A 57,153-nucleotide genomic window follows, 5' to 3' on the forward strand; every position below is an offset into this window, starting at 1 on the left:
AAAGCCGCGCCTGCTGATGGAAAGCAAAGCGCAAAGCGAAGCCCTGCCCACTCTGGAAGACTACGATTACCCCGGCCGTTTCCAAGACCGCACCCGCGGCCAACACCTGGCCACCAGAACCCTAGAAGCCCACCGCAGCGACTACCGTGTGGCGCAAGGCGACAGCGACCAGCCAACCCTGATCAGTGGCCACTTTCTGGCTTTGACCGAACACCCAAGAGCAGACTGGAACGACCTCTGGCTGCTGACCTCTGTGACCCACGAAGGCAAACAGCCCCAAGTGTTGGAAGAGTCGGTGACCAGCGCGACCAACCCCGGGGATGACTTCACCCAGGGCTACCGCAACACCTTCACCGCCACCCCCTGGGACGTCATTTTTCGTCCGCCAACGCAGCACAAGAAAAACCCCATCAACGGCACCCAAACCGCCGTCGTCACCGGCCCCGAAACCGAAGAAATCCACTGCGACGAGTACGGCCGCGTCAAAGTCCAGTTCCACTGGGACCGTCAAGGTCAGGCCAACGACAAAACCAGTTGCTGGCTCCGCGTCGCCAGCAACTGGGCCGGCGACCGCTACGGCGGCATCGCCATCCCGCGTGTCGGCATGGAAGTGCTGGTCAGCTTCCTCGAAGGCGACCCCGACCAACCCCTGATCACCAGCTGCCTGTACCACAAGACCCACCCGGTCCCGTACAGCCTGCCGGAGCACAAGACCCGCAGCGTCTTCAAAACCCTCAGCAGCCCCGGCGGCGACGGCTTCAACGAACTGCGTATCGAAGACAAGGCTGGCGAAGAACAGATATTCATCCACGCCCAGCGCGACTGGGATCAGAACATCCAGCACGACCAACATATCCGCGTCGGCAACGAACGCCACGACCGCGTCGAAGCTAACAGCTACACCGAGCTGCTGGCCGAAGAACACCGCACCACCCATGCCGACCGCAAGACGGAGATCAAGGCCGATGACCACCTGACCGTCGCCAACAATCAACACATCAAACTCGGCACCGGCCACTTCATCGAAGCAGGCAACGAAATCCACTACTACGCCGGCACCAAACTGGTCATTGACGCCGGCATGGAACTGACCGCCAAAGCTGGCGGCAGCTTTCTCAAGATCGATCCAAGCGGGGTGTCGCTGGTGGGGCCGCAGGTGCAGATGAATTCGGGCGGGAGCGCGGGGATCGGGACAAGGGCCAAGCCGTTGTTGCCGGGAGAGGTTATGCCAGCCGATGCAGCTACGCCCGGTGCTTTGCTGGAACAGCGCCTGCGTGAAGAGATACCTATCGTCGAACTGTGCCAGAAACCGCAGGGTGGCACTCCCGCGCAATGCCCATTGACTGACTGTCCCTGCCGAAATGTTGTTGAGAGCCTGGCATGAACGCGCATATGCAGTGGTTACTTCTCGACTTCAGGGACGACCTGCTTAAGCGCTTGTACCAGCAAGATGGAGAGATGGACCTTTACCGCCTGTTCGACAACACTGAACTGTCAAGCTACTCAGCTCAAAGTCCGGTCTTGGTTAACATTGAGTGCAATCCTGGATTACTCATGGCTTTCCATGAGGAACCCAAACACTGGCCTGGTTTGTTGTTACAAACATCCCAGAGCTCTATTGAATTGCTACAACACCTCCGGCATATCCTGATCGTCAACTTCGAAGGCGAGCGCAAGGGCGTGCTGCGCTATTACAACCCACGTACCGCCAGTTATTTTTTTGCGAGTCAGCGTACCGGCCTAGCTACCTGGCTCGGCCCGATTGAGAAACTGAGCTGGTATGGCGGTACATGGCGGGATGAGGCTGAAGAAACTACGGGGCTACATACCACCACGAATCCTGTAGCTGATACCTGGCAGCCATCGACGACCCAAGAACCACTTCGCCTCACCCATGAGCAGGAGCAAGCCCTTCAATGCCAGCAGGCAGAGAAATTTCTCTATCAATGGTGGCTGGGGCAACAACCACCAGTGCCTTACAGTCAAGCATGGATATGGCTGGAAGAAGGACAGCAGCTTGATCTGCACTCCACCAACGCGTTGACAGATTATCTGGATATACGACGCCGATATCCACATCACCCCCTCCCCACCGGTCGCCCTGAAGCGAGTGACATAGAAAAGATCATGTATTTACGAACTCACTTTCAGCGACATAACGACAAGGAACGTTTTTCATGAGCAACCTCTTCTCTCTTGGCGGAGGAGCAGCCTGTGAGCCGGCAAAGTTGATCATTCAGGTAGTCGGCAAGGACCATCCCGATAGTCAACGTCTTGTCATCTATGACGAACATAACTTGCAGGAACAGGAATGGTTAACCCAACAGGACAAGCCGGAAATCCAAACCAGCGATACATTCAGCAGCGTACTGCATGTCTGGGACTGGGAAGGCCAGCCAAAACGTAACCTCTGGTTGGAGATTGCCGTTGTTGACGGAATGCCAATTCGGGTCCCATTGCGGGATGCCCTGCATCAGACTCCGCGGCAGCGTGAACACCACATTCAGTGGAATCAGATAGTACCGATTGTACCCATGACAGCCTTGCCCGGCAGCAAAAGCGAGCAAGACCTGGGCGCACCGGTACTATTACGCAGCGGTTATCTGTATGTGTTCTATCAAGACAAGCTCTGGCGCGAACTGGAAGTACGCGTTACAGAGGACAGCACCACCTATCATGATATTGACGTCAGTCGGTATCGCCGGGCAGACGGCTTCCGCAATGGGATGCGCCGGGCTACCGGCGTAGCGCTGGAAGATGTCTGGCTTCCCGCACAATGGAATAACTTCCACGAAGCAAATGTACAAATGTGCTTCTCGGAAGTGCAACTCAATGCGGTCCGCCTACAGCGTTTGGAGCAGGATAATAGCCTGCGCCGTAGCCGCTGCCACAGACCGGATCTGCGAACCTCAAGAGAAAAGGTTGATCAGCTATATAAGGGCAAACCAGATGGCTTGGTCATGCTGGAAGCCTTTTCCCGATATGACTTCCACGATGCAGCGAAAAGAACGGCTTCTCTGGCGCCAACCGCAACGCGCTTGAACATTGCCCTGCATGCTTTCCCGGTAACATTGGCCGCCCCCCAACGCACACGCGAGCCTGGATACGAATGGCTCCTGGACCATCCGGCAAGATATATCTGCGATCTGTCCGGCGCCATGCCAGCTACAGCACTGGATCTAGCCAAAGCATTCTTGAACAGTTGTGAAAACTCTACCCCCGAGACGCCGGACTCTCTGCTGGAAACCAGTGCCCTTGCTTCCTGCCTGGATGAACACCTGGCCACTACCGAAACAGGAACTGATCGTGAACCCAGCGAGAACCCCACATCACTCTGGTCTGCCCAACCCAGCGAAGCGGATGCATTACTGAAGGTCCGTGACCGCCAATTGACCGCGGTTCTGCTGGAGGATCCGGCTTATCGGCTGCGTCATCTCAAGCAGCGCATAGAAGAACAGCAGGAATTACTCCGAAAGTGCATACAGCGCACATCACAGCACCCACATCATGGCAGTGCTTTGTTGATACAGCAGATGGTGGTACCGCAGAGCATCGGCGGTCAACGTAACCCCCTGTATACCAGCTTGGCCAAAATCAATGAAAAAGGTAAGGCGGATATCAATCGCTTTACCGCGATTCCGGAAAGAATGCTGGTATGGCAACATCTTTCAGCGGCGCAACAGTTGCTCAGTGCTTGCCTCGACAGCACATGCGTCCAGCAAGCGCTCGCGGATCACCTCAGCCTGGACAACTTTGAGTATCTTGCCGAGCTCCACTTTGTCAGCCAGCTGATCCCTTTGCTGGCTGCTTCACCCACTCAACTGGATACTCTGGCCACCAATGGTCGTCTGACAGACGCGGTGAGCAATCAAGTAGTATTTGCACCACAGGAAACGCCAGGGCAACGGCTAGTCAGCCGGATGGCCAACGAAGCGACACATCCTCTGCACAACATGCTTTGGCCGGATGTGGAGCTGGACAGCATGATGGTTGCCTACCAGAAGCCGGCCGAACCCAATCGCGGCGATGGACGATTCCGCCCCGATGAATTGGCACAGTTCGAAAACACCGAAGCGCCTGAAAGCGAACCCGAAACTCTTAATGCAGCCATCATGGCGGGCCTGTTGCGCAGCGGGAGTCTGAGCAATGCCTTGGTTGCCAACGCCAAGGCCGGAGCCAATGCCTTGCATCAGATCCACGCCAACCTCATCGGTGCCGTTGACGCCGCGCAACGGGTACTGAATCAGGCGAGAGACACGTCAAGCGTTGCCAGTCAGGAAGTCAATCGAGCCCGTCAACAACATACCGACAGTCAAGACGAGCTAGCGCGGGCCGGTCGTGACCGTCAGGCCGCAGAACAGGCACACCGGCAGGCACAGAACACTCAACAGCGCAGCGCTGAACAGGCTCAGCAACGGACGCAGCAGTTGGGCCAGGCCCAGCAGGCGGAACAGTCTCAACGCAGCGCGCTGGCCAGCGACGCACGGACGGCAAGCCTGCGCCTGCATGGTATGGGTGTTGAGCAACTGCGGGGCATGTTGCGTGAGAGCTTTGGTGAGGCCGTGTTCATCCGTCGCGCCGCCGCCAGTGCAGGGACGCATTATCTTTTCGGCCTGGATGACCTCCCGGTAGATCAACAGCGCCCCGTACGTATGTATGGAGAATACCTCGACGGTCAAGGCAACCCGCTCGCTTCAACCAATCAGCGGATGGCAAGCCGCGCCGGACTGTCACCCGTGACCGGAGACTACCTGGTACTGGCATTACCACGCACCCACAAGACAGCGCAGGCGGTGCGACAGCTCAATCAGGCCGTTGTCGAAGTGATGCAGGCAGAACAGAGTAACAAGCTAGCCCAAAACGAGCTGGGCCGCGCCACCGCAGCGACAAGAAGGTCGATGGCGGACACCCTCAGAGCTCGCCTGCAAGAAGCAGCACAATGGCGCAATGTTCAAACGACGCAAAACGCGGCAAATACCGCCCAGCAGAATCTGTTGCAAGCAAGAAGTGGCCTTCAGGATGCGGCTGACAGCCTTCAGAAACAACAAGGCAACCTTTTGTTCCGTGCGCTTAATGGCAAAGTGTTTCCGGCTTCGGTGATGATGTTGGAGTTGTATAACGTAAATACGGAATGGAATAGTAAACAAACCACAGCTCAAGAGAAAGGTAAAGAAAGAATGCGACTCGGGACAACCGGCGCTGCTTTAGATTTACTTGTAGCCATGGAGGCTTTGACTTACAAAATGGCCGGAAATAATTCAATTCTGGCTACCACCCGGGCAACGCTGTTTATCATGCCAGAACTTAGCGCGATTCGCTGGCTCGGTGCGAAGCTAGGTGTTGAAGTAATCCGCGACGTTACGGCACGTCTGATTGGACAGGCTGCGGCTGCTCTGGTCATGATTGGGATCTGCCTGTATGACGCCTGGTATGCCTGGCGCTGGAACGACGATGCCATGTGGGGTTATCTGCTGATGGCCAGCGGTGCAGCCGTGGGTGTGGTTGGCGGATTTTTTATTGGTGGCAGCGCACTGCTTGGTCCAGCGGGCTGGGCCGCGTTACTGCTGATAGGTACCGGTGCCGGCATCGTCTATTGGCTCAGCAGCACGCCCCTGGAAGACTGGCTTGGCAACGGCCCCTTTGGTGACAACACCAAGTACCCGCATCTGCAGAACCCGGACGAGGCCTTCTATCGTCTGCTGGGATTGTTTGCCGGCCCTACGGTCAGAATCGAGTCCAATCCTTTATACGTTCCCCACGCCAAGTTGCTTGCAAACGATCCGGTGCCATATATGGTGAGAAGTGCCAACACGGTAATCTGCATCGATACCCACCTGCCAGGCCTGCTGGGTTCAAAGGAAGGCGGCAGTATTCGTGCAGAATATTTTCTTCACCGCATAGAAATTCCGCATATCAGAGGCTACGCGCCCAGGAGAGATATTCAGACCATAGAACCTTCTGCACAGATCACGTGGCCAGGCTCTCTGCAGCTTTTTGTCACTACACCGGCTACACGTACTCCAAACGGCGAATATACGGGCACTAGTGTGAGTTATGAATGGCACGTACGCTTTCAGGCCAGACTTGAATTGCCCGATGACACTTGGATATTTCCTGCCCCGTCGCCAAAAGCGCCACAACGCAATGCCGCCATCCAGGCCTTCTCTGCCCAGCCGGCAACCCACTACCCAGTTACAGCCGCCCTTGAACTATGACTACAGATACTTACGCCCCCACCGCCTATCGCCCGGATCGTATCCCGCTACAGCCGCCGCCGGCTGAACGCTCATGGTTCCGACGCGCCTCCAGAGTGTATTTGTCCTGGGGTAATACCCAGGAACTGGCTCCAGCCAAATTCTTTCACAAGGACAGCCCGGAAAGGCTACGCCTGCGTGAACAGGCTGAACGAGAGGATGCCGAGAAGAAAGCCAACGGCATCTATCAGCCGAGAATTACCGAAACTCAGGATTTCCACTATATCCATGACCACCAGCGGTACCGCTTTGCTCAATTATCTGTTGGTGGACGTTTCTGGATGAACTTATATATCTTTGGGAAGGGATGCACTATTTTTATAGCTTCTGTGTATAGCTTGGTTTGCATTGTATTTGCGCTTGATTCAGATATAGGATTCGTGGACGAGATTATTGATAGCGCTATTAGTGGTGTATATATATTTTCTCCCCTCTATCTGAGCTGGCTAGTGGGCTCCTTAGTTATCCATAAACTTCCCAAGCTCTGGGTTCGCCCCGCACGCGGCCCACTATGGGAATTCAACCGCCAGACCGGCATGGTCACGCTGTTCGATTATGACAACAACGGTGAGTACAAGAAGAACGGCACCATCGGTGAGCTGACCGCACCTTTCCATGAGTTCGACGCCTATGTCATCAGCAGTCCGGATCGACAGGGCTTACCCTTGAACGTGCTGGAACTGACACACCGTTATCGGGATATCCGCTTCAACCTCGCGCCCATCCTGCATCAGAGCGATGATGCCAACGAGCATTTTGCGCTGTGGGACTATCTGCAGAACTACATGGACGTCAGCCGCCCGCTCCCCGATATCCCCTATCTGGAACAGTTCCGCCACCTCGACCCTACTACCGCCGAGCATGACCGCCGTACCGGGCGCGACCCTCGTTACTGGGTGGATATGGACGATGACACCTTCAAAGCCAAGGTCAAAGAGGTGCTGGCCGGTATTCGCAATATTGACACCCTGCGCCGATCCAACCTGATGGCACAATATGTTGAGTATCCGCTATGAATACTGATACTTCCTCAGGGGAAGCATCAATATTATTCCGATTCATTTTCTTTAACATAGGCATGTTCCTGTTTTCGGAACTGCTCAGCTTTCGTGGACGCATCGGTCGCTTGAAATTTCTGGCGATCGAGCTGCTGATATTCTGGCCTCTATTGCTTACCGCAATCATCGCCGACGCTATAGTACTCCCCGAACCGCTGGAATTTCTGGCTTATACATTCTCGGTGCTTTACTGGATAGCTGGTACCTTGGGGGCCGCTGCGAGGCGCTTGCATGATCTGGGGCGAAACGGTGGGTTCTGTGTTCTCATCAACCTGCTGTGGCCCCTATTGCTTTTGATACCCGGGCAAAAACAAGATAACCGTTATGGCCCGCCCCCAGCTCGCCAGCCAGGGTGGGCAGTCGCATTATTGTTCTGGCCGCTCATCATTTTGTTCTTTACCGTGAAGGATTACCTGAGCCTGCTGATAGAGGCTTGGTAGGGAAGCATAATAGACCGTGTCTTTGTTCGAAGCAGGGTGGCTTGACCCAGCCAGGAGCTTGGGTTTTGGGGCGCCCTCGGGCGCCATCGCAGCTAGGCGCCATTCCTACAATGGAGCCGCGCTGGCTACGAACAGAGATATGCCTGAACCAGACTGGGTCGCTGATGAATCAGCGCTTTTCCAATCGCACGCCGTTCTCCGGTTCTGGTTCGCCGATTTCCAGGCGCTGCTGGTTGATGCCGCGGTCGAGGAGGCTTTGCACGAAGGCCGGGGCTTGGGCGCCGTTGACCTGGATACGCAGGCGGTTGTCCGAGCGCAGCATGCGAGCGGTCAGGTCGAGCCAGGCTTCGGTGATAGCGCTGTCGCTGTCTTCGGGCGTAATGCCGGATATCTTCAGCTCACCGTCAGCACGCAGTATCTTGCCCAGGGTCGCCGGGGTCGGATAGAGCATGTCGGTAACCGGCTGCTCCGGGGTCATCTGGTCCAGGTGCAGATAGACCTGGCGATTACCGCGGGTAATGGCGTAGAGGCTGATGAAACGCTGTGGTTCATCGTCCAGGCGCAGGGCGAGGTAGGACTGGTTTTCCTCGGGGCCATACAGGCGGGAATAGCCCAACACCTGATTGGCCCACAGGCTGCTGCTGCCACACTCTCTCCCCTCGCAGAAGAACAGGGTGGTGTGCGGATGTTCTTGCAATTGCTTGGCGGCGTGCGCCATGGCCTCCTTGGAGGTATGGCCTTCGGGAATCAGCCAGGATATGCGGAGCAGCTCACCTTCGGCCAACACCTCCCGCTCGGCCCGTACCTGATTGTTGATTCGGCGGATATTACCGATGACGACAGTATGTTCGACATCTTCCTGGATACGCTCCCGGGCCACTTCGGAACGCGGCAAAGGCTCGATGACGGGGGTCGCGGCCAAACTGGGCGGTACGAAGCCGCAGAATGCCAAGGTCAACAACAGCGGCCGCCAATCCTGGCGAACCTTCGATTGCAAATGCATCAATACTCCTATGAACAGACAGCCCCTGCGCGCATGTGGCGCCAGCGCCCGGTACCGATGGCCGCCTTTTTCAGAGCGGGTGTCATGGCAGCTTTGCCCAGCCACCTCCCGGGGTCAAGCAAGGGTTCGGAAAAAGCTGTTGATAATTGTTGCAACGGCGGGCGCCGGTTCCTCCAGATGCAGGTGATGTCCGCCGTCCAGGTGGTGGGTCTGGATGTGTTCGAAGCCTTCGATACGCTCGCGCAATTGCGGCCGCTTGGCCATCACTCCCTGGTTGGCCAGCACCAGACAGGTTGGCGTGCTTATCGCTTCGGCGAACGCCACCGCATGCTCGAACGTCAGCCGCATCGGCGAAGGCAGCATCAGTTGCGGATCAGAGCGCCAGGTCCAGCCGCCCTGCTCCGGCATCAAGCCACGTTCAACCAATCTGCTCGCCGCATCGCGAGAAATACTGAAAGTGCTGCCCATTATCCGCGCGGTAACCGCCTTGGAGGCGCTGTCATAGACCGGTTTACGCTTGCTCGTCAGCGCCTGGGTGGCCTTGAGAAAGCGCGCCATCTGCTGTGGTGCATCGGCCGCCTCACCGGTAACCGGCAGGATGCCATCGATCATGGCCGCGCCCAATAGGCGCTCCGGAACTGCCCCGGACAGGATGCAGCTGATGATGCCGCCCATGGAATGCCCTAGCAGGGCGAACCGCTCCCACCCCAGGTCGTCAGCTACTTGCAGTACGGTCGCTGCCTGCTGCCAGAGGCTGTAACCGCCCGCCGGAAGGTGGTCTGACAGGCCATGACCGGGCAGGTCCAGAGCCACCAGATGGACATTGTCCAAGGCCGGGCCGATCAGATCGAAAGTGGCGGCGTTGTCCAGCCAACCGTGCAGCCCGATGACCGGCAAACCGCCCGGCTCTCCCCAAACCTTGCCGGCAACTTCGATCGACGGCAGGGTAAAACGAATCTCATGACTATCGCTCATGGATGTCCCGTAATTGATTGAATGGTCGAGGTAATGGAATGTAAAGATGGGGCTGCGCCCGGGCAAGCAAGTGCCGGGGTCTGAATGCAGCCACATAAGAGGTACTTCAATCAGCCCAGACGACTGGCCTGCCCCGTACCGACCAATCGCCGAGTCGATCATGATAGCGGGCATAGATGACGCTGCGCCTGAGCTGCTGGGTGCCGGTGAGCATGCCATTGGCCGGATTCCATTCCTCATCGAGGATTACCAGGCAACCCAGTTGCTCCGCCCGTGGCAGGGCTGCGTTCGTTGCCCGCAGCAATGCTTCCAGCTCTTGTTCGACTTCGTGCCGCGGAGCTGCGTGGGCCCGCTCCGTGAGCGTCAGCAGGCCGAGGGGCTGCGGCAAGCCGTCCCCAGCGACGCAGGCCTGCAGTATGAAGCCGTGGGCCAACAGGCGATGCTCCAGGGGCTGCGGCACGATCTTCCGGCCTTCGGCAGTGTGGAACAGGTCGTTTATGCGCCCGGTCAGGCGCAGGAAGCCGTCGGTGTCGATTTCGCCCCGATCCCCGGTATGCAAGAACCCCTCGGCATCAACCATCTGCGCCGTGCGTTCGGGGTCACGGTGATAGCCGAGCATGGTCGCCCGGCTGCGCACCAGCACCTCCCGCTCCTCACCCAAACGGCATTCGACCCCGGGATTGGGCAGCCCGCACCAGCCCGGACGCAACCGCTCTGGCCGCCCGACGTGGGAGTAACCGCAGTTCTCGGTCAGCCCATATAGCTGGAACAGCCGCACGCCGATACGGTGATACCACTCCAGCAGCTCAGCCGGTGCGACATCGCCACCGGCTACGCCAAAACGCAGCTGGTCCAGCCCCAGTTGCTCAAGCATACCGGCGGCTAGACGCCTGCCCAGCAGAGGGATTTTCAGTGCCGCATCAAGTACCCGATGCTGTGCCCGGCGCATGACGCCCTGGCGAATCTGGTGCCATGTCGTTGAGGTACCGAGAAACAGAGTTGGCCGAGCCCGCTGCAGGTCGTCGATGAAGGTTTCGCGGCTATGGGCGAAGTACACCGTCATGCCCGACAGCAGAGATTGCATCTCAATGAACTGTCGCTCCATTACCTGGGACAGTGGCAGCCACGAAAGTACCCGGTCCTGGTCATTCACCAGGAACAGACGCAGGAAATTGTTGGCGGCAAATTGCATGCTGGCGAAACTGAGCATGCAGCCCTTGGGCACCCCGGTGGTGCCAGCGGTGTACATGATGGTGGCCAGCTCGGCAGGGTCGCGCGTTACGACCTGCGCCAGGGGCTCGCTGGACTGCTGCAGGCTCGACCAGTCAAGCATTTGCTCGTCAGGCTCGGCCAGCGGCATACCAACCCAGGGTATGCCGCTGGGCAGGCCCGGCCGCACCCGTTGCCAATCATCCAGCTTGCCGATGATGACGACCTTGGCCTCGGCATGCTCCAGCATCCGCCGGACGGCATCATCCGGCGTGGTCGGCGGCAGGGGCACGGAGATATGGCCAGCCATCCAGATGGCCAGATCACAGATGATCCAATGTGCGCAGTTTTTCGAGAGGATGGCAATGGTACTGCGCTCAGGCAGATTCAATTGCTGCAGCCAGCCGGCGAGGCGGCGCGCCTCATCAGCGCCCTGCCCCCAGGTCAATTCCTGTACCTGGCCGCCAGCCAATGGCTGGACTAGCCAGATCCGCTCCGGATGCAGCTGCGCCCGCTGGAAAAACGCGTCCAGTACCCGGACCTCCCCCGGTCCTGTCTGATTGTCCATGACCACTCCGCTGTACCGATGAATTGTGATTGTTATATGATCTGCCAGCGAATTCCAGCCACTTTTTTCAGCTGCGCTCCCGTACGCTGGCCGGGTTTGCCAGGCTGACCAGGTCAGCCACGCCGGCTGCCGGCAGCGGCATCTCCAGACAGGCCAGCCCGGCGGTGGGCATGGGATAATGGCGCTGGCGATGCCCATCCACCAGCAGGCTGAGCAATTGCCCGACCAGGGGTTGATGGCTGACCAGCAGCACTTCGCCTTCGACCCGATCAGCCAGCTCATCCAATGCAGCGAGAGGGTCGCTGTCCGGCGTCAACCAATCCACCGTAATGATGCTGCGGCGAAACCCCAGCTCCCGACGCATCAGCTCTGCGGTCTGCTGAGCCCGGCGATAGGGACTGGCGATAATCGCCTCCAGGCCATGGCCCGCCAGCAGGCCCGCCATGTCGGTTACTTCCTCACGCCCGGTGTCGGTCAGCCGCCGCTCGGCGTCACTGGCTGCCGAAGGCTCCGCCTGGCCATGGCGCAGAATCCACATCTTCATGGTTTCAGCCTGCTGCCATCACCCGGAGTAGCGTCCGTGTCATCGATCTCGTCCTCAGGCCGCAGCACCGGTGGCTCCGGCACGATGACGTCGCCCGCAGGTGCTACCACCGGCGCATCAGGTTCCTCTTCCACTACCGGTTCCACCACCGGTGGCGGCGTCACATCAGCGACGGAAGCATTGGTATCAGGCACTACCGGGGCCGCTGGCGGCACCGGAGCGGCATGCGCCGGGTCTACCGTTACCGGATCCTGGGCCGGGCGCGGTTGCCACTCGGCATTTTCATCCGGCCATTCCATGAACGGCCAGGGTTTCTCTTCGGCCGCCCCGGTGACATAGCGACCCATCTGCCAGGCATACTGCGACAGGCTGTTACCGAAGCCGGCCAATTGCCCGTTGGGTTCACCGGTAAACAGGCGAAACACGATCTGCAAGACCAGAATCGCCGCCAGCAGCACCTCGACCACCTGCCATGCCACCGCGAACAACAGGGTATAGATAAGGCGAAGCCAGAAATCGGCCGATGTGATGTTCTCTTTGAAAGCGTTCATTTCTGCTCCTTGGTCAATGGTGTGCTCGCCATGAAGGCGGAAAACTCGACATCATGCTTCTGCTCTGCGCTCATCAACCGGCCGATAACGTCTGCCAGCGGCTGCTGCTCGAAGATGATGGCATGCAGACCCGCCACCAGCGGCATGTAGACGCCTTCTTCCAGTGATTTCTGCCGCAGCACCTTCAGCGTATTCACCCCCTCGGCCACTTGCCCCAGCCGGGCAATACTCTCCTCCAGGGTCAGCCCTTTGCCTAGCGCATGCCCCACCTGATAGTTACGTGACATCGGCGAAGTGCAGGTAACAATCAGATCGCCCACGCCAGCCAGACCGAGGAAGGTCAGCGGGTTGGCCCCCATATGCACGGCGAAGCGGGTCATTTCCGCCAGCGCACGGGTAATCAGCATGCTTTTGGTGTTTTCACCCACGCCCATGGCTGCCGCCATGCCGGAGATGATCGCGTAGACGTTTTTCAGCGCCCCACCCAACTCGACCCCATAACGATCCTGGCTGGCATACACACGCAGGCTCTGGCAGCCCAGTACATCCTGCACCTGAGCACTCAGCGCCTCATCATCGCTTGCCACCACCGTCGCCGTCAGCGCCCCAGCCGCCATCTCCCGGGCCAGATTGGGTCCGGACAGCACCGCCACGCGGGCCTCGGGAACCTCCTGCTCGACGATTTGACTCATCATCAGAAAGCCCGGCTGCTCGATACCTTTCGTCGTGCTGATCAGCCCCTTCCCGGCCAGCCCGGGACCGATCTGTTGCAGCACACTGCGAAATGCACCGCTGGGAATGGCCAGAAACACCAACTCCGCCGCGCTCAGCGCCGACGCCATATCAGTGGTGACGGTCAGCTGGGGGTCCAGTTTGATTCCCGGCAGATACCGGGTATTTTCCCTCTGCTCGCGCATTTCGCTCGCCTGCTCTTCATTACGCAGCCACAGCGTTGTCGGAACGCTATTGCTCGCCAGCAGGTTGGCCAGAGTGGTACCGAAACTGCCGCCACCCAGAACGGTAACGGGGACCTTGTGGTCGGTCATGCAAATTCCTTGAGACAGAAAACAACTCTCAGTATATGTCCGCCAACAGTAACAGCGAAGCGCTGATGAAAAAACCTGGCCGCAGGTTTACCATGGACATCAGTCAAAACAACTCGCGCCCCGTGTTCTGGGCTAAACTTTTGAGCCAACCCTGAATGACAAGGACTGTCGTCATGCCTCAACCACTTCAGAACCAGGCCAAGTCATGCTGCAGCGTCGCCTGACAACGCCGGCGTCAGTGTGTCCGCTTCCCGGCATGCACGCGCAGGAGCAGCCCCGATGAATATTTTTCGACGCGGCAGCATTACCCGCCGTTTGATTACCATCGCCCTGCTCCCGGCCATCCTCTTGGGGGTCACCCTGCTGGGCTACTTCACCCATGTCCGCCTGGAAGCACTAGACCGCGAAATGCAAACCACCGGCCAGTTGATTGCCGATCAGCTGGCGCCAGCGACCGAATACGGCGTCATAACCGGTAATCTCGACCTGCTGAGAAACCTCATCAAGGGCTCCTTGAGGATGCCCAATGTGCATAAGATCGAGGTGCTTGATCAGGACGGTAATTTGTTGGCGATGGAGCAGAAGACTCCTGTGGCCCAAGGGCCGCTGCGTCTGTTCAGCGCCCAGATCGAGCGCCAGGGCATCCCCCTGCACTATGATTTGTTTCTGCTCAACACCGATGTCGTGGAAGACCATCAACCCCAGCAATTGGGGCAGGTTCGTATCAGCCTCAGCTATCAATCATTCGTCGAACGTCAGCGCAGCATCCTGTTTCGCAGCCTGCTATTGGGTGCAGTAGTGCTGCTCGCTGCCCTCCTGTTATCGACCCGCCTGGCCCGGGCTTTCGCTCGCCCATTGGTAGAAATGCGCAAAGCCGTTCAGGCCCTGCAGGACGGGCGCCTCGATACCCGCCTCGAGATCCGCGAGCGCAACCAGATGGGTGAGCTGATGGCCAATATCAACCGCCTGGCAACGACCCTGCAGCAGGCCGAGATGCAGCAGCACAACGCCATGACCGAACTCATCAATGCGCGAGAACAGGCAGAGCAGGCCAGCCGGGCCAAGTCGGACTTTCTGGCGATGATGAGCCATGAATTGCGTACCCCGATGAACGGCGTGATGGGCATGCTGCAATTGCTGGAAACCACCGAACTGACCAATGAACAAGTCGAATATTGCCGCATCGCCAGCGAATCCACCGAGCACCTGCTCAAGGTCATCAACGATATTCTCGACTTCTCCCGGGTCGAACGCGAAGCCTTCGAACTGGAGCATATTCCCTTCGACTTGTCCGCCCTGCTGGACCGGACCGCCATCGCATTCGAATATGCCACTCGCAAAAAGGGCCTGTCACTGAGTGTCGAACGGAACGGCCAACCACCAACCCCTGTGGTACTGGGTGATCCGACGCGCCTGCGGCAGATATTGGTAAATTTGCTGGGCAACGCGTTGAAATTCACCGAACAGGGCCTGATCCAGCTGAGCGCACATTGGCAGGTGGACGCCAACGGCACACTGCAGCTGGCCTGCAGAGTGATGGATAGCGGAATAGGCATCGCCCCCGAGCGCCTGGAGCGCATGTTCGATGCTTTTCAACAGGGCGACAGCAGTACGTCCCGACGCTTCGGTGGCACCGGCCTGGGGCTGTCGATCGCCCGTAACTTCGCCCGCAAGATGGGGGGTGAGCTGAAAGCGACCAGCCAACCCGGCCAAGGCTCCTGCTTCATCCTGAACCTCCCCTTCGAGCTGACCGGTCAAGCGCAGGCGGCCATGGATATCCCGCCGATCGAAGCTGCTCGTGTCGGCACTCTGCCGGTGTTGCTGGTAGAAGACAATCCGGTCAACCAGATGGTCATGGAAGGCATGCTGCGCAGCCTGGCCCTCCCGGTGGTACTCGCCGAGGATGCGCAGCAGGCCATGCAATTGCTCAAGGACCCCACCCAGGCCTTTTCGATTATTTTCATGGACATCCTGCTGCCGGACATGAATGGCTTCGACACTTACCGCTGGTATCTCCAGCATTGCGCCGACGTCCATATCCAGCCGCGCCCCTGCATCGCACTGACTGCCAGTGCCTCCGACGAAGATCGCCGCCGCAGCGAGGAAGCAGGCATGCAGGGTTTTCTCAGCAAACCCGTGACCCGCAAGGCGCTGCGGCAAGTACTGGAACACTGGCTCTGAGCCGGCTTGCATCAGCGCGATTGATTGACTGGCATTTAGCAATATCCCAGGGATGGATTCAGCGGGGGCAAACGGGCGACACTGGTCGCCCCATCATCATTTCAGGAATCCATCAGGCATGAGCGTTGTAGCGAGCTATCCGATCACACTGGAATCACCCTTCGCGACCCTGCCCGAGCTCCTGGCCCTGAACGCCAGGTACCGGGCTGATCATCCCGCCGTTATCCAGGATGGACAGCGGCTCAGCTATGCCGAGCTGGATACTCAGGTGAATCGCGCCGCCGCCGCGCTGCAGCGCGACGGCTTGCTACCGGGCGACGCCATCGCCATCTGCGCCGCCAACTCGATACCTTATGCCGTGCTGTTTCTCGCCGCTTTGCGCGCCGGTATGGTCGTCGCCCCGCTAGCGCCCTCGTCCACCGCTGACAGCCTGGTCAACATGCTGCGGGACTCCGCCGCCAAGCTGTTGTTCGTTGACCAGTCCGTCGCCCAGGCGCTGCAACCGGTGACCGGACAGATTCAGATACCGTTATTGAGTCTGGATGACAGCCAGCCGAATACCGGCTTCAGCCAGTGGCTGGCCGACAGCATGCCCACCCCCGTGGAGCTCAAGCCCGAGACGCTGTTCAATATCATCTATTCCTCCGGCACCACCGGCGAGCCCAAGGGTATCGTGCATGACCACCTCATGCGCTGGTCGCACATCCAGCGCGGCATCGCCTTCGGCTACGGCGCCGACGGCGTCACGCTGATGTCCACCCCGCTGTATTCCAACACCACGCTGGTCTCCTTCCTGCCGACCATCGGCCTGGGCGGGACCCTGGTGCTGATGAGCAAGTTCGACGCGCAGAAATACCTGGAGCTGGCCCAGGAGCACCGCGCCACCCATACCATGCTGGTGCCGGTGCAGTATCAGCGCATCATGGCTCGTGATGACTTCGACCGTTACGATCTGTCCAGCTTCAAGATGAAGTTCAGTACCAGCGCGCCGTTCCATGGTGAGCTCAAAGCCGACATCCTGGAACGCTGGCCAGGCGGGTTGGTCGAGTTTTACGGCATGACCGAAGGCGGTGGCTCCTGCATGCTGCTGGCCCACGAATTTACCGACAAGCTGAACACCGTCGGTCGGCCGCTGGATGGCCACGACATGCGGGTCATCGACGAAGACGGCAATGAGCTGCCCGTCGGCGAAATCGGTGAAGTGGTCGGCCATTCCATCGCCATGATGAGCGGCTACCTGAACAAGCCGGAAAAGACCGCCGAAGCCGAATGGTACGACCACACCGGCAAACGCTTCATCCGCACCGGCGATGTCGGCCGGTTCGATGAGGAGGGCTTCCTCACCCTGATGGATCGCCGCAAGGATATGATCATCAGCGGTGGTTTCAACATCTACCCCAGCGATCTCGAAGCCGTGCTGCGCCAGCATCCGGACCTGGTGGAAGTCACCGTTATTGGCGTGCGTTCCACCAGCTGGGGTGAAACCCCGGTCGGCTATGCCGTACTCAAGCCCGGCGCCGATACCCCTGCCGAACACATTCTGCAATGGTTCAATGGTCAGGTGGGCAAGACCCAGCGCCTGAACCGCCTCATCCTCACCGATGAGCTGCCCCGCAGCGCTATCGGCAAGGTCCTCAAGCGCGAACTGCGCGACCAGTTCCAGGCCGAATTCGGCGTTCTGGACTGAAGCTGGAGCCTTTAACTGCCAGCGCAGAGATACATAAATTTTTGTCCTGCGCTGGCATCACGGGTATCCTCAACGCCTCTGGTCTGTCCGGGTGTGACTTTCACCCCGCGTCAGCAGTCTGAGCTTACGCTGGCGGACTTCATCGTTCATCAACCCCCCGCCATGCCGATACAATAGCGCCCCACCGAACGGGGAAGAGCAGGAGCCTCTATGTCAAAACAAAATGCGTTCAGCCGGGAAGATCTGCTTAAATGCAGTCGTGGCGAGTTGTTCGGCCCCGGTAACGCACAGTTGCCAGCCCCCAACATGCTGATGATCGATCGCATCACCCACATCAGCGAAACGGGCGGCCGCTTCGGCAAGGGCGAAATCGTTGCCGAACTGGATATTCATCCCGACCTGTGGTTTTTCGCCTGTCACTTCGAAGGCGACCCGGTAATGCCGGGCTGCCTGGGTCTCGACGCCATGTGGCAGCTGGTCGGTTTTCACCTTGGCTGGCTCGGCTTTGAAGGCCGCGGTCGCGCCCTGGGCTCGGGCGAAGTGAAGTTCTTCGGGCAGGTCCTGCCGACCGCGAAGAAAGTCACTTACACCATACATATCAAACGCACCATCAACCGCGCCCTGACTCTGGGCATCGCCGACGGCACCATGGCGGTTGACGGTCGCGAGATCTACTCCGCGGAAGGTCTGCGTGTGGGTCTGTTCACTTCTACTGATAGTTTCTGAGGATCATCACTATGCGTCGCGTCGTGATTACCGGTATGGGCATTGTCTCCTGCCTCGGCCAGGACCTGGAAAGCGTGGCTGCCAGCCTGAAAGAAGGCAAGTCAGGCATCACTCACAACCCCGAATACGCAGAAATGGGCCTGCGCAGCCATGTCTCCGGCAGCGTGAAGATTGACCTGGACGCCGCTATCGACCGTAAGGTCAAGCGCTTCATGGGCGATGCTGCGGCATTCGCCTATCTGTCCATGCAGCAGGCGATCGCCGATGCTGGCCTGACGGAAGAGCAGATCAGCAACCCGCGCACCGGCCTGATTGCCGGCAGCGGCGGCGCCTCGACCTTGAACCAGATGGAGTCGATCGACATTCTGCGTGACAAGGGCGTGAAGAAGATCGGGCCGTATCGTGTGCCGCGCACCATGGGCAGCACCGTTTCCGCCTGTCTGGCTACCCCGTTCAAGATCAAGGGCATCAACTACTCGATCTCCTCCGCCTGCGCCACCAGTGCCCATTGCATCGGCAGCGCCATGGAGCAGATCCAGCTGGGCAAACAGGACGTGGTCTTCGCTGGTGGTGGTGAAGAAGAGCACTGGAGCCAGTCCATGCTGTTCGACGCCATGGGCGCGCTGTCCACCCAGTACAACGACACCCCGGAAAAGGCCTCCCGCGCCTATGACGCCAAGCGTGACGGTTTCGTCATCGCCGGCGGCGGCGGCATGGTTGTGGTCGAAGAGCTGGAGCACGCGCTGGCGCGTGGTGCCAAGATCTACGCGGAAGTCGTCGGCTACGGCGCCACCTCCGACGGTTACGACATGGTCGCCCCCAGTGGTGAAGGCGCGGTACGCTGCATGCAGCAAGCCATGGCTACCGTTGAAGGCACCATCGACTACCTCAACACCCACGGCACCTCCACTCCGGTGGGCGACGTGGCCGAACTCAAGGCTATCCGTGAAGTGTTCGGTGACAAGTCCCCGAAGATCAGCTCGACCAAGAGCCTCTCGGGTCACTCGCTGGGTGCAGCCGGTGTGCAGGAAGCCATCTATTGCCTGCTGATGATGCGCGACAACTTCCTCGCCGCCTCGGCCAATATTGATGAGCTGGACGAAAACGCAGCCGATCTGCCGATCCTGCGCGAGCGCCTGGACCAGGCCGTCGACCTGATCATGTCCAACAGCTTCGGCTTCGGTGGCACCAACGCCACCCTGATCCTCAAGCGCTGGAACGGCGCCTGAGGCTGATGGCGGGCAGAATCCTCTGCCCGCCTTCGCTTGTCCCCTTCCTACTTCTTCACAGCCCCGCCAACGGCTACCTCAGCCGGTGTCGCCCGGCGCGCCAGCAGCGCCATGGTGGCTGCCGCAACACCGCATACACTGATCATCCCGGTCATCGGTAACGCCGTTCCATTGTGCAATGCCCCCACCAGCGCCGAAACAATGCCGGCGATGGTGAACTGCAGAGTGCCCATCAGCGCAGAAGCGACGCCGGCCTGGTGTCCATGCCCGGCCAGCGCACAGGCCGAGGAATTGGGCAATACCAACGCCAGTAGCGCCATACACATGAACAGCGGCACCAGTAGCGGCCATAGAACGGGCGGTTCGAACAGCGCCACTGCTGACAGCGCCAGGGTGCTGCCCATGAACAGCAAGGTGGTGATCTTCAGCAGCTTGAGCGGAGTGCGTCGACGCAACAGACGGCTGTTGAATTGCGCCGATAACACGAAGCCGGCCGAGTTCATGCCGAAGAACCAGCCATAGTGCTGCACCGGCACGTCATACAGTTCGATAAAAACGAAGGGCGAACCGGCGATATAAGCGAACATCCCGGCCATGGCGATACCGCCAGTCAGTGCATGGAACATGAATTGCGGCTCCCTCAGCAGCCGGCCGTAGCGCCCCAGTGCACTGGATAGCCGGCTGGGCGGAATATGCTGCGGCAGGGTTTCCGGCAACCGAAAGAACACCAGAAAACCGAAGACGCCAGCGAACACCGCCAGAAACGCGAAAATCAACTGCCAGCCCCCGAACAGCATTAGCCAACCACCCGCCAGCGGGGCCAGAATAGGCGCGACGCCCATGACCAGCATCAGCTGCGAAAAGGCCCGCGCCGCCTCGATGGGCGTACAGATATCACGCACCACCGCCCGGTTGACCACCATACCGGCGCATCCGCCCAGCGCCTGGGCAAAACGGGCGATGATCAGCCACTCCAGGGTCGGTGCCAGAGCGCACCCGATAGAGGCCAGAGTAAACAGGCCGATACCGAACAACAGCGGCTTGCGGCGTCCAAAGCGATCCGCCAAAGGACCGTAGAAAAGCTGCCCCAACGCCAGCCCGATAAAATAGGCCGACAGGCTCAGCTGAACATGCTCGGAGTCGGTGGCGAAGAATTGCGCAATCGCGGGGAACGCAGGGAGATAAAGATCAATTGCCAGAGGCCCGAAGGCGCTCAGGCCACCCAGAATGAGTAGCAAGCGTAAGGTCATGTAGCGGTCCAGAATGCAGGGGCCGAACGGCTTGGGGCTCGGCGCAATCAGACATCATGCCAGATCGCGCCGAGACAGAAAAACCCCAAGGCCTGCTCGGGCATCGCGATAGTCGTCAGGGGGTGTCGAGTGTGGCCCGGTCGAGCACGACCCGGTCAGGCGTGACCCGGTCGTTGCATTTAATCTTCGTGCAAACGCACATTGAGTTGATCGACAATCGGCGCCCACTCGGCGTCTTCGCGCATTTCCTCCTTGAGAAACAGGGCCTGGGTCGGTGTCCAGAATGGTGCATCGATCAGTTTGATCTCAGGCGGCAGGGAATGGCTGGCAAAAAAGGCCTCGATATCCTCGGGGGTTGACGGCAAGCCAAGCTGGTCAAACAGATCCCCCAGATCCTTGTTCGGCAGTTCCATAGGTACCTCCTCTCATTGCTGGTCACTGTATTCATTAAAGCAGAAGTTGCGGCTTGAGCCCGGCCATTGTCTGTTCGGTCAGTGTGCTGCGCGTGACCTGTTACCCCCAGGCAGGCACAATGGGTTCTTTTCTCCGGAGCACAGCCATGGCCGACCGCCCCACCCTTGACGATGAAACCCTGGCATTCGCCGAGCGCATGTTCGATCTGGCCCGCCACGGCGATGCCGCGCAATTGCAGACGATGCTCGAAGGCGGCCTGCCGGCCAACTTGCGCAACAGCAAGGGCGACAGCCTGTTGATGCTGGCGAGTTATAACGGCCAGCTTGACGCCGCCGAAGTGCTGCTCACCCATGGCAGCGACCCGGAGCTGGCCAATGACCGCTGCCAGACACCGCTGGCCGGCGTGCTGTTCAAGGGTGACATGGCCATGCTGGAGCTCCTGTTGACCCATGGCGCCGACGCCAACGGCTGCCCCCAGGGCGGCAAGCCGCCGCTGATGTATGCCGCCATGTTCAACCGCACCGATATGCTGGAACGCTTGCTCCAGGCCGGTGCGGACCCACAGGCGACCGATGCCGATGGCAAGACCGCCCTGGATCTGGCCCAGGCCATGGGCGCTCGGGACGCCATTACTTTGCTCGAACGGTTCTGACGCAGCACTCCACCCGTCACTCCAGGCTTGAAGCCCAGGCGGCTGCGCGGGCAGAATACTGTATGCCCAACCAGCCAACAGCCCAGACCATCTCTGATCAACCGCCGCCGTTCTATTACCTGCACAACTTCCAGCAGGCGATGAACTGGGTGCGGCAGCGCTATGCCGATCTGCTCGATGATGAGGAACAGCGTTTTCTCAGCTGTTTCGATGCACTGCCCAAAGCATCGCAGGCACTGCTGGTCAGATTGATCATGCGCAAGGGCCCGCACTTTCGCCGCAGCCGCCTGAACTACCTGGAAATTGGCGATCTTGATATCGCCGCCGCGCCATTGCTGGAGCTCGGCTGGCTGAATGATCAACACCCTCTGGATGCGGCCGAACTGGGCGCTCTGCTGCGCAAGGACGAGGTCGCCGCCCTGCTACCGCCCGCAGCGGAGCTGCGCGCTCTGCGCAAACCCCAACTGGTGGAACGTCTGCAGGCCAGCGAACCCGAGGCCCGCTGCTTTCGCCAGTGGTGTCCGGACCACGCCGAGCGCCTGCTGACGCTGCAAGTCGGTGAGCTATGCGAACGCCTGCGGTTGATGTTCTTCGGCAACCTGTCCCAGGGCTGGGAGGAATTCGTGCTCGCCGAACTGGGCATCTTCCGCTACGAAAGCGTGAACATCACTCCAGAGTCCCGCGGCTTCTCCTGCCGCCAGGATATCGAGCTGTACCGGCACCTGCATCACTGCCGCAGCCAACTGGAGGCCGGCCTACCCTGCGCCGAGGTGCTGACGCTACTGGGCGAACCGCAATGCGACAATCCCTGGCTGCGCAGCCGCCACGCCCGGTTACTGTTCGCCCTGGCCCGTCAACTGGAGCGGGAAGCGGACCTACCCCAGGCGCTGGCACTCTACGAACGCAGCGGCTGGACCGGCGCGCGCCAGCGCCAGATCCGCATTCTGGAAAAACTGCAGCAGTACCAAGGGGCCTGGGAACTGGTGCAGGCCGCCATCACCGCACCGGAGAACGAAGCCGAATTGCAGTTGGCCCTGCGCGCCCAACGCCGCCTGGCCCGCAAGCTCGCGCAGCCACCTCACCCGGTGATCATCGATTCCGACACCCTGCGCATCGACCTGACGCTCCCCGGTCCGCATCCGCTGGGCGTCGAGACAGCCGTGCGAGAACATCTGCATGCCGACCAGGCGCCGGTGCATTACGTGGAGAACAGCCTGATCACCGGGCTGTTCGGCTTGCTCTGCTGGGACGCCATCTTCGCGCCCCTGCCCGGGGCCTTCTTCCACCCGTTCCAGAGCGCCCCGGCCGATCTGCACAGCCCCGACTTCCAGCAGCGCCGGCATGAGCTGTTTGCCGCCAGCCTGGCGCACCTGGACAGCGACACCTGGCAGCACCGCATCCGCCATACCTGGCACGCCAAACAGGGTATCCAGAGTCCCTTCGTCCACTGGCCAGTGCTCACCGAAACGCTGTTGGACCAGGCGCTGCACTGCCTGCCGCCAGCCCACCTGCGGACCTGGTTCCAGCGCATGCTGCAGGATATCCGCGCCAATCGCGCCGGCATGCCCGACCTGATCCAGTTCTGGCCCGAGCAGCGCCGCTACCGGATGATCGAGGTGAAAGGCCCCGGTGACCGCCTGCAGGACAATCAGCGCCGCTGGCTGGAATTCTGCAACCGCCACGGCATGCCGGTTGCGGTCTGCCATGTGCAGTGGGCCAACCCATGAACTACCGCATCGCAGTGCGAGCGCTGTGCGAATTCACCGCGCGCGAAGGCGATCTGGATCTGCGTTTCACCCCGTCCCCCAGCGCCCAGGAAGGCATGGCCGGACACCGGACCGTGGTATCCCGACGCGGCCCGGCCTACCTGAGTGAAGTACCCCTGGCTGGCAGCTACGAGGGATTGCTGGTTACCGGCCGCGCCGACGGTTATGACCCGGCGCTCAACTTGTTGGAAGAGATCAAGACCCACCGCGGCGACGTCAAGCGCATCCCCCACAATCACCGGCTGCTGCACTGGGCCCAGGTCAAGGTCTACGGGTGGCTGTTGTGCGCCGAGTACGAGCTGGAGGAAATCGACCTGGCGGTGGTTTATTACAACGTGCTCAGCCAACAGGAAACGGTATTGCGCGAACGCTTCGGTGCCGACAGCCTGCGGGAATTCTTCGAGTTGCAGTGTCGCCGTTTTCTCGCCTGGGCCGAGCAGGAAACCGCCCACCGCGCCGCCCGGGATCAGAGCCTGACCCAGCTGCAGTTCCCCTGGCCGAGCTTTCGCCGCGGCCAGCGCCAGCTCGCCAATACAGTGTACCGGGCCGCCCGGGATGGCCAAACGCTGATGGCCCAGGCCACCACCGGCATCGGCAAGACCCTGGGCACCCTCTTTCCCCAGCTCAAGGCATTTCCCGAGCAGCAACTCGACCGGCTGTTCTTTCTCACCGCCAAAACACCAGGGCGCCAGTTGGCCCTGGATGCCCTGGCCAGCCTGCGCGTCCAGCAGCCGGACTTACCGCTACGGGTACTGGAGCATGTCGCCCGGGACAAGGCCTGCGAATACCCCGACCGCGCCTGCCACGGCGAATCCTGCCCGCTCGCCCGGGGTTTCTACGACCGCCTGCCGGCGGCCCGGCAGGCTGCCTCGGAACGCCGCTGGCTGACCCGCCAGGCGGTGCGCGAGATCGCCCTGGCCCATGGCATCTGCCCCTACTACCTCAGCCAGGAACTGTGCCGCTGGACCGATATCGTGGTCGCTGACTACAACTACTACTTCGACATGACCGCCCTGCTCTACAGCCTGACGGTGGTGAACGACTGGCGGGTGACCCTGCTGGTGGACGAAGCCCATAACCTCATCGACCGCGCCCGCGGCATGTACACCGCGGAACTGGATCAGGGCAATTTCAATGCCCTGCGCAAAAGCGCCCCCAGCGCCCTGAAAACACCGCTGGATCGGGTCAATCGCCATTGGAACCAGCTACACCGCGACCAGCAGGCCGAGTACCAGATCTACCCCGCCATCGCTGACCTGTTCAGCCTCAGCCTGCAGAAAGCGGTCAGCGCCATCACCGACCATCTCAGCGACCAGCCCGAGGGCAACGATGCGGCGCTGCTGCGTTTCTATCTGGACGCCATGCTGTTCTGCCGGCTCGCCGAACAGCATGGGCCCCATTCCCTGTTCGATATCACCCGCCGCCAGCTGGGCCGGCGTGCGCTGTCGACCCTCTGCCTGCGTAATATCGTCCCGGCGCCTTTCCTGCGCGACCGCTTCACCGTTGCGCACAGCAGCACGCTGTTCTCGGCCACCCTGAGCCCACAGCACTACCACGCCGATCTACTGGGCCTGCCGGCAGATACCCAGTGGCTGGAAGTGGAATCACCGTTCACCGCCGAACAGTTGCAAGTGCGTTTTGTCGGCAACCTGTCGACCCGCTATCAGCACCGCGCCGACAGCCTGCGACCGATCGCACAGCTGATTGCTAGGCAGTTTCGTGAGCGCCCGGGTAACTATCTGGCCTTTTTCAGCAGCTACGCCTATCTGCAGCAGGTGCTGGACGTCATGCGCGCAATGGCGCCGGAGATACCGGTGCGGGAACAGTCACGGCAGATGGACGAAGCGCAGCGCGAAGCCTTTCTCGAGGGGTTCACCGATGACACCCGCTGCATCGGCTTCGCCGTGCTCGGTGGCGCTTTCAGCGAAGGTATCGATCTGCCGGGCAAACGGCTGGTCGGCGCCTTTGTCGCCACCCTGGGGTTGCCCCAGGTCAATCCGGTGACCGAAGAAGTGAAAAGCCGCATGCAGACGATGTTCGGCAAGGGCTATGACTACGCCTATCTGTATCCGGGATTGCAGAAAGTGGTGCAGGCGGCCGGTCGGGTGATCCGCACCACCGAGGACCAGGGCGTGGTCTGGCTGCTGGATGATCGCTTCGGCCAACTGGCAGTACGACAGTTACTGCCGCGCTGGTGGCAACTGGAGCGTCACCGTCTGGAACTCCAGCCCGAACCCGGCACGATTCAGCCGCTGTTTCCCGGGTAGGAAGGGCTTTCCAAGGCCCCTCCCACAGCCAGCCTAAACAAGCCAGCACTCAACCTGCAGCCTTGCTTACCGCTGGACCTGAACCCTCACCACCTTGTTGTACTGACGGTGGGCAAACTCGCCGGTGACCTCGCCCTGTTCGTCCATCAGCGGAAACACGTAGCGCGGCGTCATTATCACTTCGTAATCATGGCTCCCCGCAGGCCGCACTTCGACTTCGAGAAAGCCATAGTGCTTGCCGCCGTCGATCAACTGGTTGCCGTTCCAGATTTCCGGCGCATCGCCGTGGGCACTCCAATGGGTTTCCTGGGCCTCTGTCGGCAACTGATCGAAGGGCACATAGTCGGTAGTCGGCGCATAACCCGGGCCACGCAGACCGTCCCCGGCAAAGCCCACATCCCAGTAATGCACGCCATCCAGCTGCACGTATTCGAGCAGTTCGTCATGCCCGGCGAGCACTGCGGTCACCCCGTAGCGCTCGAACAGCTCATGATAGATGCGCATCGGCTGGCCGGACTGGTTGTCCTCGTTGTTCGGAATGCCGGCGCTGCCCGATGACAGACTGTGTACCCCGGTACCGAAAGGCATATGGTGGAACTGCACGAAAATCACCTGGCCTTTGGCCTGGGCATCAGCCAGTTCGCTCACCGCCCAGTTCCACTGCTCACTGCCGCGGTTGAAGTCCGGTACCCGCGATTGCACACCATCAATGGCCAGGTTGGTGTCCTTGAGCGGATCGCTGTCATCGCCATTGGACGAGTCGAGGGTGATCAGGGTGACCGGGCCGTAGTCCACGCGATAGTAGCGTTTCTCGTAGCGCTCATCGGTGCCGTAGTTGCGCGGCAACTCCCAGTAGCTGTTCCATTTGTCGTAGGAGCGCATTACCGCTGGTGGCGTGTAGGAGCCGCCTTCGGGATGCCAGTAGTTTTCATGGTTGCCCAGTGCCGGGAAGATCGGTGTGCTGGAAGCGAAGTCGCTCCACTCACCTGCGGCATGGCGCCAGAACTCATCCCAGTCCAGCTGGCGACCGCCCTTCTCCACCAGATCCCCGGCAATCGCCCAGAAATCCGGCTGACGTTCCATCGCATACTGGATATTGGCGCGGTAGCCGGTGGTCTGGTCGACCGGGTACAGGCGGTCGTAGGTGGCGGGATCGGTCGCCAACTTATCACCACCGATCACCAGGGCACTGGCGCCCCAGGCCACGTTTTTCTCGGTGGACTCTGGCTCGGTTTCCATGTCGGACATGGCCAGGAAGCGGATGCTCGCGCGTTCGCCCACAGCCGGTGCGGTGGTGAACTGCGCTTCCATCAGGGTTTCACTGCCCGGTTGCCGAACCTGGTATTCATAGGTGGTCGCTGCACTGAGGCCCTCTACCCGTACCACGTGCCGGTACGGCAACGCCGGCGCCTGCCCTGCCGCCACGTCGGCATGAATACCGCCGAAATTACGCTCGCCATGGATATATTCGACCTCGCTGTCGCCATAGCCCAAGGCCTCGACCAGCTCCGGTTCAGAGGTGAAACTACCAACTCCCTCGACTACCAGCTCGCCGGCCACGTCGGTATCAGTGAACCAGATGACGCTGATCGCGGTATCGGTCGGGTTCTGCAGGTAAGGCAGCACCCGTACGCGGGTATCCGGCGCAGCCTCCCCCGGCGCCGGTGCGGCATTGTCATTGGAGGAGCTGGAACCATCCAGGCAGCCTGCCAGCCACAGGCTGGATGCGGCGACGATCAAACTCGCCAGAGCAGTCTTCTTCATGCACTTGTTCTCGGTAGGATTGTGATGACGCGCCAGCATGGCAGCGCCGCGTGTCATCCCTGTTGCACTTCCGAGAAGATTTGACGCCCGATCAAGACCAGGCACACAAAGCGATCAATCCCGTTGGGTGATCACCACCGCCGTTCATTGAGCGCATTGAACAGGATCGCCAGGGAAAACAGCACCGACTCCAGGTCGCTGTTGATATAGGCGTTGGGGTAGAGCGCCGAAACTGCCGGAACTAATCCGTCTCGTCAACGACAGAAATAAGGTCTGCCCTCGTTTAGTTCACCGGCGACCGGCTTGTCGATTATCCGCCTGGAGGTTCAGCATGCCCTATTGGGAAACCCTCACCGACCGCTCACTCTGGCTGCAATTGGGAATTCTGGTTACCGTCACCCTTGCCACCTACCTGCTGCTGTCTATCGCACTGCGGGTGGTGAGTCGGCAGTTGGAGCAGCGTGACAAAGGAACCCAATCCCGGGTGTTCTATTTCGCCTCGGAGCTGTTGCGCTCGACCAGCAAGCTGCTGATCTTCGCCTTCGCGCTGATGATCGGGCTGAAGACCGTCGAGCTGGCGCCCCGCTGGGAATCGGCGATGTCCCATGGCTGGTTCATCGCCCTGGCCTTTCAGATCGCACTCTGGCTTGATCACGCTGTCAAGCTCTGGACCGACAGCCTGACCCGCGACGGCAAGGCGCGCAACCCGGTGACCACTACCCTGCTGGGCATCATCATGCGCATAGTGATCTGGACCATGATGCTGCTGTCGATCCTCGCCAATCTGGGTGTCGACATCACCGCCATGATCGCCAGTCTCGGGGTTGGCGGTATAGCCATCGCCCTGGCCGTCCAAACGCTGCTCAGTGACATGTTCGCCTCCATGTCCATCGGTATCGACAAGCCCTTCGAGATCGGCGACTTCGTGGTCTTCGGTGAAGTGGCCGGCACCATTGAGCATATCGGCCTTAAAACCACCCGTATCCGCGCCCTGAGTGGCGAGCAGATCGTGATCGCCAATGCCGACCTGCTCAGTCAGATCGTGCACAACTACAAGCGGATGAATACCCGGCGGATCGTATTCACCTTCGGCATCAGCTACCACACCCCGGCGGACCAAGTACGCGAGGTCGGGGCGCAGATCAAACGCATCATTGATAGCACCGAGAAGACCAAATTCGACCGCGCGCACTTCTTTGCCTTCAACGAAAGCCAGCTGACATTCGAGGTGGTGCATATCGTTCAGACTGCTGACTACAATCAGTACATGGATATTCAACAAGAGATCAATCTGCAATTGTTGCAAGCGCTGCGCGACATGGAAGTGGAGTTCGCCTTCCCCATCCGTCGCGTAGAATTCATCGGTGGCGACCTGCCCGAAGTCAAGGTCGCCGGCATGCCCGACAAAGCCGCTTCAGCCAATACCCCGCCTTATGGCGGCGTATCCTGACGGTAGACTCGACGACAACCGCAGGATCGTGCAGGATGTGCGCGATCCCGTTTAATGGAGATACCATGAGCACTTTCCGCACGCTGCTGCCTGCCACACTGGCAGCCACCCTGCTGTTTGCTGGCTGCGCCAGCACCACCTCGTCCACGTCCCCGGATGCCCTCACCGCTCACGCCTGGGCGCTGGTCGAAGCAACCGACGCCGACGGCCGTCTCGACACAGACCTCACCGGTGGTAGTCGCGCACCCATCGAACTGAGCTTCCAGCCCGACCGTATCGGCGTGAGCAATGCCTGCAATGGCATGGGCGGGAACTACACACTCAAGGGCGACACCCTGGAAGTAGGTATGCTGATGCAGACCATGATGGCTTGCGAACCACCGTTGATGGCCCGCGAAAATGCCATCAAGCAACGCCTGGAAAAGCCGTTGCAAGTGCAGCTCAATGATGCCGGCACGCGGCTGACCCTGCGCAACGGCGCCGGAATCATGACCTTTCAACCCGCGGCCGATCATTCCGCCCATTGAACATACCGGGCAGGCCAACACGGCCTGCCCGACCACTCATCCACCCGCCTGAACTCCCCGCACGCCCTCCCATCACAGTAATGAACGGCAACTCAATGGCTGATTCATCATCTGTGGAGGACCCATGATCAGATTGCGCAATCTCACTTACGGCCTGCTGGCAGTCGGCGCCGTGACGGCCCTGTACCGTAAATACGCCGATACCTCGCAAACGGCCCCCGTCCGTTTCATCGACGCAGCCATGCTCCAGGGGCTGGCCGAAATCGAGGCGGCACGCCTGGCACTGGAGAGAACCGGCAACGACAAGGTCAAGGAGTTCGCTCGCCAGATGATCGAGGATCACACCGCGATCAATCGTGAACTTGAACAACTGGGCAACAGCCGCGGCTATCCTGTCGCCGGCGCGGACAGTCTCGCCCCAAAAGCCCGCGACACCTTGCTGAATCTCAGATCTGTCCAGTCCTTTGACCAGGCTTATGCCGAACATCAGATTACCGCACACCGCAAGGCGATCGACCTGTACCGGCGCGGCACCCGGCTCGATGACTTCGACATCAGCAACTTCGCCAGGGCAACCCAGAGCAAGATGGAGCATCACCTGGCCATGACCGAGCAACTGGCCGATGAGCTGAGCGCAGGTATGGCTCCGGCCACGGCAGCCGATGCCGCGGCGACTGCAGAAGTCGACTCTGGCCTGAGCAGCGGCAGCCCGCAGCAGAATCGCGGCGACGCCGCCAATCCCCATCACTGACACCCAGGGGGCACCCATGGCAACAACACCGAAAACCCCGGTCAGCCTGGCCGTCTATCTCACCTTCCCCGGCAACTGCCGGGAAGCTCTGCAGTTCTATGCCCGGGAGCTGGGCGGCACCCTGGGCGAAATTCACAGCCACCGCGATGCGCCAGAAGGCACCGGAGTGCCCGAAGATTGGCTGGATCAGGTCATGCATGGCGAGGTCACCGTGGCCAATCAGGTGATCATGGGCTCTGACGCACCGCCGGGTACCTATCAGCAGGCCCAGGGCGTGTTTGTCCAGCTGTACTACGATGATGTGCTGACCGCCGAGCAGGCCTACAACCGGCTGTCCGATGGCGGCACCACCCGTATGCCCTTTGGGCCCAGCTTCTGGGCCGAGGGCTTCGGCATGCTCACCGATCGTTTCGGCATCGGCTGGATCATCACCAGTCGTTACATCGAGTCAGCCGACTGGAAATAACCCGGCGGGCGTCGGCTACACCCGGCGCACCGTGGCGAGCAGGCCGGCGGCAACGCCGAACATGACCCCAAAACTGCGATTGAGCAGGCGCTGCTGCTGCGGTGAATTCAGCAACCGCAGCGCCTTGGCGGCCAACCCGGTATAACCGGCCATGACGACCAGATCCACCGCCACCATGGTCACTGCCATGATCAGGTACTGCATCAGCATCGGTCGCCCCGGATCGAGGAACTGCGGCAGCACTGCCAGGATGAAGATGATCGCCTTGGGGTTGCTGAAATTGATCACAAAGCCACGCAGCACCAGGCTCAGCGGCCTGCCGATGGGACGATGCTCCAGGGTCATCGTCTGCGCCGGCGCCCGCCACTGCCGGATAGCCAGGTACAACAGATAGAGCACCCCGAACCACTTGATCAGCGCAAACGCCAGGGCCGACGTCGCCAGTAACGCGCCCACCCCCGCAGCGACAATCACAATCTGCAGTACCAACGCCAGTTGCAGCCCCAGCGCGTTCCAATAGCCCCGGGCAAACCCGTAGTTCATGCCGCTGGCCATGGAGGCCACTGCCCCGGCGCCGGGCGACAGGCTGATCAGCCAGCACGCCACGAAGAAGGCCAGCCAGGTTTCAATGCTCATGAAATTGTCTCGATTCGATGCAAGCGATGAGCGATTCTAGCAAGCGCAACCCATCTGCCGTAAGCGAAAAACCAAAACTGGATAAAAAACCAGTATACTGTCGACCGCCGCGCGGCATGCAGCGCCGCAGGCCCAACGAATCACATTCAAGCCAGGGGTAAAAAATGGCCGTTGAAATAGTCTATCGAAGCAGCAGAGACCCGGAGCGCCTGTTCATGGATAAAGCCGAAGCCGACCGTCACGACAAGATGCTGGAACTGGCCGAGCTGCTGAGTGACGTCCTGCGTCAGGCCGTACCGTCGATCAACGAAGCGCAAGCGGAAGAAGCCGGCATCTACATGGCCAGACACCGCGATCTGTTTGCCAAAGCCTTCAAGAGCTCACCCGATGTGCTGGCGACCTTGCTGGAAGAAGAGCCAGCATAACAAGCTGAAACGGGGGGCCGTCTTGACAGTGCGAAGAGGGCTGCTATAGCTTGACGACACCAATAGCCGCCTCGGAACCTTTGTGAATAACAACCTCGTAACACGCCGTTTCTTGCCTTCTACCCAATACAGGCAGGAGGCACGGTGAACGAACCGGTTCTGGCTTTACTCCTCGGCACTTTGATTATCCTGGCGATCATCGCTGCGAACGGCTATTTCGTCGCGCAGGAATTCGCCTACATGGCGGTCGACCGCACACGACTCGCCGCGCGTGCCGCCGAGGGCGACGCCGCGGCGAAGCGCGCGCTGGCGGTAACCCGTCGCACCAGCTTCATGCTGTCGGGTGCCCAGCTCGGCATTACCGTCACCGGCCTGCTGGTCGGGTTTGTCGCCGAGCCACTGGTCGGAGAATCGCTCGGCCAACTACTCGGTGGCGTCGGCATTCCGACCGAGGTGGGCGTTACTGTCGCGACGGTGTCGGCATTGGCGTTGGCGACCATCATCCAGATGGTCTTCGGCGAACTGTTTCCGAAGAACCTCGCCATCGCCAACGCCGATCCGCTCGCACGCAGCCTGGCGCGCTCCACACTGATCTACCTCACTGTGTTCGGCTGGCTCATCGGCTTCTTCGACAAATCCGCCAACCTGTTTCTGCGGGCGTTACGTATCGAACCGGTACATGACCTCGATGTGAGCGTCTCGGCCGATGACCTGCCGCACATCATTGCCGACTCCCGCGAAAGCGGCGATCTGCCCCACGAGCTGTCGCTCATGCTGGACCGCATTCTCGACTTTCCCCAGCGTGATGTTGAACACGCGATGATTCCCCGCTCGCAGGTGGACTGGCTGCGGCCCGAAACCACCCTGGAAGAACTGCGCGAACTCATGGCCAGCGGGCATACCCGTTATCCGGTGATCGATGAAGATACCCCGGTGGGCGTAGCCCACCTGGCCGACGTGCTGGCGCGCCTATCCACCGGCAGTCCCGACGAGACCGTCGCCTCGGTGATGCGACCCACTGCGGTACTGCCCACGCTGATGCCTCTGCCCGATGCCCTTGCCCAGTTGATTCGCACCAGCAACCAATTGGCCTGTGTCATCGATGAGTATGGTGGCTTCGCCGGCGTGCTCACCCTGGAGGATCTGGCTGAAGAAATCGTCGGCGAAATCACCGACGAACATGACGACCAGACCGGCGACCATCTCATGCCCCGTGACGATGGCAGCTGGATAATGGACGGCGACGTGCACCTCGACGAAGTCGAGCGCGCCATTGGTTACGACTTGCCGCGCGGCGATGAAGTTGAAACCGTAGCCGGCCTGCTCATCGCTGAGCTGGGCGCATTGCCGGTGGAAGGCGCCACCGTGATTATCGACCTGCCCGTTGATCCCTCCGAAGTCATCGCCACGGCACCGGTTCTGCGCCAACTGGTGGTTGATGTGTTGCGGGTCGAGCGCTATGTCCCGACCCAGGTACGCGTGCGGTTACTTGAAACGACGATAGAGGACAGCCCATGAATGATCCACTGATCGTCATCCTTGTAACCATCGCGCTCATTGTCATGAGCGCCTTCTTCGTCGTCATCGAATTCGCCCTGCTCGGCGCTCGGCGGCATCGTCTTGAGGAGCTTGCCGGCAGCAGCGCCTCAGCGCGTGCCGCGCTGCGCGGCATGAACGACCTGACTCTGATGCTCGCCGGAGCGCAACTGGGTATCACCTTCTGCACCTTCGCTTTGGGTGCGGTGACCAAACCAGCCGTCGATAGCTGGCTCAGCCCCTTGTTTACCCTCTGGGGAATGCCCGAATGGGCCGCCGGCGGGGCCGCGTTCGCCCTGGCCCTGTTCATCGTGACCTTCCTGCACCTGGTGGTTGGCGAAATGGCGCCCAAATCCTGGGCCATCGCTCACCCCGAAAGGTCTGCATTGACGATTGGCATCATCGCGCGGGCCTATACCTGGCCGTTGCGCCCGCTACTGCGCTGGATCAATCGCATCGCCAACTGGCTGGTGAAGGCAGCGGGTGTCGAACCGGTCGAGAGCGCGGCCGTTGGCGGGCAGGACATTGCCACCATCCGGCAGCTCGTCGAACATTCAGCGAAAGTCGGCACGCTCAAGCCGCACGTGCAAGAGCAGATATCGAGCCTTATCGATCTGGGTGCCATGCCCGTGGAGGCCCTGCTGGCTGAGGGTACGATGCCAACGCACGTTCCCCATGGCGCAACGGTAGCCGATGTTCGCGAAGCGGCCAGCCAGTCGGGCCACCTGCGTATCCTCGTGCTCGGCACCGATGACGCTGCGCCGCTGGTTGTCCACCTGCGTGACACCCTGCTCGAACCGGATACCCGCCCCGCGCATGAGCTCGCCCGGAAAGCCTTCGTGCTCGACGCGAAAACCCCCGTCTACGAGTCCCTCGCCCGCATGCGCAAATCAAGCGTGCAGCTCGCCGTCATCATGACCGACGGACGCATGCGCGGTGTCGTTACCCTCGCCGATATCCTGCCGCGGATACTACCGATAGCCAGCCCCGCACAGTAAGCGACGCAATGCGCTCGCCCCCAAGGGCGAAGCGCATTTGCTCAGCGATACATCCAGAAGTTGGGATGGTCTTCGACCAAGGCCGCCTTGGGCTTGGTACGGGTATGTATAAAGATTCGCTTGAGAATATCCATAGTGAAACGCTCCGTAGACTGTATTGGATGGCGCTATCCTAGGCAGCCCGGACAAATAACCAAAATCAATCGATTCTATCGTGCTGATTACCAAACCCATCTGCGCCGCGTTCAATGACTGCATTGCGTAAAACCAAGTAAACCCTCCTTTACAAACCACTTCTGCCCTTGGCAATGCCATATGCTGAGCTTGCTTGGGCGAGAGCCGGAGCTGGATCTGGATCTCCCACAAAGTTCGCCCACCGAGGAATTCCAGCCGCCGGCGCTGCTCTAAGCCTTATCAGAACGAGGGTATCACCATGAGATTACGCCACCTTTTTATCAGCCTGTTCGCCGTAGCGGCCTTGCTGGGCTCCATGGCCCAAGCCGCTGAAAGACCTTATGCCCCCGGTAAATCCCAGGAACACCGCAAGGCGTTCAAACACCATCAGCAACAGCGGGACCATCACCGCGACCAGATGCTGCGCCGTGACCATAACCGCCACGGCCAGCAACATCCGGGCTCCGGCTATCGGCCACGGGACCACGCCCGGCCACCCAGTCACCGGCAGATCTACGAACAACGCCACCAGTATCGGGCACCCGACCGCAGCCAGCTGCGCCGCCAGATCCATCGGAACCGACATCATATCGGCCGCGGCCCGGCTCTACCGCCCCGCGCCCGCCTGATCACCGGCCGCCCCATCCCCCACGGCTGGGGCCAGCGCCTGCCCCATCAGCATGTACGGCACCTACCCCACTACCCCGGCTACGAATGGCATCGCTCCGGCAGCAACCTGGTCCTGGTAGCCGTCACCACCGGCCTGATCTACACCATCGTGGAGAATGTACTGAACTGAGATACTTTCCCGGAAGAGGGCCTGGTTCCACCTGGCCCCGGTGATTCAGACAGCACCGGGCAAGCCAGCCTGGGACGGTCGAGCACCAGCTCGACCAGCGGTGGTTCAGGTAACCTAGTTGTCGAGCTGGTGCTCGACAATCCCAGGTGTGCTGAAAGAGGGCTGGGTTACATCCGGCCCCGGTGATTCAGCCAGCACCGAGCAAACCAACCTGGGACGGTCGAGCACCAGCTCGATCAGCGGTGATTCAAGTAACCTAGTTGTCGAGCTGGTGCTCGACAATCCCAGGTGTGCTGAAAGAGGGCCGGGTTCCATCCGGCCCCGGTGATTCAAACAGCAACGAGCAAGCCAACCTGGGACGGTCGAGCACCAGCTCGACCAGCGGTGGTTCAAGTAACCTAGTTGTCGAGCTAGTGCTCGACAATCCCAGGTGCGAGGGCCGAATTCCATCCCGGCCAACAGTGATTCAGGCAGCACAGAGCAAGCCAACCTGGGACGGTCGAGCACCAGCTCGACCAGCGGTGATTCAAGTAACCTAGTTGTCGAGCTGGTGCTCGACAATCCCAGGTGTGCTGAAAGAGGGCCGAGTGCCATCCGGCCCCGGTGATTCAGACAGCACCAAGCAAGCCAACCTGGGACGGTCGAGCACCAGCTCGACCAGCAGTGGTTCAGGTAACGCAGTTGTCGAGCTGGTGCTCGACAATCCCAGGTGACCTCTCCAACTACGCGGCTTGCGATGCGACACGGGCTGCCTCTAACATCACGGCATTCCCCTCGCCTCCCGGATCAAGATGAAAGCCCCCGCCAAACGCCCGGCCTTCCTGCTGTTCTTCCCCCTGGCCGCTGTCCTGGCCGCTATCGTCGTGCCGCTGTCGGTTTGGGCGGTGCTATCGGGGAGTGGCTGGCCGCCGGGGCTGCTGGGTCGCGGTCATGGGCATGAGCTGATCTTTGGCTTCGCCCTGGCATTGATTGCCGGCTACACCCTTGGCAACCAGACGCGACAAGTCCTCTACCCGCTGATCGGTCTATGGCTGGCCGCCCGCCTGGCCTGGTTGCTGATGCCGGAGAGCTGGCTCGCCCTGCTACTGTCCCCGACCTTCGCCCTGCTCCTGGCCTGGCACGTGGTGCCGCGATTCAACGCCGCGAAGAAGTGGCGCAACAAGATCACCGGCCCGCTGATCCTGACGATCTGCCTGCTGCCCATAGCCTGGCTGGGGCTGCTCATCGCCTGGCGTTACCGGCCCGAGTTGGCCTCTCAGCTGCCGCTGGATACCCAGCGCCTGCTGCATACCGGCGTACTCTGCCTATTGCTGCTAATGATGTTCATGGGTGGGCGCATTATCGCGCCGGCGGCGGCCGTCACTCTGGAGCGCCAGGGACGTAAGCCCAAGGCTCGGCTGCAGCCACATATGGAGTCGGCGCTGATCATCCTGTTGGGATTGGCTGTTTTGCCGCTGCTGCTGCCCTGGCTGAGCGACGCGGTCAGCTATCGCTGGTCCGGCCTCTGCCTGATTGCCGCCGGCGCGGTGCTGGCGGTGCGGTGTCTGCGGTGGGAATTGTGGCGCTGCGCCGAGCGGCCCGACCTGCTGGCTTTCGGCATCGGTTACGCCTGGCTGGCGCTCGGCAGTATTGCCAGCGGGGTTGCCTTTATCAATCAGCACGCCATCGCACCGGCATTACACCTGATCACCATCGGCGGGCTGGGCACCCTGTCCACCGGGGTGATGTTGCGGCTGTATTTCCAGCGCAGCAGTAGAACGCCGCCGAGTACCGGCTGGGTCTGGAGCATTACCGGGTTGATCGCCATCGCCGCAGTACTGCGCTATTTCAGCGGCCCGGCGGCCTTTGCCCAGCCGCTGTTGCTAAGCCTGTCCGCGATCACCTGGGCGCTGGCGTACCTGGCCCTGACGGTGAAGATGCTCAGCCTGGGCCGCACCCTCTGACCCCGGTCACTCCGCTGCGCCAGGCGTTGCGGCGCGGGTCCACGTAGAGGTGCGGCCAAAAATAGGCGCGCCGACAAAACCACGCAATTTGAGCACGTCAGCCCCATCCAGAGTGATCTTGCCCTGGTAGGTCTTGCCGCTTTCCGGATCGTATACCTTGCCGTTGTCCCAGGTCTTGCCATCGCCGGTCGGCTGCATGTCCCACAGAATGCGCAAGCCCTGTACCGGGCGATCACGCAAGGTCTCGTCGGGGTTGTGCTGATCAAGCTTGGGTTGTCCGCTGCTGTCCATCGGCTCGGCCAGCCACACCAGCTCGCCACACAGCTTGTCGCCGCAGGGGCTGACTTCCACCTGTCCCTGATTGTCTTCGGTATTCCATAATCCGACTGGCTGCGCCAGCGCCTGAGTTGAACCCAGCACTCCGGCAACCATGACGGACGCGCCCAGAATCTGCATTAGACCTTTCATGAATCGTTCCTTTGCTGTCGAACGGCCATTCTACGACAGGATGACCAGCCGGTTGGGCAACTCGTTGCGCTCATGGGTGGCCGGCACCGCCTGGCGCAGCTCCGCACCACAGGCCTCGATGCAGACCAGAAAGCCCTCCAGCGTTTTGCCCTGGCGCACATGGGCGGTGAAGTCGGCAATGATCGACTCCCAGACGCTGTCATCGATCCGTTGGGAAATGCCCCGGTCCACCATGATTTCCACATAGCGCTCGGCTTCGGAAACGAAGATCAGCATGCCCGTCGCATCGCTGGTGTGATGCAGCCCCAACTGAATGAACTGCCGGTGGGCCAGGTTACATGCACGCCAGTGCCGCACCGAGCGCGGGATCAACCGGGTAGTCACGCCCGGCATGCGAAACACCAGCGCCAGCACGATGAAGGTCAGCCACTGCGTCAGCAACAGCCAGCCGCTGCTCAACCAACCGGTCAGCACCACCAGAATACCCGGCAGCAATAACGCCGCCAGCCCAGCCCACAGCAGTGGAATGTAATGGTAGTCATCCGCTTGCGCGGCCAGCACCGTCACCACCTCGGCATCGGTATGTTGCTCGATGCGGTCGATGGCTTCCGCGACCTGTTGCTGTTCATCCTGCGTCAAAAGTGTCATTGCCTGTCCCTTGTCTGCCTCACCAGCCACCCGACGCGCCGCCGCCACCAAAGCCGCCGCCACCGCCGCCGAAACCGCCACCGCCACCGCCCATGCCGCCACCGCGGCCCATACCACCGAGCAGAGCGCCGGCCAGCACTGCGCGACCGAAACGTCCCCGGCCACCACGACCACCGCCGATGAGAAACAGGATAATCATGAAAAAGAAGGTCAGCCCGCCGATCAGGGGCGCCGGAGGACGCTCACCCGTCGCCCCGGTCGACGAACGCAGCGGATCGCCGCCCAGCACCTGGATCATGGCTTCGGTGCCGGCAACGATCCCGCCTTCGAAGTCACCCCGGCGGAACGCCGGAGTCAGAATCTGGTTGATGATGATCGAGGACTGGGCGTCAGTCAGGCGCCCTTCCAGCCCGTAGCCCACCTCGATCCGCATGCGCCGGTCATCCCGGGCGACAATCAGCAGCGCGCCATTGTCCTCGCCCTGCTGACCTATGCCCCATTCGCGGCCCAGCTGTACACCGAACTCCTCAATGCTGCGCCCCTGCAGATCGGGCACCGTGACCACCACAACCTGCTCGGTGGTGGCCTGCTCATGGCCGGCCAGCATCTGGGTCAATTGCGCTTCCACCGGCGCGCTGAGCAGCTCCGCCTGGTCAACCACCCGGCCAGTCAAGGTCGGCAGGGTCAGTTCCGCGGACGCCTGCTGAGCCGATGCACCCGCAGCCCAGCACAGCAGCCCCAGCGCCAGCAGCCGGAACCACCTCATTCGAACTGCACCTGCGGCGCCTGCTCGGCGTTCTCCGTGGTGGCTTCGAAGTTCTCCCGGATCGGCATATCGCTGTACATCAGGCTATGCCAGATGCGGCCCGGGAAGGTGCGGATCTCGGTGTTGTATTGCTGCACCGCGCTGATGTAATCGCGGCGGGCCACGGCAATGCGGTTTTCCGTTCCTTCGAGCTGCGATTGCAGCGCCAGAAAGTTCTGGTTGGATTTGAGCTCAGGATAGCGCTCGGACACCGCCATCAACCGACTCAGCGCACCGGTCAGCTGCGCCTGGGCCTGTTCGAAGGCCTGCATTTTGGCCGGGTCATCCAGATCATCCACCGACACCTGAATCGACGTCGCGCGTGCCCGCGCCTCGACTACTGCGGTTAGCGTCTCCTGTTCCTGGCGGGCAAACCCCTTCACCGTTTCCACCAGGTTGGGGATCAGGTCGGCACGGCGCTGATACTGGTTCTCCACCTGCGCCCAGGCGGATTTCACCTGTTCGTCATAACGGGGAATATTGTTGATACCGCAGCCGGCAACCAGGCTGCTGAGCAGCACCAGAACAGCTACCTGCCAGATACCGCGAAATGATGTAGAAACCATGTTCTTTTCCATCCATTGACGTTGTACAAGTGACATTCAGGCGATACGGGAGTTCAGCAGCGCCTCAGCCCGGTTTCACCACCCACTCCGGATCTTCGAACTCGCCGATGGGGCGGATCTCGCAGAAGGGGGCGGCGCTCTTGATGATCGCCGCCACCGTAGGATTATGACGCCCTTCCATCGCGTCCCGCTGCGCCTTGCTGTCCCAGCTGGCGATCGCGATCAGGGTATCAGGATCGCCGATCTTGCGATGCAGCTCGGTCCCGCGCGCACCCGGCGCCTGCTGGATGATTTCACTGGCCCGCACCCAGGCATCGGCGTAGTCCTCGGCTTTGTGACCCTCTTTAATGTGAACCTCGAAAATGTATTTCATGCAGCCCCGCACTCCGGTCTGGCCAATGTTTTCCTCAGTCTAGGCCAAGAACGTCGAAAACTACCTGGAACATGCAAACCACCCGCTTGTCTGCTTTACTGAGCGTACTCAACTTTCAGAGGAAGGAGATTGACAATGGGCTGGATCGTATCCCTGATCATTGGCGGTATCGTTGGCTGGTTGGCCAGCATCATCATGAAAACCAACGCCCAGATGGGCATCATTGCCAACGTGCTGGTAGGTATCGTCGGTTCCTGGCTCGGCTTCTGGATCGCCGGCATGCTGGGCTTTGCCGAAGGCGGTTTGATCATCCGGCTTATCATCGCCATCGCCGGTGCAGTACTGCTCATCTTCATCCTCAGGGCGCTGGGCATTTTCAAACGAACCTGATCCCAACTCGCGCGCGGGCTCGGGCTTAACACCCAGCCCGCGCTCGCCTTTTGAGGTGTAGCGCCCTGGTCCGCAAACGGCTGCTACGCCTGCGGACCCGCGACAACCCAACCCATCCCCATCTGATGACCTGCCCCCGCCAAACAGGTACAATTGTCGGCTTTGACCCGTTTACCCAACAGAAGCCGAGTCCCATGTCCAGCAATGCCACTCCCCGCCAGATCCTCGTTACCAGCGCCCTGCCCTATGCCAACGGTTCGATCCATCTGGGGCATATGCTTGAATATATTCAGACCGACATCTGGGTACGCTTCCAGAAGCTGCGTGGCAACCAGTGTGTGTACGTCTGCGCTGATGATGCCCATGGCTCGGCGATCATGTTGCGGGCAGAGAAGGAAGGCATCACTCCCGAGCAACTGATCGACAACGTCAAGGCGGAACACACCGCTGACTTCGCCGACTTTCTGGTGGATTTCGACAATTATTACTCGACTCACTCGGAAGAAAACCGCGAACTGTCCGAGCTGATCTACAACCGGCTCAATGCCGCCGGCCACATCAACACCCGTTCGGTCACCCAGTATTTCGATCCGGAAAAGGGCATGTTCCTGGCCGATCGTTTCATCAAGGGTACCTGCCCCAAGTGCGCGGCCGAGGATCAGTACGGTGATAACTGCGAAAAGTGCGGCGCCACCTATGAGCCCACCGAGCTGAAGGACCCGCGCTCGGCTATCTCAGGCGCCACGCCGATCCTGAAGGACTCCAAGCACTTCTTCTTCGCCCTGCCTGATTTCCAGGACATGCTCAAGGAATGGACCCGCAGCGGCACGCTGCAGGACGCCGTGGCCAACAAGATCAACGAATGGCTGGAATCCGGTCTGCAGGAATGGGACATCAGCCGTGACGCGCCCTACTTCGGCTTCGAAATCCCCGGCGAGCCGGGCAAGTATTTCTATGTCTGGCTGGACGCCCCGGTCGGCTACATGGCCAGCTTCAAGAACCTCTGCGCCCGTCGTCCGGAGCTGGATTTCGACACCTTCTGGAGCAAGGATTCTACCGCCGAGCTGTACCACTTCATCGGCAAGGACATCATCAATTTCCACACCCTGTTCTGGCCCGCCATGCTTGAAGGCGCCGGCTTCCGCAAGCCGACGGCGGTGAACGTACACGGCTATCTCACCGTGAACGGCCAGAAGATGTCCAAGTCCCGCGGCACCTTCATCAAGGCGCGCACCTACCTGGATCATCTGTCGCCGGAATACCTGCGTTACTACTACGCCGCCAAGCTCGGCCGTGGCGTCGAGGACCTTGACCTGAACCTGGAAGACTTCGTGCAGAAGGTCAATTCCGACCTGGTCGGCAAGGTGGTCAACATCGCCAGCCGCTGCGCGGGCTTTATCCACAAGGGCAATGCCGGCGTGATGGTCGCGGCCAACCCGGCACCGGAACTGACCGACGCCTTCATCAGCGCCACCCCGTCCATTGCCGAAGCCTACGAGAAGCGCGACTTCTCCCGCGCCATGCGCGAAATCATGGCCCTGGCCGACAAGGCCAACGCCTGGATCGCCGACAAGGCCCCCTGGGCGCTGAACAAGCAGGAAGGCAAACAGGACGAAGTGCAGGCGATCTGCTCGCTGGGCATCAACCTGTTCCGCCAGTTGATCATCCTGCTCAAGCCGGTGCTGCCAACCCTGGCGGCCGACGCCGAAGCCTTCCTCAATGTCGAGCCGCTGTGCTGGGACGACCTGGGCAGCATGCTGGCCGACCATCAGCTCAACGCCTTCAAGCCCCTGCTGACCCGCATCGAGCCGGCCAAGATCGAGGCCATGGTTGAATCCTCCAAGGAAGACCTGGCCGCAGCCGCCACCGATACCGGCGCGGCGCCGACAGGCAATGGCGAGCTGGAAAAAGACCCGCTGGCTGACGAGATCGACTTCAACACTTTCGCTGCGGTCGACCTGCGTGTGGCATTGATCGAGAAGGCTGAGTTCGTGGAAGGCGCGGACAAACTGCTGCGCCTGACGCTGAACATCGGCGATGCTACCCGCAACGTGTTCTCCGGCATCAAGAGCGCCTATCCTGACCCGAGCAAGCTCGAAGGTCGACTGACGCTGTACGTGGCCAACCTGGCGGCGCGCAAGATGAAGTTCGGCGTCTCCGAGGGCATGGTGCTGGCAGCCGGTCCTGGCGGGGAAGAAATCTATCTGCTGAGCCCGGACGAAGGAGCCAAACCGGGGCAGCGGGTGCGGTAAACGAGACCACCCATGACTGAATTCATCCTGATCCTGCTCAGCACCATCCTGGTGAACAACTTTGTGCTGGTGCAGTTTCTCGGGCTGTGTCCGTTCATGGGTGTTTCCGGCAAGCTGGAGACGGCCATCGGCATGTCCATGGCCACCACCTTCGTGCTGACCCTGGCCTCCATTCTCAGTTACCTGACCTACCAGTACATCCTGCTGCCCTTCGAGCTGGAATTCCTGCGCACCATTTCCTTCATCCTGGTGATCGCCGTGGTCGTGCAGTTCACCGAGATGGTGGTGCACAAGACCAGCCCGCTACTGTACCGGGTGCTGGGTATCTTTCTGCCACTGATCACCACCAACTGCGCGGTGCTGGGTGTCGCCTTGCTGAACACCAACCGTACCGAGCAGACTTTCCTCAAGGCCGCCACCTACGGCCTGGGCGCGGCGATGGGCTTTTCCATGGTACTGATCCTGTTCGCCGGGTTGCGCGAGCGCTTGGCCATTGCCGATGTACCCGCCCCCTTCCGTGGCGCGGCCATCGGCATGATCACTGCTGGACTCATGTCCCTGGCCTTCATGGGCTTCACCGGGCTGATCAGGATCTGAGCATGTCGATCATCCTTACCGCGGTAATCATTCTGCTGGCCCTGGCGCTGATCTTCGGCGCGCTGCTGGGCTATGCCGCGATCCGCTTCCGGATCGAAGGCGATCCCGTGGTCGAGCAGATCAACGCCCTGCTGCCCCAGACCCAGTGCGGCCAATGCGGCCACCCCGGCTGCAAACCCTACGCCGAAGCCATCGCCAATGGCGAGCCGATCAACAAGTGCCCACCGGGCGGCGAAACCACCATTCAGGCCCTGGCCGACCTGCTTGACGTGGAAGCCCTGCCGCTGGATGGCGAACACGGCGAAGAAAAGCCGCGCACGGTAGCATTCATCCGCGAGGCCGAATGCATCGGCTGCACCAAGTGCATCCAGGCCTGCCCGGTGGATGCCATTCTCGGCGCAGCCAAGCACATGCACACTGTCATCGCCGATGAATGTACCGGGTGCGACCTGTGCGTGGAGCCCTGCCCGGTGGACTGCATCGACATGCTGCCCGTTGCCGTCACCCCGCAGAACTGGGGCTGGGACTTCCCGCGCCCGGCGTATCAGGTGATTGCCACCGATGCCCAGCGAGGCGCCGCCTGATGACTGCCCAACCGCGCATCTGGGATATCCCCGGCGGCATCCATCCTCCGCAGAACAAGGCCCAGTCCACCGCCCGCGGACTGGAACAGATGCCGTTGCCAGCCCGGCTTATACTGCCGCTGCTGCAACACATCGGTAACCGGGCCATGCCTGTGGTCCAGGTCGGTGAGCGAGTATTCAAGGGCCAGTTGATTGCCGAGGCCAACGGGCCGATCAGTTGCCCGCTGCATGCGCCGACTTCGGGCATCGTCCGCGCCATCGAGCCCGCCCCCTACCCGCACGCCTCGGGGCTGGCCGAGTTGGCGATCGTGCTGGAAAGCGACGGGCAGGATGAGTGGGCCGAATTACAGCCGCTACCCGATTACCGCGATATGCAGCCCCTCGAACTGCTCGAACGTATCCGCGCGGCCGGCATCAGCGGCATGGGCGGCGCGGGTTTCCCCACAGCGGTCAAACTCGCCTCGCGCCCGGACCACCACATCGACACCCTGATCATCAACGGTACCGAGTGCGAGCCCTATATCACCGCTGACGACATGACCATGCGCCACCGGGCGCCACAAGTCGTTGCCGGTATCGATGTGCTGATGCACATCCTCAAGCCGGATCAGGTACTGATCGGCATCGAGGACAACAAGCCTGAGGCCATCGCCGCCATGCGCGAGGCAGTGGGCGAGCGGCCGATGCAGGTGATGGTGCTTCCCACCAAGTACCCATCGGGTGGCGAAAAGCAGTTGATCCAGATCCTCACCGGCAAGGAAGTACCCAGCGGCGGCCTGCCGGCGGAGATCGGCATTCTCAACCAGAACATCGGCACCGCCCTGGCAGTGCATGATGCCGTGCTGCTCGGCCAGCCCATGATCAGCCGCATCACCACCCTGACCGGCGCCGCACTGGAGCGCCCGACCAACGTTGAAGCGCTGATCGGCACCCCGATAGCGGAGCTGCTGGCCTTTGCTGGTCTGCGCCAGGCGCAGTTGCACCGTCTGGTCATGGGCGGCCCGATGATGGGCTTTACCCTGCTCGACAGCAGCGCGCCCATCCTCAAGACCAGCAATTGCCTGCTGGCCGGCACCATAGATGAGCTGCCGCCACCACCGCCGGCGCTGCCCTGCATCCGCTGCGGTCTGTGTGCCGAAGCCTGTCCGGCGGAGCTGTTGCCCCAGCAACTGCACTGGTTTGCCATGGGCAAGGATTACGAGCAGTTGGAGCGCCAGAACCTCTTCGATTGCATCGAATGCGGCGCCTGCGCCTATGTCTGCCCCAGCAGCATCCCGTTGGTACAGTATTTCCGCGCCGGCAAGTCGGAAATTCGCACCATCGAACTGCAACAGAGCCGCGCCGAGCACTCCCGGCAACGCTTCGAGCGGCGTCAGGAGCGGTTGGAACGCGAGGCCGAACAGCGGGAGCTGGAGCGACAGGCACGCGCCGAGAAGGCCGCCCGTGCCAAAGCCGCCCGGGACGCACAGGCAGCCCAGCAGCAGGCCGAACAGCACGAGCCAACCACCGAGCCCAAGCCCGCCGAGCCGGATCTGGCGCGTATCCAGTCGCGCAAGGTCACCACCCTGAGCGCCGAGCAGAAGCAACTGAAGATCGCCGCCGCCACCGCCCGGATGGCATTGCAACGGGCGCAGAAGCAGTTGACCGCCAACCCGGACAACGCCGGTCTGCAAGCGCAGATCCCGGCCCTGGAGCAGGCCTTCGCCCAGGCGCAACAGGCGTTCGATGAGCAGATGTCCGACCAGGAGAAGCAATAATGGCGGCCCCCATGAGCTCGCCCCACGCCCAGGGCAGCAACCGCACCCGGACCATCATGCTCCAGGTACTGGGCGCGACGCTGCCGGGCGTCGCGCTGATGACCTGGTTCTTCGGCTGGGGTAAGCTGATCAATATCCTGCTGGCCAGCGCCTGCGCCATCGGCTTCGAGGCCGCCATCCTGCGCCTGCGTCGCCGCCCGATCGGCTTCTACCTCAACGATGGCAGCGCCCTGGTCACCGCCTGGCTGCTAGCCCTGGCCTTGCCGCCTTATGCGCCCTGGTGGCTGGTACTGGTCGCCACCGGCTTTGCCATCACCTTCGGCAAGCACCTGTATGGTGGCCTCGGCCAGAACCCGTTCAACCCGGCCATGCTCGGCTACGCCATGGTGCTGGTGTCCTTCCCCATGGAAATGACCAGTTGGCCGGTATGGCGCGGCATCGAGCAACTGCAGCCGGCGTTCTCCCCCACCTTGGGGCTGATCGAAGGGCTGCAGCGCGTATTCACTCCCGGTAGTGCACCGGCGGATGGCTGGGCCACCGCCACCGCGCTCGATCTGCTGAAGAACAACACCGCGCTGACCATCGCCGAGCTGCATCAAGCACAGCCGGCCTTCGGCAGCATGGCCGGGCGCGCCTGGGAATGGGTCGCCCTCGCCTATCTGGCCGGCGGCCTGTATCTGCTCTACCGGCGCATCTACAGTTGGCACGCACCGGTGGGCATGCTCGGCGCGCTGGCCGTGATGAGCCTGCTGTTCTGGAACGGCTCCGGCTCAGCCTCCAACGGCTCACCGCTGTTTCATCTGCTCGGCGGCGCTACCATGCTCGGCGCCTTTTTCATCGCCACCGACCCGGTCACCAGCGCCACCAGCAACCGCGGACGACTGGTATTCGGCATCGGCATCGGCGTTCTGGTCTACGTGATTCGCGTGTGGGGCAACTATCCCGATGCGGTGGCCTTCGCCGTGCTGCTGATGAACCTCTGCGCACCGACTATCGACTACTACACCACCCCGCGCACCTACGGCCACCGCAAGGCCAAGCGCGGCCTGGGCAAGGGAGCGGAATGACATGGATTCTGTGACGACGCCCAGCCGCTCGGTACTGCGCAACAGCCTGATTCTCGGCCTGTTCGCCATCTTCACCGTCGGCCTGATTGCCGTGATCCAGCAGGGTACCGAGCAACGGATCATCGCCGAACAACAGCGCATGCAGATGCGCGCACTGAATGAGATACTGCCTGACGACCAGCATGACAACGAACTGCTGGACGATGCTTTCAGTATCGATGATCGCACCCATCTGGGCCTGCCCGGCCCCGCCACCGCCTGGCGTGCTCGCCAGGGCGGCCAGGTGTCGGCAGTAATCCTGCCGGTGGTGACCATGGACGGCTACAGTGGCCGCATTGACCTGCTGGTGGGTATTCGCGCCGATGGCGAGCTGGCCGGCGTGCGCGTGGCCAACCATCGGGAAACCCCCGGCCTGGGCGACAAGCTGGAGCTGGCCAAGGCTGACTGGATCCTCAGCTTCAATGGCAAGAGCCTGACCATGCCCGCGCCCGAGGGTTGGGCGGTGCGCAAGGACGGTGGCGACTTCGACCAGTTCACCGGCGCCACGATCACCCCGCGCGCCGTGGTGCAGGCGGTACACAAGGCGCTCATTTATTTCAGCGAGCACCGCGACACCCTGCTGCAATTGACGCCAGAGGAGCCTGCCCATGGCTGACAAGAAGCTGTCCGAACTGACCGCCGATGGCCTGTGGCACAACAACCCCGGGCTGGTACAGCTGCTCGGTCTGTGCCCATTGCTCGGTGTCAGCAGCACCGCGGTCAATGCCCTGGGCCTGGGCATCGCCACCATTCTGGTATTGGTCAGCTCCAACGTCGCCGTATCGCTGATCCGCAGTGCCGTGACGGACGCCGTGCGCCTGCCCGCCTTCGTCATGATCATCGCCTCGGTTACCACCTGCATCGAGCTGCTGATGCAGGCCTATACCTATGAGCTGTTCCTGATCCTCGGCATCTTCATTCCGCTGATCGTCACCAACTGCGTCATCCTCGGCCGCGCCGACGGCTTCGCCGCGAAGAACCCGCTGCTGCCCTCCGCCGTGGACGGTTTCATGATGGGTCTGGGCTTCGCCCTGGTATTGCTGGTGCTGGGCATGCTGCGCGAATTGCTCGGTCAAGGCACCCTGTTCGCCGACATGCACCTGCTGCTCGGCCCAATGGCTGCCGACTGGACCCTGGTGGTCTTCCCCAATTACAAGGAAGTGCTGTTCGTCATTCTGCCGCCCGGCGCCTTCCTGGTCATGGGGCTGCTGATTGCCCTGAAGAATGTCATCGATGCACAGATCAAGGCCCGTGCCGCGACCCGCGACAGTGCGCCCGTCGCTGCCGGCAGCAAGCGCGTGCGCGTTACCGGAACCATCAACTGATCATGAATAAAGAAAAACGCTACGAAATCTTCCGCCGCCTGCGCGAAGACAACCCCCACCCGACCACCGAGCTGAATTTCAACTCGCCCTTCGAATTGTTGATCGCTGTCATCCTCTCAGCCCAGGCTACCGATGTGGGCGTCAACAAGGCCACCGACAAGCTGTTTCCGGTGGCGAATACCCCCGAGGCCATCTATGCCCTGGGTGTCGACGGTCTGTCCGAATACATCAAGACCATCGGCCTGTTCAACAGCAAGGCCAGGAACGTCATCGAGACCTGCCGCCTGCTGATCGAACTGCACGGCAGTCAGGTACCGGACAACCGCGAAGCCCTCGAAGCGCTACCCGGCGTCGGTCGCAAAACCGCCAACGTGGTGCTCAACACCGCTTTCGGTCATCCAGTCATGGCCGTGGACACGCATATCTTCCGTGTCAGCAACCGCACCAACATCGCCCCCGGCAAGACAGTGCTGGAAGTCGAGAAGAAACTCATGCGCCATGTGCCCAAGGAATTTCTGATCGACGCGCATCACTGGCTGATTCTCCATGGCCGCTACGTATGCCGCGCCCGGACCCCGCAGTGCGGTAGCTGCCGCATCGAAGACCTCTGCGAATACAAGCACAAGACATCAGATTGACACCAGCTTGACTTTTCATCTCGCCCATAAAAAAAATCTATTTCCGCTTCCCTGAGACTCCCGCTATAAGGTGCGCAAATGGCATCTTCAATAGCGGAGTGGAGTTATGGCCAAAGCGAAAAGCGATATTGAACTGGATGAAGACGACTTCAGCGTCGAGGATGATGACGCCCCTGAAACCGATAATGACAACAGCAAGACAAGCTTGACCAAGCGCCGCCAGATCGATAACTATCTGGAAGAACGCCGCCTGCAAAAGCAACTGTCCGATTACGATTTCGACCTCGATTGATCTGATTGAAACTGTCGATCAGCCCGATTGACAAAGTTATGTTCTGAATTGTGCGTGGTGCACTTAAGATTGCGGAAACAGCAATGATTCCCATTTAGAGTGCACCATGACCAAAACCTTTACCTTCGCAGTAATGCATTTCACCATCACCTTCGGCGTTGTCTACGCCATCACCGGCAGCGTTCTGCTCGGCGGAGCGGTGGCGCTGATCGAACCGACGCTCAATACCGTCGCCTTCCACTTCCATGAGAAAGTCTGGCAACGCGTGGAACGCCGCCGCATCGTTCAACCCAACCTCCCCCCGGTTTTCCGCGCCTGACAAACTTCCGCCCCCTTCGCGGGCAAGCCGTTCCTACAAGCAAGCAGCCTAAGCAACGCGGAGTTCCGGCCAGAAAGGAACTAAATGCAATCAATTTGGGTATAGTTCATCAAGCCAACCGGGAATGTGCTCATGAATCGATACCTGCTGTTCTGCCTTATCCTGTTTCCCCTGCTGGGTAACCTTGCCCAGGCAGATGATAACTTCACCTACCCCGTGGACAACGCCTTCCTGGCGACCATTGCGGGTACGCCTTCGGCTCTAGCCGCGCCGGTGCCTGCGGAAGTGGATGTTCGCCAGACCGACCTCGCCGTCACCGTGATTCCCGAACGTTACCTGCCACCGGTACTGTCCCGCTATCGGCAACTGCATTACCGCCTGGCCTGGCAGGACAAGCCCGCCCCGTTGGTATTTCTCATCGCCGGCACCGGCTCCGGCTACAGCAGCCCCAACCTGGACTACCTGAAGCGTGTCTTCTGGCAGGCCGGCATGCACGTTATCGTATTGTCTTCACCCACCAACCACGACTTCATCGCCGCCGCCTCACGCAGCGGCCTGCCGGGTCTTGGGCTGAGTGATGCCCGCGACCTGCACACTGCCATGTCCATTGCCGCCGAGCATGCCCGTAACAAAAAGGGCCTGGAGATTACCGAATACCGCCTGGCCGGTTTCAGTCTCGGCGCACTCAACGCCGCCTTCGTTGCCCATCTCGATGAAGAGCTCCAGCAATTCGATTTCACCCGCACCCTGTTGCTCAACCCACCGGTCGATCTTTACGCCTCGATCAATCGCCTGGACGCCCTGGCGCGCACGCAGATTGATGGCGTCAGCAGCGGTAACAGCTTCTACGAGCATATCTTCGAGAAGCTCGCGCGCCACTTCGAGAGCGGCGTAACCGACATCGAAAGCAGCCTGTTTGCGGATATCCAGCGGTCCGACAATGCCCTGACCGATCCGGAACTGGCCATGCTGATCGGCGCGGTATTCCGCTTCGCTGCCGCGGACCTGAACTTCATGGCCGACGTCATTACCGAGGGCGGGCGCTACTCCCCGCCGCATGAAGAGCTCAAGGTCAGCACCTCGTTGACGCCTTATCTGCGCCGGGCGCTGTTCTGCGACTTCGGTTGTTATCTGGAAACCCAGCTGTGGCCGGTCTGGAGCAGCAACAACAAAGGCAAGACCATGGAAGACATGGCCTGGGAAACCAGCCTTTACAGCATTGAGCCCTTTCTCCGGACCAACCCGGATATCGCCGTGCTGACCAATGCCGATGACTTCATCCTGACCGAGGAAAACTATCACTTCCTCGCCGACACTTTCGGCGAGCGCGCCTTCTTGTATCCCCGCGGCGGCCACGGCGGCAATCTGCGACACCGGGATGTGGTTCTGCAGATGTTGAAATTCATGGGAGGGAACGCACAATGATCCGACTCAGCCCCAGCCTGCTCGTCGCCGGCACCCTGCTGACCAGCCTGGCAGTGCACGCACAGACTGCCGAGACCGAGGGCAGCCGCGACACGCTCGAAGGCTCCGGCGTTGCAACTCAGGCGCAAACTGCCAATGCCGTACCCTCATACCGTGACGCACTCGATGGCCTGACCATCGATACCGAAGGCACTAATTATCAGTTCGAGCGCTCCAGCCTGGATGCGCTGAAAATCCACGACCCCATCGAAGGCTTCAACCGTCGAGTGTATCGTTTCAATGGTCAGTTCGATGAGTACGTCTATCTGCCAGTGGTAGGCGCCTATGAGTGGGCCACACCGCGCTTCGTGCGCACCGGCGTATCCAACGTCTTCGCCAACCTCGCCGACGTGCCCAACCTGGCCAACAGCCTGGCCCAGGGCAAACTCAAGAAAGGCGCGCGCACCACCGCTCGGCTGCTGTTCAATACGACCCTCGGCGTACTCGGCCTGTTCGACGTCGCCAAGGCCATGGGCCTGCCCCAGGAATCGGAAGACTTTGGCCAGACTCTGGGTTACTACGGCGTCCCCACCGGACCCTACCTGGTCCTGCCCCTGCTCGGCCCCTCCACCCTGCGTGACACCGCCGGCAAAGCAGTGGATTGGTCCATCGAAGACGCCGCCGCATACCTCGACAACCGCCGCTACATGAACCAGCACCCCTGGTCATACGGCCTCTACGCCGTCAACCTGCGCTACATCAACGGCTTCCGCTACGGTTCGTTGGACAGCCCGTTCGAGTATGATCAGGTTCGGTATTTCTACATCAAATTGCGGGAACTGCAGATTCGGCGGTAGGCAAACGCAGCAAGCCCGAGCTTTATTGTAGGAGCGGCGCCCCGCCGCGCGCCTGGGAGAATCGAGTTACCCTCGACCCTAAGAACGCAGGCCCCCTGGGACGGTCGAGCACCAGCTCGACCAAACGTCTCCGGCAACTCCCCGGTCGAGCAGGTGCTCGACCATCCCAGGAAAACCATCCAGTGCCTCAAACCCGGAAGATAATATGCTCTTCCCAGTCATCATCAGCCACACTCCCCTCAGCTATCATCCGCCCGGCCTGGGAAATGCCTGATTTGTGAACGGCATCCCGATCACCACACACCAGATGATGCCACGGCGGCAGGTCCTCGCCCTCGGCTACCAGCCGATAGGCGCACGTCGGCGGCAGCCAGGCGAATTCTTCCGCCGTAGCCGGGGTCAGTTGTACGCAATCGGGCACGTGCTTGCGCCGGTTCGTATAATCACTGCACCGGCAGCTGTTCAGGTCCAGCAGCTTGCACGCCACCCGTGTGTAATAGATCGACGCCGCATCATCCTCGTCCTCCAGCTTCTGCAGGCAACACAGCCCACAGCCATCGCACAGGGATTCCCACTCCTGCTGGTCCATCTGCTCCAGCGTCTTGCGCTTCCAGAAAGCCGACACTCGCTGCGCCATGGTCAGCCCTCCTCGCCCAGAGCATCTGCCAGCCAGTCCAGCAGCTGACTCAAACTGAACGGCCAATCCAGCTCCGCCCCGGTATCCTCACGACGCAGCACCGGAATCCGCAGCTCATACCGCGCCAGCAACTCCGGCGACTCGACGATATCCACCTGCCGCACGACAATGCCGTTACCCTCCAGCGGACGGGTCAGGTGCAGGCATTCCTCGCACAGATGGCAGGCGGTGGTTCCAAACAGGGTCAACACAGTCATGGCAATTCCGAAAACAGGCGGGACAGTGCGCATTCTACCCCGGAACGAAGACCGGCTGAATGACTCCGCGCCCTTGGCAGCCCAGCGGCGTTGTCACATACTCGACTGCTCTGATTGGAGGCTCTATGGATTGGCAAACACTGTTGTGTCGCGAACGGCTGGGCAAGCCCGTCGCCAGCGCCGAAGAACTCGGGCGCACCCCCTTCCACAAGGATCACGACCGGGTGATCTTCTCCGGCGCCTTCCGCCGCCTGGGCAAGAAGACTCAGGTACATCCGGTATCCAGCAATGACCACATCCACACACGTCTCACCCACAGCCTGGAGGTCAGCTGCGTAGGCCGTTCCCTGGGGATGCGCGTCGGTGAGATGCTGCGCGACGAACTGCCGGACTGGTGTGCGCCCGCCGACCTGGGTGTGATCATCCAGGCCGCCTGCCTGGCCCATGACATCGGCAATCCGCCCTTTGGCCATTCGGGCGAAGATGCTATCCGCCACTGGTTCCACAAGGCCGCGCGGCAGGGTTGGCTCGACCCGTTGAGCGATACCCAGCGCCTGGACTTTCTTAACTTCGAGGGCAATGCGCAGGGCTTTCGCGTACTCACCGAGCTGGAATATCACCAGTTCGACGGCGGCATGCGTCTGACCTATGCCACTCTCGGCGCCTATCTGAAATACCCGTGGACGTCGCAACACGCCGCAGCCCAGGGCTACAAGAAGCACAAGTTCGGCTGCTATCAGGCTGAATACCCGCGGCTGGTACAGATCACCGACAAACTCGGCCTGCCCCTGCAGAGTGACCAATGCTGGGCCCGCAGCCCGCTGGTCTATCTGGTCGAGGCCGCTGATGATATCTGCTACGCGCTGATCGATCTGGAAGACGGCATGGAAATGGAGCTGCTCAGCTACAGCGAAGTGGAGCGCCTGCTGCTGGACCTGGTCGGTGATGACCTGCCGGAAACCTACCGCCAACTCGGCCCCCGCGACTCTACCCGGCGCAAGTTGGCGATCCTGCGGGGCAAAGCGATCGAGCATCTGGTCAATGCCGCGGCCGAGACCTTCATAGAACAGCAATCGGCACTGCTCACCGGCACGCTGCCGGCTGATCTGGTCAGCCATATGCCCGACGCTGCCCAGCGCTGCGTACTGGAAGCCAAGAGCATCGCCCGCCACAAGATATTCCAGGACAAGCGCAAGACCCTGCATGAGATCGGTGCCTACAGCACCCTGGAGACATTACTTGAAGCCTTCTGCGGCGCAGTCAACGAGCAGCAGTCAGGGGAGAACCTGAGCTTCAAGCACAGACGGATTCTGGATCTGCTGGGCAATAATGCCCCGAGGGAGGATTGGGATCTGTACGCCAGTTATATGCGCGTCATCGACTTCATTGCCGGCATGACAGATCTGTATGCGGCGGATATGGCTGCCAGGATCAGAGGCATCAACCCAGGTTGATACCCGGACAAGGCCAGCGGGCTTCCCCTGGGAGTGTCAAGCACCTGCTTGACACAGGTGCACCCGCCACCTCCGCGGTCGAGCTAGTGCTCGACCATCCCAGGGTCCAGCCCCCGGTCATCCCAAGCCACCCCCTGGGAGTGTCAAGCACCAGCTTGACACAGGCGTACCCGCCACCTCCGCGGTCGAGCTAGTGCTCGACCATCCCAGGGTCCAGCCCCCGGTCATCCCAAGCCACCCCCTGGGAGTGTCAAGCACCAGCTTGACACAGGCGTACCCGTCACCTCCGCAGTCGAGCTGGTGCTCGACCATCCCAGGGTTCAATCCCGGACATCCCAAGTCACCACCTGGGAGTGTCAAGCACCAGCTTGACACAGGCGTACCCGCCACCTCCGCAGTCGAGCCAGTGCTCGACCATCCCAGGGGAAACTCCCGAACATCCCGAGTCGCCCCCCTGGGAGTGTCAAGCACCAGCTTGACACAGGTGTACCTGCCACCTCCGCGGTCGAGCTAGTGCTCGACCATCCCAGGGTTCAATCCCCGCGACTGGGCGACAACAGCTCGATCTTGTACCCGTCCGGGTCTTCAACAAAGGCCAGAATGCTCGCACCGTGCAGCATCGGGCCGGCTTCGCGCACCACCTTGCCGCCACTCGCACGGATCTGCTCACAGGCCTTGTACACGTCATTCACCTCAATGGCGATGTGCCCATAGCCAGTACCCAGGTCATAGCTGGCGGTATCCCAGTTGTGGGTCAGTTCCAGCACCGAGTTCTCCGCCTCATTGCCAAACCCGACAAAAGCCAGAGTAAAACGCCCCTCCGGATAATCCTTGCGACGCAGCAGGGTCATCCCCAGCACTTCGGTATAAAACGCAATGGACTTATCCAGATCGCCCACACGGAGCATGGTATGCAATAAGCGCATGCTGATTCTCCTCAGGTTGGTTATCACGGCAGCAGCCTGCCGGTGCCAACACAAAGGTTAGCACCGGGCGGTTACTTTAGGATGATGGCGCAGTTGATCAGATCAGCTTGCGACCCTTGTTGGCAGCAATGCGCAGACGCAGTGCATTCAGCTTGATGAAGCCCGCCGCGTCGGCCTGATCATAGGCACCGGCATCGTCTTCGAAGGTAGCGATATTGGCATCGAACAGCGAGTCATCGGACTTGCGACCGACCACGATCACATTGCCCTTGTACAGCTTCAACCGCACCACGCCATTCACGCTCAGCTGGGAGGCATCGATCATCTCCTGCAGCATCACGCGCTCTGGGCTCCACCAGAAGCCGTTGTAGATCAGCTCGGCGTACTTGGGCATCAGGCTGTCCTTCAGGTGGGCAACCTCACGGTCCAGAGTGATCGACTCGATGGCGCGGTGGCCCTTGAGCATAATGGTGCCGCCGGGGGTTTCGTAGCAGCCGCGGGACTTCATGCCGACAAAGCGGTTCTCGACGATATCGAGACGACCAATACCATTCTCGCCACCCACCTTGTTCAGATAGGCCAGCACTTCCGCCGGAGACATTTCCTTGCCGTCGATGGCAACGATGTCGCCCTTGCGGTAGCTCAGCTCGATGTAGGTAGCCACATCCGGCGCCGCTTCAGGCGACTTGGTCCAGCGCCACATGTCTTCTTCATGCTCGGCCCAGGTATCCTCCAGCACACCGCCCTCGTAGGAGATGTGCAGCAGGTTAGCGTCCATCGAGTACGGCGACTTCTTCTTGCCATGGCGCTCGATCGGAATGTTGTGCTTCTCGGCGTAGTCCATCAGCTTCTCGCGGGACAGCAGGTCCCACTCACGCCAGGGCGCAATCACTTTCACGCCCGGCTTCAGCGCATAAGCGCCCAGCTCGAAACGCACCTGGTCGTTACCCTTGCCGGTGGCGCCATGGGAAATGGCATCAGCACCGGTCTCATTGGCGATCTCGATCAAGCGCTTGGCGATCAGCGGACGGGCAATGGAGGTACCGAGCAGGTATTCACCTTCGTAAACGGTATTGGCGCGGAACATCGGGAATACGAAGTCACGCACAAACTCTTCGCGCAGATCATCAATGTAGATTTCCTTCACGCCCATCGCCTGGGCCTTGGCGCGCGCCGGCTCGACTTCCTCGCCCTGCCCCAGGTCAGCGGTGAACGTGACCACTTCGCAACCGTAGGTATCTTCCAGCCACTTGAGGATTACCGAGGTATCCAGACCGCCGGAATAGGCCAGGACGACTTTTTTTACATCAGTCATTACGCGCTCCATTGATGAAGGTTACCGGCGCAGCGAAGGGCACCAGCCAAAGGCAGTCATTCTACCGTTCGGGACGGAGTATTTACAGGGGCTGACCAACAAAGGGCACGACCGGCAAGCCCAATACACCTACAGGAAGCATCAATATTGTGGGAGGCACCACATCACCAGCCGGCAAACACCAATCACTCGCGCTCCAGCCGCAGCGTCACCCGTCGATTCTTCGCCCGCCCCTCGGCACTGCTGTTGGCCACCACCGGATACCGCTCACCGTGAAAACGGTTAATGAACAGCTCTTCATCCACACCGCGCTCGACCAGATAACCCTGCACCGCCAACACCCGCTGCCGCGACAGCTCCCGGTTGAGCAAGCGATCTCCGCTGGCGTCCGAGTGCCCATCGAGCAGAATCCGGCTCACCTCCGGGTCCGCCTCGATATAGGCCAACGCCGCATCCAGCATCTGCCGCGCCCGCGCATCCAGCCCCGCACCACCGGAAGGAAAACCAATCGCGCTGCGGGAAATCTGATCGATATTCATTGGCAGCAGTCCAGTGGCACAGGCCTGAAACTCATCCCACGCCTGCCGGTAACCGACGCTGGAGACCACCACCCTAATCTGCCCCGCATCGCTGATGCTGCTGCGCTGAATGGTCGGCTGCAACCCGGCCGACAACCCCGCCAGCATCTGCCCCGCCTGCTGATAGGGCAAGCGCAGCACCGTCGACCCATTACTGATGGTGCCGGAACCCACCAGCTGTGCCGCTGTGCCCGGTCGCCACGGCGGCGCATCATTGAACAACTGCGCCGGCCCCGGCCGCATCAGATTGCTCCAGGCCGACAACTCGAACACCGGCCGCTCCCCCGCCCGCCGCACAAACATCGCCTCCCCATAA

54 protein-coding genes and 1 pseudogene (1 of these 55 only partly in view) are annotated in these 57,153 nt (G+C 60.9%); 35 read left to right on the forward strand and 20 right to left on the reverse strand.

The window, feature by feature from the left end; translation table 11 throughout:
• From tssI to DHB74_RS00025, 5 genes are all read left to right on the forward strand, one after another.
• On the forward strand, positions 1-1,384 hold a 1,384-nt coding region (gene tssI / locus DHB74_RS00005), incomplete at its 5' end, for a type VI secretion system tip protein TssI/VgrG (protein ID WP_499160494.1).
• Positions 1,381-2,181 (forward strand): DUF4123 domain-containing protein, encoded by an 801-nt coding sequence (locus DHB74_RS00010; RefSeq protein WP_499160495.1) that lies wholly within the window; start codon positions 1,381-1,383, stop codon positions 2,179-2,181. The genes tssI and DHB74_RS00010, both read left to right, overlap by 4 nt.
• Positions 2,178-6,215: a toxin VasX gene (locus DHB74_RS00015; RefSeq protein ID WP_499160496.1), complete on the forward strand. Its 4,038-nt coding sequence runs from the start codon at positions 2,178-2,180 to the stop codon at positions 6,213-6,215. The genes DHB74_RS00010 and DHB74_RS00015 overlap by 4 nt, the downstream gene beginning before the upstream one ends.
• Positions 6,212-7,270, forward strand: a complete 1,059-nt coding sequence (locus DHB74_RS00020) for a hypothetical protein (RefSeq protein ID WP_499160497.1) — start codon at positions 6,212-6,214, stop codon at positions 7,268-7,270. Before DHB74_RS00015 ends, DHB74_RS00020 begins: the two co-directional genes overlap by 4 nt.
• Complete coding sequence (locus DHB74_RS00025; protein ID WP_499160498.1) at positions 7,267-7,752, forward strand: DUF805 domain-containing protein; 486 nt, start codon at positions 7,267-7,269, stop codon at positions 7,750-7,752. Before DHB74_RS00020 ends, DHB74_RS00025 begins: the two co-directional genes overlap by 4 nt.
• A gap of 169 nt (positions 7,753-7,921) precedes the next feature.
• Here the strand turns inward: DHB74_RS00025 and DHB74_RS00030 are convergent, their stop codons facing one another.
• The 6 genes from DHB74_RS00030 to DHB74_RS00055 form a co-directional block, all read right to left on the reverse strand.
• Positions 7,922-8,755 (reverse strand): DUF4892 domain-containing protein, encoded by an 834-nt coding sequence (locus DHB74_RS00030; protein WP_499160499.1) that lies wholly within the window; start codon positions 8,753-8,755, stop codon positions 7,922-7,924.
• A gap of 114 nt (positions 8,756-8,869) precedes the next feature.
• Positions 8,870-9,730: an alpha/beta fold hydrolase gene (locus DHB74_RS00035; protein ID WP_499160500.1), complete on the reverse strand. Its 861-nt coding sequence runs from the start codon at positions 9,728-9,730 to the stop codon at positions 8,870-8,872.
• Positions 9,731-9,836: 106 nt separating this feature from the next.
• Positions 9,837-11,507 (reverse strand): AMP-binding protein, encoded by a 1,671-nt coding sequence (locus DHB74_RS00040; RefSeq protein WP_499160501.1) that lies wholly within the window; start codon positions 11,505-11,507, stop codon positions 9,837-9,839.
• Positions 11,508-11,574: 67 nt separating this feature from the next.
• The gene (gene sixA, locus DHB74_RS00045; RefSeq protein ID WP_036989565.1) at positions 11,575-12,051 is read right to left on the reverse strand and encodes a phosphohistidine phosphatase SixA; all 477 of its coding nucleotides are present in this window, start codon (positions 12,049-12,051) and stop codon (positions 11,575-11,577) included.
• A complete protein-coding gene (locus DHB74_RS00050) occupies positions 12,048-12,602 on the reverse strand; it encodes a DUF4389 domain-containing protein (RefSeq protein WP_280164224.1) in 555 nt (184 codons plus the stop codon). Before DHB74_RS00050 ends, sixA begins: the two co-directional genes overlap by 4 nt.
• Entirely contained in the window at positions 12,599-13,648 is a 1,050-nt protein-coding gene (locus DHB74_RS00055) for an NAD(P)H-dependent glycerol-3-phosphate dehydrogenase (protein WP_051610806.1), read from the reverse strand. Before DHB74_RS00055 ends, DHB74_RS00050 begins: the two co-directional genes overlap by 4 nt.
• Before the next feature lie 279 nt (positions 13,649-13,927).
• On the opposite strand from DHB74_RS00055, the gene DHB74_RS00060 reads away from it, so the two are divergent.
• From DHB74_RS00060 to fabB, 4 genes are all read left to right on the forward strand, one after another.
• Positions 13,928-15,829, forward strand: a complete 1,902-nt coding sequence (locus DHB74_RS00060; protein WP_499160502.1) for an ATP-binding protein — start codon at positions 13,928-13,930, stop codon at positions 15,827-15,829.
• A 118-nt stretch (positions 15,830-15,947) separates the two neighbouring features.
• A complete protein-coding gene (locus DHB74_RS00065) occupies positions 15,948-17,516 on the forward strand; it encodes a class I adenylate-forming enzyme family protein (protein WP_499160503.1) in 1,569 nt (522 codons plus the stop codon).
• A 210-nt stretch (positions 17,517-17,726) separates the two neighbouring features.
• Positions 17,727-18,242, forward strand: coding sequence for a 3-hydroxyacyl-[acyl-carrier-protein] dehydratase FabA (gene fabA, locus DHB74_RS00070; RefSeq protein WP_036989562.1), 516 nt, complete (start codon positions 17,727-17,729; stop codon positions 18,240-18,242).
• Between the two features lie 11 nt (positions 18,243-18,253).
• Complete coding sequence (fabB, locus tag DHB74_RS00075) at positions 18,254-19,471, forward strand: beta-ketoacyl-ACP synthase I (protein ID WP_036989561.1); 1,218 nt, start codon at positions 18,254-18,256, stop codon at positions 19,469-19,471.
• A gap of 47 nt (positions 19,472-19,518) precedes the next feature.
• Here fabB and DHB74_RS00080 read toward each other — a convergent pair whose 3' ends face one another.
• Positions 19,519-20,721: a Bcr/CflA family multidrug efflux MFS transporter gene (locus DHB74_RS00080; RefSeq protein ID WP_036989560.1), complete on the reverse strand. Its 1,203-nt coding sequence runs from the start codon at positions 20,719-20,721 to the stop codon at positions 19,519-19,521.
• Positions 20,722-20,900: 179 nt separating this feature from the next.
• Positions 20,901-21,134: a DUF2789 domain-containing protein gene (locus DHB74_RS00085; RefSeq protein ID WP_136869558.1), complete on the reverse strand. Its 234-nt coding sequence runs from the start codon at positions 21,132-21,134 to the stop codon at positions 20,901-20,903.
• A gap of 146 nt (positions 21,135-21,280) precedes the next feature.
• Between DHB74_RS00085 and DHB74_RS00090 the strand changes: the two genes are divergently transcribed.
• The 3 genes from DHB74_RS00090 to DHB74_RS00100 all read left to right on the forward strand — a co-directional run bounded on the left by DHB74_RS00090 (position 21,281) and on the right by DHB74_RS00100 (position 25,820).
• Complete coding sequence (locus DHB74_RS00090; protein WP_499160504.1) at positions 21,281-21,787, forward strand: ankyrin repeat domain-containing protein; 507 nt, start codon at positions 21,281-21,283, stop codon at positions 21,785-21,787.
• 62 nt (positions 21,788-21,849) lie between these two features.
• Positions 21,850-23,514, forward strand: a complete 1,665-nt coding sequence (locus DHB74_RS00095; RefSeq protein ID WP_499160505.1) for a VRR-NUC domain-containing protein — start codon at positions 21,850-21,852, stop codon at positions 23,512-23,514.
• Complete coding sequence (locus DHB74_RS00100) at positions 23,511-25,820, forward strand: ATP-dependent DNA helicase (protein ID WP_499160506.1); 2,310 nt, start codon at positions 23,511-23,513, stop codon at positions 25,818-25,820. The genes DHB74_RS00095 and DHB74_RS00100 overlap by 4 nt, the downstream gene beginning before the upstream one ends.
• A 66-nt stretch (positions 25,821-25,886) precedes the next feature.
• Here the strand turns inward: DHB74_RS00100 and DHB74_RS00105 are convergent, their stop codons facing one another.
• A complete protein-coding gene (locus DHB74_RS00105) occupies positions 25,887-27,584 on the reverse strand; it encodes a purple acid phosphatase family protein (protein ID WP_499160507.1) in 1,698 nt (565 codons plus the stop codon).
• Positions 27,585-27,915: 331 nt separating this feature from the next.
• On the opposite strand from DHB74_RS00105, the gene DHB74_RS00110 reads away from it, so the two are divergent.
• The 4 genes from DHB74_RS00110 to DHB74_RS00125 all read left to right on the forward strand — a co-directional run bounded on the left by DHB74_RS00110 (position 27,916) and on the right by DHB74_RS00125 (position 30,778).
• Complete coding sequence (locus DHB74_RS00110) at positions 27,916-29,034, forward strand: mechanosensitive ion channel family protein (RefSeq protein ID WP_074778411.1); 1,119 nt, start codon at positions 27,916-27,918, stop codon at positions 29,032-29,034.
• A 65-nt stretch (positions 29,035-29,099) separates the two neighbouring features.
• Positions 29,100-29,561: an META domain-containing protein gene (locus DHB74_RS00115; protein ID WP_499160508.1), complete on the forward strand. Its 462-nt coding sequence runs from the start codon at positions 29,100-29,102 to the stop codon at positions 29,559-29,561.
• 124 nt (positions 29,562-29,685) lie between these two features.
• Positions 29,686-30,312 (forward strand): DUF4142 domain-containing protein, encoded by a 627-nt coding sequence (locus DHB74_RS00120; protein WP_074778407.1) that lies wholly within the window; start codon positions 29,686-29,688, stop codon positions 30,310-30,312.
• A gap of 16 nt (positions 30,313-30,328) precedes the next feature.
• Positions 30,329-30,778 carry a VOC family protein gene (locus DHB74_RS00125; RefSeq protein WP_051610801.1) on the forward strand — a complete coding sequence of 150 codons (450 nt, stop codon included), beginning with the start codon at positions 30,329-30,331 and terminating at the stop codon, positions 30,776-30,778.
• A gap of 15 nt (positions 30,779-30,793) precedes the next feature.
• Here the strand turns inward: DHB74_RS00125 and DHB74_RS00130 are convergent, their stop codons facing one another.
• On the reverse strand, positions 30,794-31,414 hold the full coding sequence (locus DHB74_RS00130) for a LysE family transporter (protein WP_036989549.1): 621 nt from the start codon (positions 31,412-31,414) through the stop codon (positions 30,794-30,796).
• 164 nt (positions 31,415-31,578) lie between these two features.
• On the opposite strand from DHB74_RS00130, the gene DHB74_RS00135 reads away from it, so the two are divergent.
• The 5 genes from DHB74_RS00135 to DHB74_RS00155 all read left to right on the forward strand — a co-directional run bounded on the left by DHB74_RS00135 (position 31,579) and on the right by DHB74_RS00155 (position 37,289).
• Positions 31,579-31,839 (forward strand): YebG family protein, encoded by a 261-nt coding sequence (locus DHB74_RS00135; RefSeq protein WP_036989545.1) that lies wholly within the window; start codon positions 31,579-31,581, stop codon positions 31,837-31,839.
• Positions 31,840-31,983: 144 nt separating this feature from the next.
• Complete coding sequence (locus tag DHB74_RS00140; protein ID WP_499160509.1) at positions 31,984-33,357, forward strand: hemolysin family protein; 1,374 nt, start codon at positions 31,984-31,986, stop codon at positions 33,355-33,357.
• Positions 33,354-34,373, forward strand: a complete 1,020-nt coding sequence (locus DHB74_RS00145) for a CNNM domain-containing protein (protein WP_499160510.1) — start codon at positions 33,354-33,356, stop codon at positions 34,371-34,373. Before DHB74_RS00140 ends, DHB74_RS00145 begins: the two co-directional genes overlap by 4 nt.
• A gap of 433 nt (positions 34,374-34,806) precedes the next feature.
• Entirely contained in the window at positions 34,807-35,346 is a 540-nt protein-coding gene (locus tag DHB74_RS00150) for an anti-virulence regulator CigR family protein (protein ID WP_136869570.1), read from the forward strand.
• Between the two features lie 791 nt (positions 35,347-36,137).
• Entirely contained in the window at positions 36,138-37,289 is a 1,152-nt protein-coding gene (locus tag DHB74_RS00155; RefSeq protein WP_499160511.1) for an NnrS family protein, read from the forward strand.
• 6 nt (positions 37,290-37,295) lie between these two features.
• On the opposite strand, the gene DHB74_RS00160 is transcribed toward DHB74_RS00155, so the two are convergent.
• The 5 genes from DHB74_RS00160 to DHB74_RS00180 form a co-directional block, all read right to left on the reverse strand.
• The gene (locus DHB74_RS00160) at positions 37,296-37,757 is read right to left on the reverse strand and encodes a DUF2147 domain-containing protein (protein WP_499160512.1); all 462 of its coding nucleotides are present in this window, start codon (positions 37,755-37,757) and stop codon (positions 37,296-37,298) included.
• 30 nt (positions 37,758-37,787) lie between these two features.
• Positions 37,788-38,405, reverse strand: coding sequence for a TPM domain-containing protein (locus DHB74_RS00165; RefSeq protein ID WP_036990270.1), 618 nt, complete (start codon positions 38,403-38,405; stop codon positions 37,788-37,790).
• A gap of 19 nt (positions 38,406-38,424) precedes the next feature.
• A complete protein-coding gene (locus tag DHB74_RS00170) occupies positions 38,425-39,171 on the reverse strand; it encodes a TPM domain-containing protein (RefSeq protein ID WP_036989537.1) in 747 nt (248 codons plus the stop codon).
• A complete protein-coding gene (locus tag DHB74_RS00175; RefSeq protein WP_036989536.1) occupies positions 39,168-39,776 on the reverse strand; it encodes a LemA family protein in 609 nt (202 codons plus the stop codon). Before DHB74_RS00175 ends, DHB74_RS00170 begins: the two co-directional genes overlap by 4 nt.
• Before the next feature lie 64 nt (positions 39,777-39,840).
• The gene (locus DHB74_RS00180; protein ID WP_036989535.1) at positions 39,841-40,149 is read right to left on the reverse strand and encodes an antibiotic biosynthesis monooxygenase family protein; all 309 of its coding nucleotides are present in this window, start codon (positions 40,147-40,149) and stop codon (positions 39,841-39,843) included.
• Positions 40,150-40,284: 135 nt separating this feature from the next.
• On the opposite strand from DHB74_RS00180, the gene DHB74_RS00185 reads away from it, so the two are divergent.
• The 13 genes and pseudogenes from DHB74_RS00185 to DHB74_RS00245 all read left to right on the forward strand — a co-directional run bounded on the left by DHB74_RS00185 (position 40,285) and on the right by DHB74_RS00245 (position 51,670).
• Entirely contained in the window at positions 40,285-40,539 is a 255-nt protein-coding gene (locus DHB74_RS00185) for a GlsB/YeaQ/YmgE family stress response membrane protein (RefSeq protein WP_036989534.1), read from the forward strand.
• Between the two features lie 194 nt (positions 40,540-40,733).
• The gene (gene metG / locus DHB74_RS00190; RefSeq protein WP_036989533.1) at positions 40,734-42,791 is read left to right on the forward strand and encodes a methionine--tRNA ligase; all 2,058 of its coding nucleotides are present in this window, start codon (positions 40,734-40,736) and stop codon (positions 42,789-42,791) included.
• Between the two features lie 12 nt (positions 42,792-42,803).
• Positions 42,804-43,388 carry an electron transport complex subunit RsxA gene (gene rsxA, locus DHB74_RS00195; RefSeq protein ID WP_499160513.1) on the forward strand — a complete coding sequence of 195 codons (585 nt, stop codon included), beginning with the start codon at positions 42,804-42,806 and terminating at the stop codon, positions 43,386-43,388.
• Positions 43,389-43,390: 2 nt separating this feature from the next.
• Positions 43,391-43,972, forward strand: coding sequence for an electron transport complex subunit RsxB (rsxB, locus tag DHB74_RS00200; protein ID WP_499160514.1), 582 nt, complete (start codon positions 43,391-43,393; stop codon positions 43,970-43,972).
• Positions 43,972-45,714, forward strand: a pseudogene (rsxC, locus tag DHB74_RS00205) (electron transport complex subunit RsxC); the annotation flags it as partial. The gene rsxB and the pseudogene rsxC, both read left to right, overlap by 1 nt.
• A 14-nt stretch (positions 45,715-45,728) precedes the next feature.
• Complete coding sequence (gene rsxD / locus DHB74_RS00210) at positions 45,729-46,796, forward strand: electron transport complex subunit RsxD (RefSeq protein ID WP_499160515.1); 1,068 nt, start codon at positions 45,729-45,731, stop codon at positions 46,794-46,796.
• Between the two features lies 1 nt (position 46,797).
• Positions 46,798-47,451, forward strand: coding sequence for an electron transport complex subunit RsxG (gene rsxG / locus DHB74_RS00215; protein ID WP_499160516.1), 654 nt, complete (start codon positions 46,798-46,800; stop codon positions 47,449-47,451).
• Complete coding sequence (locus DHB74_RS00220) at positions 47,444-48,160, forward strand: electron transport complex subunit E (RefSeq protein WP_036989528.1); 717 nt, start codon at positions 47,444-47,446, stop codon at positions 48,158-48,160. Before rsxG ends, DHB74_RS00220 begins: the two co-directional genes overlap by 8 nt.
• Positions 48,161-48,162: 2 nt before the next feature.
• Positions 48,163-48,798, forward strand: coding sequence for an endonuclease III (gene nth, locus DHB74_RS00225; RefSeq protein ID WP_036989526.1), 636 nt, complete (start codon positions 48,163-48,165; stop codon positions 48,796-48,798).
• 106 nt (positions 48,799-48,904) lie between these two features.
• Complete coding sequence (locus DHB74_RS00230; RefSeq protein WP_499160517.1) at positions 48,905-49,090, forward strand: PA3496 family putative envelope integrity protein; 186 nt, start codon at positions 48,905-48,907, stop codon at positions 49,088-49,090.
• Positions 49,091-49,196: 106 nt separating this feature from the next.
• A complete protein-coding gene (locus DHB74_RS00235; protein ID WP_499160518.1) occupies positions 49,197-49,409 on the forward strand; it encodes a DUF2061 domain-containing protein in 213 nt (70 codons plus the stop codon).
• A 132-nt stretch (positions 49,410-49,541) separates the two neighbouring features.
• Positions 49,542-50,834, forward strand: coding sequence for a serine/threonine protein kinase (locus DHB74_RS00240; protein ID WP_499160519.1), 1,293 nt, complete (start codon positions 49,542-49,544; stop codon positions 50,832-50,834).
• Positions 50,831-51,670 carry an MlaA family lipoprotein gene (locus DHB74_RS00245; RefSeq protein ID WP_499160520.1) on the forward strand — a complete coding sequence of 280 codons (840 nt, stop codon included), beginning with the start codon at positions 50,831-50,833 and terminating at the stop codon, positions 51,668-51,670. Before DHB74_RS00240 ends, DHB74_RS00245 begins: the two co-directional genes overlap by 4 nt.
• 187 nt (positions 51,671-51,857) lie before the next feature.
• Here the strand turns inward: DHB74_RS00245 and DHB74_RS00250 are convergent, their stop codons facing one another.
• The gene (locus tag DHB74_RS00250; protein ID WP_499160521.1) at positions 51,858-52,307 is read right to left on the reverse strand and encodes a YcgN family cysteine cluster protein; all 450 of its coding nucleotides are present in this window, start codon (positions 52,305-52,307) and stop codon (positions 51,858-51,860) included.
• Positions 52,308-52,309: 2 nt separating this feature from the next.
• The gene (locus DHB74_RS00255) at positions 52,310-52,564 is read right to left on the reverse strand and encodes a glutaredoxin family protein (protein WP_036989520.1); all 255 of its coding nucleotides are present in this window, start codon (positions 52,562-52,564) and stop codon (positions 52,310-52,312) included.
• Positions 52,565-52,689: 125 nt separating this feature from the next.
• Between DHB74_RS00255 and DHB74_RS00260 the strand changes: the two genes are divergently transcribed.
• Positions 52,690-54,018, forward strand: a complete 1,329-nt coding sequence (locus DHB74_RS00260; RefSeq protein WP_499160522.1) for a deoxyguanosinetriphosphate triphosphohydrolase — start codon at positions 52,690-52,692, stop codon at positions 54,016-54,018.
• 533 nt (positions 54,019-54,551) lie between these two features.
• Here DHB74_RS00260 and gloA read toward each other — a convergent pair.
• The 3 genes from gloA to DHB74_RS00275 all read right to left on the reverse strand — a co-directional run.
• Positions 54,552-54,944, reverse strand: coding sequence for a lactoylglutathione lyase (gloA, locus tag DHB74_RS00265; RefSeq protein ID WP_036989518.1), 393 nt, complete (start codon positions 54,942-54,944; stop codon positions 54,552-54,554).
• A 97-nt stretch (positions 54,945-55,041) separates the two neighbouring features.
• A complete protein-coding gene (locus tag DHB74_RS00270; RefSeq protein WP_499160523.1) occupies positions 55,042-56,259 on the reverse strand; it encodes an argininosuccinate synthase in 1,218 nt (405 codons plus the stop codon).
• Positions 56,260-56,444: 185 nt separating this feature from the next.
• Positions 56,445-57,153: the 3' portion of a flagellar protein MotY gene (locus DHB74_RS00275; protein ID WP_499160524.1), read on the reverse strand. Its footprint extends 140 nt past the window's final position; the window shows 709 of its 849 coding nt (coding positions 141-849); its start codon lies off the right edge, out of view; its stop codon occupies positions 56,445-56,447.

Origin of the sequence: Pseudomonas sp. G11-1, assembly GCF_024031555.1 — a bacterium.
Lineage (GTDB): Bacteria > Pseudomonadota > Gammaproteobacteria > Pseudomonadales > Pseudomonadaceae > Halopseudomonas > Halopseudomonas bauzanensis.

Excerpts from the sequence above, each read along its gene's own strand:
- DHB74_RS00010 (WP_499160495.1), top strand. The coding sequence starts at position 1,381 with ATGAACGCGCATATGCAGTGGTTACTTCTCGACTTCAGGGACGACCTG.
- DHB74_RS00015 (WP_499160496.1), top strand. The coding sequence starts at position 2,178 with ATGAGCAACCTCTTCTCTCTTGGCGGAGGAGCAGCCTGTGAGCCGGCA.
- DHB74_RS00020 (WP_499160497.1), top strand. The coding sequence starts at position 6,212 with ATGACTACAGATACTTACGCCCCCACCGCCTATCGCCCGGATCGTATC.
- DHB74_RS00025 (WP_499160498.1), top strand. The coding sequence starts at position 7,267 with ATGAATACTGATACTTCCTCAGGGGAAGCATCAATATTATTCCGATTC.
- DHB74_RS00030 (WP_499160499.1), bottom strand. The coding sequence starts at position 8,755 with ATGCATTTGCAATCGAAGGTTCGCCAGGATTGGCGGCCGCTGTTGTTG.
- DHB74_RS00035 (WP_499160500.1), bottom strand. The coding sequence starts at position 9,730 with ATGAGCGATAGTCATGAGATTCGTTTTACCCTGCCGTCGATCGAAGTT.
- DHB74_RS00040 (WP_499160501.1), bottom strand. The coding sequence starts at position 11,507 with ATGGACAATCAGACAGGACCGGGGGAGGTCCGGGTACTGGACGCGTTT.
- sixA (WP_036989565.1), bottom strand. The coding sequence starts at position 12,051 with ATGAAGATGTGGATTCTGCGCCATGGCCAGGCGGAGCCTTCGGCAGCC.
- DHB74_RS00050 (WP_280164224.1), bottom strand. The coding sequence starts at position 12,602 with ATGAACGCTTTCAAAGAGAACATCACATCGGCCGATTTCTGGCTTCGC.
- DHB74_RS00055 (WP_051610806.1), bottom strand. The coding sequence starts at position 13,648 with ATGACCGACCACAAGGTCCCCGTTACCGTTCTGGGTGGCGGCAGTTTC.
- DHB74_RS00060 (WP_499160502.1), top strand. The coding sequence starts at position 13,928 with ATGAATATTTTTCGACGCGGCAGCATTACCCGCCGTTTGATTACCATC.
- DHB74_RS00065 (WP_499160503.1), top strand. The coding sequence starts at position 15,948 with ATGAGCGTTGTAGCGAGCTATCCGATCACACTGGAATCACCCTTCGCG.
- fabA (WP_036989562.1), top strand. The coding sequence starts at position 17,727 with ATGTCAAAACAAAATGCGTTCAGCCGGGAAGATCTGCTTAAATGCAGT.
- fabB (WP_036989561.1), top strand. The coding sequence starts at position 18,254 with ATGCGTCGCGTCGTGATTACCGGTATGGGCATTGTCTCCTGCCTCGGC.
- DHB74_RS00080 (WP_036989560.1), bottom strand. The coding sequence starts at position 20,721 with ATGACCTTACGCTTGCTACTCATTCTGGGTGGCCTGAGCGCCTTCGGG.
- DHB74_RS00085 (WP_136869558.1), bottom strand. The coding sequence starts at position 21,134 with ATGGAACTGCCGAACAAGGATCTGGGGGATCTGTTTGACCAGCTTGGC.
- DHB74_RS00090 (WP_499160504.1), top strand. The coding sequence starts at position 21,281 with ATGGCCGACCGCCCCACCCTTGACGATGAAACCCTGGCATTCGCCGAG.
- DHB74_RS00095 (WP_499160505.1), top strand. The coding sequence starts at position 21,850 with ATGCCCAACCAGCCAACAGCCCAGACCATCTCTGATCAACCGCCGCCG.
- DHB74_RS00100 (WP_499160506.1), top strand. The coding sequence starts at position 23,511 with ATGAACTACCGCATCGCAGTGCGAGCGCTGTGCGAATTCACCGCGCGC.
- DHB74_RS00105 (WP_499160507.1), bottom strand. The coding sequence starts at position 27,584 with ATGAAGAAGACTGCTCTGGCGAGTTTGATCGTCGCCGCATCCAGCCTG.
- DHB74_RS00110 (WP_074778411.1), top strand. The coding sequence starts at position 27,916 with ATGCCCTATTGGGAAACCCTCACCGACCGCTCACTCTGGCTGCAATTG.
- DHB74_RS00115 (WP_499160508.1), top strand. The coding sequence starts at position 29,100 with ATGAGCACTTTCCGCACGCTGCTGCCTGCCACACTGGCAGCCACCCTG.
- DHB74_RS00120 (WP_074778407.1), top strand. The coding sequence starts at position 29,686 with ATGATCAGATTGCGCAATCTCACTTACGGCCTGCTGGCAGTCGGCGCC.
- DHB74_RS00125 (WP_051610801.1), top strand. The coding sequence starts at position 30,329 with ATGGCAACAACACCGAAAACCCCGGTCAGCCTGGCCGTCTATCTCACC.
- DHB74_RS00130 (WP_036989549.1), bottom strand. The coding sequence starts at position 31,414 with ATGAGCATTGAAACCTGGCTGGCCTTCTTCGTGGCGTGCTGGCTGATC.
- DHB74_RS00135 (WP_036989545.1), top strand. The coding sequence starts at position 31,579 with ATGGCCGTTGAAATAGTCTATCGAAGCAGCAGAGACCCGGAGCGCCTG.
- DHB74_RS00145 (WP_499160510.1), top strand. The coding sequence starts at position 33,354 with ATGAATGATCCACTGATCGTCATCCTTGTAACCATCGCGCTCATTGTC.
- DHB74_RS00150 (WP_136869570.1), top strand. The coding sequence starts at position 34,807 with ATGAGATTACGCCACCTTTTTATCAGCCTGTTCGCCGTAGCGGCCTTG.
- DHB74_RS00155 (WP_499160511.1), top strand. The coding sequence starts at position 36,138 with ATGAAAGCCCCCGCCAAACGCCCGGCCTTCCTGCTGTTCTTCCCCCTG.
- DHB74_RS00160 (WP_499160512.1), bottom strand. The coding sequence starts at position 37,757 with ATGAAAGGTCTAATGCAGATTCTGGGCGCGTCCGTCATGGTTGCCGGA.
- DHB74_RS00165 (WP_036990270.1), bottom strand. The coding sequence starts at position 38,405 with ATGACACTTTTGACGCAGGATGAACAGCAACAGGTCGCGGAAGCCATC.
- DHB74_RS00170 (WP_036989537.1), bottom strand. The coding sequence starts at position 39,171 with ATGAGGTGGTTCCGGCTGCTGGCGCTGGGGCTGCTGTGCTGGGCTGCG.
- DHB74_RS00175 (WP_036989536.1), bottom strand. The coding sequence starts at position 39,776 with ATGGTTTCTACATCATTTCGCGGTATCTGGCAGGTAGCTGTTCTGGTG.
- DHB74_RS00180 (WP_036989535.1), bottom strand. The coding sequence starts at position 40,149 with ATGAAATACATTTTCGAGGTTCACATTAAAGAGGGTCACAAAGCCGAG.
- DHB74_RS00185 (WP_036989534.1), top strand. The coding sequence starts at position 40,285 with ATGGGCTGGATCGTATCCCTGATCATTGGCGGTATCGTTGGCTGGTTG.
- metG (WP_036989533.1), top strand. The coding sequence starts at position 40,734 with ATGTCCAGCAATGCCACTCCCCGCCAGATCCTCGTTACCAGCGCCCTG.
- rsxA (WP_499160513.1), top strand. The coding sequence starts at position 42,804 with ATGACTGAATTCATCCTGATCCTGCTCAGCACCATCCTGGTGAACAAC.
- rsxB (WP_499160514.1), top strand. The coding sequence starts at position 43,391 with ATGTCGATCATCCTTACCGCGGTAATCATTCTGCTGGCCCTGGCGCTG.
- rsxD (WP_499160515.1), top strand. The coding sequence starts at position 45,729 with ATGGCGGCCCCCATGAGCTCGCCCCACGCCCAGGGCAGCAACCGCACC.
- rsxG (WP_499160516.1), top strand. The coding sequence starts at position 46,798 with ATGGATTCTGTGACGACGCCCAGCCGCTCGGTACTGCGCAACAGCCTG.
- DHB74_RS00220 (WP_036989528.1), top strand. The coding sequence starts at position 47,444 with ATGGCTGACAAGAAGCTGTCCGAACTGACCGCCGATGGCCTGTGGCAC.
- nth (WP_036989526.1), top strand. The coding sequence starts at position 48,163 with ATGAATAAAGAAAAACGCTACGAAATCTTCCGCCGCCTGCGCGAAGAC.
- DHB74_RS00230 (WP_499160517.1), top strand. The coding sequence starts at position 48,905 with ATGGCCAAAGCGAAAAGCGATATTGAACTGGATGAAGACGACTTCAGC.
- DHB74_RS00235 (WP_499160518.1), top strand. The coding sequence starts at position 49,197 with ATGACCAAAACCTTTACCTTCGCAGTAATGCATTTCACCATCACCTTC.
- DHB74_RS00240 (WP_499160519.1), top strand. The coding sequence starts at position 49,542 with ATGAATCGATACCTGCTGTTCTGCCTTATCCTGTTTCCCCTGCTGGGT.
- DHB74_RS00245 (WP_499160520.1), top strand. The coding sequence starts at position 50,831 with ATGATCCGACTCAGCCCCAGCCTGCTCGTCGCCGGCACCCTGCTGACC.
- DHB74_RS00250 (WP_499160521.1), bottom strand. The coding sequence starts at position 52,307 with ATGGCGCAGCGAGTGTCGGCTTTCTGGAAGCGCAAGACGCTGGAGCAG.
- DHB74_RS00255 (WP_036989520.1), bottom strand. The coding sequence starts at position 52,564 with ATGACTGTGTTGACCCTGTTTGGAACCACCGCCTGCCATCTGTGCGAG.
- DHB74_RS00260 (WP_499160522.1), top strand. The coding sequence starts at position 52,690 with ATGGATTGGCAAACACTGTTGTGTCGCGAACGGCTGGGCAAGCCCGTC.
- gloA (WP_036989518.1), bottom strand. The coding sequence starts at position 54,944 with ATGCGCTTATTGCATACCATGCTCCGTGTGGGCGATCTGGATAAGTCC.
- DHB74_RS00270 (WP_499160523.1), bottom strand. The coding sequence starts at position 56,259 with ATGACTGATGTAAAAAAAGTCGTCCTGGCCTATTCCGGCGGTCTGGAT.